This window comes from Nonomuraea sediminis (assembly GCF_018531495.1).
Taxonomy (GTDB): Bacteria; Actinomycetota; Actinomycetes; order Streptosporangiales; family Streptosporangiaceae; genus Nonomuraea; species Nonomuraea sediminis.
On the sequence record NZ_JAHDTI010000025.1, the window covers coordinates 1 to 53,429 of the forward strand.

55 protein-coding genes and 2 pseudogenes are annotated in these 53,429 nt (G+C 67.7%); 28 read left to right on the forward strand and 29 right to left on the reverse strand.

The features are described from left to right. On the forward strand, window positions 1–2,229 hold a 2,229-nt coding region (locus KIK09_RS54690), incomplete at its 5' end, for a M28 family peptidase (RefSeq protein WP_214327566.1). Here the strand turns inward: KIK09_RS54690 and KIK09_RS54695 are convergent. Further along, entirely contained in the window at window positions 2,226–2,423 is a 198-nt protein-coding gene (locus KIK09_RS54695; protein WP_308164854.1) for a response regulator transcription factor, read from the reverse strand. The genes KIK09_RS54690 and KIK09_RS54695 overlap by 4 nt on opposite strands. A gap of 718 nt (window positions 2,424–3,141) precedes the next feature. Here KIK09_RS54695 and KIK09_RS60910 point away from each other — a divergent pair. After that, window positions 3,142–3,420, forward strand: coding sequence for a response regulator transcription factor (locus KIK09_RS60910; protein WP_372455834.1), 279 nt, complete (start codon window positions 3,142–3,144; stop codon window positions 3,418–3,420). Window positions 3,421–3,427: 7 nt separating this feature from the next. On the opposite strand, the gene KIK09_RS54705 is transcribed toward KIK09_RS60910, so the two are convergent. From KIK09_RS54705 to KIK09_RS54715, 3 genes are all read right to left on the reverse strand, one after another. Then, complete coding sequence (locus tag KIK09_RS54705; protein WP_250575370.1) at window positions 3,428–4,699, reverse strand: alpha/beta hydrolase; 1,272 nt, start codon at window positions 4,697–4,699, stop codon at window positions 3,428–3,430. Window positions 4,700–5,618: 919 nt separating this feature from the next. Continuing rightward, entirely contained in the window at window positions 5,619–5,744 is a 126-nt protein-coding gene (locus KIK09_RS54710) for an SRPBCC family protein (protein ID WP_214327567.1), read from the reverse strand. Further along, window positions 5,741–5,890 carry a Tn3 family transposase gene (locus tag KIK09_RS54715; protein WP_214327568.1) on the reverse strand — a complete coding sequence of 50 codons (150 nt, stop codon included), beginning with the start codon at window positions 5,888–5,890 and terminating at the stop codon, window positions 5,741–5,743. Before KIK09_RS54715 ends, KIK09_RS54710 begins: the two co-directional genes overlap by 4 nt. Before the next feature lie 254 nt (window positions 5,891–6,144). On the opposite strand from KIK09_RS54715, the gene KIK09_RS54720 reads away from it, so the two are divergent. Next, window positions 6,145–6,672: a Tn3 family transposase gene (locus KIK09_RS54720; RefSeq protein ID WP_214327569.1), complete on the forward strand. Its 528-nt coding sequence runs from the start codon at window positions 6,145–6,147 to the stop codon at window positions 6,670–6,672. A gap of 173 nt (window positions 6,673–6,845) precedes the next feature. Here the strand turns inward: KIK09_RS54720 and KIK09_RS54725 are convergent, their stop codons facing one another. From KIK09_RS54725 to KIK09_RS54735, 5 genes and pseudogenes are all read right to left on the reverse strand, one after another. Continuing rightward, window positions 6,846–7,643: a maleylpyruvate isomerase N-terminal domain-containing protein gene (locus KIK09_RS54725; protein WP_250575371.1), complete on the reverse strand. Its 798-nt coding sequence runs from the start codon at window positions 7,641–7,643 to the stop codon at window positions 6,846–6,848. 302 nt (window positions 7,644–7,945) lie between these two features. Continuing rightward, window positions 7,946–9,122, reverse strand: a pseudogene (locus tag KIK09_RS60920) (Tn3 family transposase); the annotation flags it as partial. A gap of 182 nt (window positions 9,123–9,304) precedes the next feature. Then, complete coding sequence (locus tag KIK09_RS60930; protein ID WP_372455835.1) at window positions 9,305–9,604, reverse strand: hypothetical protein; 300 nt, start codon at window positions 9,602–9,604, stop codon at window positions 9,305–9,307. After that, the gene (locus tag KIK09_RS60935) at window positions 9,601–10,239 is read right to left on the reverse strand and encodes a DUF4158 domain-containing protein (protein ID WP_372455836.1); all 639 of its coding nucleotides are present in this window, start codon (window positions 10,237–10,239) and stop codon (window positions 9,601–9,603) included. The genes KIK09_RS60930 and KIK09_RS60935 overlap by 4 nt, the downstream gene beginning before the upstream one ends. Window positions 10,240–10,499: 260 nt before the next feature. Continuing rightward, window positions 10,500–11,096, reverse strand: coding sequence for a TetR/AcrR family transcriptional regulator (locus KIK09_RS54735; protein WP_214327571.1), 597 nt, complete (start codon window positions 11,094–11,096; stop codon window positions 10,500–10,502). Window positions 11,097–11,263: 167 nt separating this feature from the next. On the opposite strand from KIK09_RS54735, the gene KIK09_RS54740 reads away from it, so the two are divergent. Next, window positions 11,264–12,376 carry an alpha/beta fold hydrolase gene (locus tag KIK09_RS54740; protein WP_214327572.1) on the forward strand — a complete coding sequence of 371 codons (1,113 nt, stop codon included), beginning with the start codon at window positions 11,264–11,266 and terminating at the stop codon, window positions 12,374–12,376. A 231-nt stretch (window positions 12,377–12,607) separates the two neighbouring features. Here the strand turns inward: KIK09_RS54740 and KIK09_RS54745 are convergent, their stop codons facing one another. Beyond that, window positions 12,608–13,153, reverse strand: a complete 546-nt coding sequence (locus KIK09_RS54745; RefSeq protein WP_372455837.1) for an SCO6745 family protein — start codon at window positions 13,151–13,153, stop codon at window positions 12,608–12,610. Between the two features lie 207 nt (window positions 13,154–13,360). Here KIK09_RS54745 and KIK09_RS54750 point away from each other — a divergent pair, with 207 nt between their 5' ends. Continuing rightward, a complete protein-coding gene (locus tag KIK09_RS54750; protein ID WP_214327574.1) occupies window positions 13,361–13,609 on the forward strand; it encodes a hypothetical protein in 249 nt (82 codons plus the stop codon). Window positions 13,610–13,663: 54 nt separating this feature from the next. Here KIK09_RS54750 and KIK09_RS54755 read toward each other — a convergent pair whose 3' ends face one another. Continuing rightward, window positions 13,664–13,816: a hypothetical protein gene (locus KIK09_RS54755; protein WP_214327575.1), complete on the reverse strand. Its 153-nt coding sequence runs from the start codon at window positions 13,814–13,816 to the stop codon at window positions 13,664–13,666. Window positions 13,817–14,953: 1,137 nt separating this feature from the next. On the opposite strand from KIK09_RS54755, the gene KIK09_RS54760 reads away from it, so the two are divergent. The 5 genes and pseudogenes from KIK09_RS54760 to KIK09_RS58820 all read left to right on the forward strand — a co-directional run. Further along, the gene (locus KIK09_RS54760; protein ID WP_214327576.1) at window positions 14,954–15,307 is read left to right on the forward strand and encodes a DUF2809 domain-containing protein; all 354 of its coding nucleotides are present in this window, start codon (window positions 14,954–14,956) and stop codon (window positions 15,305–15,307) included. Window positions 15,308–15,577: 270 nt separating this feature from the next. Then, window positions 15,578–17,134, forward strand: a complete 1,557-nt coding sequence (locus KIK09_RS54765) for a tyrosine-type recombinase/integrase (protein WP_214327577.1) — start codon at window positions 15,578–15,580, stop codon at window positions 17,132–17,134. An 85-nt stretch (window positions 17,135–17,219) separates the two neighbouring features. Then, the gene (locus KIK09_RS54770; protein ID WP_214327578.1) at window positions 17,220–17,477 is read left to right on the forward strand and encodes a hypothetical protein; all 258 of its coding nucleotides are present in this window, start codon (window positions 17,220–17,222) and stop codon (window positions 17,475–17,477) included. A gap of 19 nt (window positions 17,478–17,496) precedes the next feature. Continuing rightward, the gene (locus tag KIK09_RS54775) at window positions 17,497–18,231 is read left to right on the forward strand and encodes a hypothetical protein (RefSeq protein WP_214327579.1); all 735 of its coding nucleotides are present in this window, start codon (window positions 17,497–17,499) and stop codon (window positions 18,229–18,231) included. A gap of 320 nt (window positions 18,232–18,551) precedes the next feature. Continuing rightward, window positions 18,552–18,826: pseudogene (locus KIK09_RS58820) on the forward strand (integrase core domain-containing protein); the annotation flags it as partial. 74 nt (window positions 18,827–18,900) lie between these two features. Here KIK09_RS58820 and KIK09_RS54780 read toward each other — a convergent pair. From KIK09_RS54780 to KIK09_RS54790, 3 genes are all read right to left on the reverse strand, one after another. Next, a complete protein-coding gene (locus KIK09_RS54780) occupies window positions 18,901–19,563 on the reverse strand; it encodes a hypothetical protein (protein ID WP_214323646.1) in 663 nt (220 codons plus the stop codon). Between the two features lie 60 nt (window positions 19,564–19,623). Further along, window positions 19,624–19,770: a hypothetical protein gene (locus KIK09_RS54785; RefSeq protein WP_214323647.1), complete on the reverse strand. Its 147-nt coding sequence runs from the start codon at window positions 19,768–19,770 to the stop codon at window positions 19,624–19,626. Window positions 19,771–19,931: 161 nt separating this feature from the next. Next, the gene (locus KIK09_RS54790) at window positions 19,932–22,019 is read right to left on the reverse strand and encodes a hypothetical protein (protein WP_214323648.1); all 2,088 of its coding nucleotides are present in this window, start codon (window positions 22,017–22,019) and stop codon (window positions 19,932–19,934) included. A gap of 179 nt (window positions 22,020–22,198) precedes the next feature. Between KIK09_RS54790 and KIK09_RS54795 the strand changes: the two genes are divergently transcribed. The 3 genes from KIK09_RS54795 (at window position 22,199) to KIK09_RS54805 (ending at window position 23,852) form a co-directional block, all read left to right on the forward strand. Continuing rightward, window positions 22,199–22,441: a hypothetical protein gene (locus KIK09_RS54795; protein ID WP_214323649.1), complete on the forward strand. Its 243-nt coding sequence runs from the start codon at window positions 22,199–22,201 to the stop codon at window positions 22,439–22,441. A gap of 253 nt (window positions 22,442–22,694) precedes the next feature. Further along, window positions 22,695–22,955: a hypothetical protein gene (locus KIK09_RS54800; RefSeq protein ID WP_214323650.1), complete on the forward strand. Its 261-nt coding sequence runs from the start codon at window positions 22,695–22,697 to the stop codon at window positions 22,953–22,955. Between the two features lie 384 nt (window positions 22,956–23,339). Next, a complete protein-coding gene (locus KIK09_RS54805; protein ID WP_214323651.1) occupies window positions 23,340–23,852 on the forward strand; it encodes a hypothetical protein in 513 nt (170 codons plus the stop codon). A 187-nt stretch (window positions 23,853–24,039) separates the two neighbouring features. Here the strand turns inward: KIK09_RS54805 and KIK09_RS54810 are convergent, their stop codons facing one another. The 6 genes from KIK09_RS54810 to KIK09_RS54835 form a co-directional block, all read right to left on the reverse strand. Next, window positions 24,040–25,506, reverse strand: coding sequence for an MDR family MFS transporter (locus KIK09_RS54810; protein WP_214323652.1), 1,467 nt, complete (start codon window positions 25,504–25,506; stop codon window positions 24,040–24,042). Window positions 25,507–25,634: 128 nt separating this feature from the next. Next, window positions 25,635–26,285 carry an LUD domain-containing protein gene (locus tag KIK09_RS54815; RefSeq protein WP_214323653.1) on the reverse strand — a complete coding sequence of 217 codons (651 nt, stop codon included), beginning with the start codon at window positions 26,283–26,285 and terminating at the stop codon, window positions 25,635–25,637. A 57-nt stretch (window positions 26,286–26,342) separates the two neighbouring features. Further along, on the reverse strand, window positions 26,343–26,696 hold the full coding sequence (locus tag KIK09_RS54820) for a DoxX family protein (protein WP_214323654.1): 354 nt from the start codon (window positions 26,694–26,696) through the stop codon (window positions 26,343–26,345). An 818-nt stretch (window positions 26,697–27,514) separates the two neighbouring features. Next, window positions 27,515–28,015 carry a MarR family winged helix-turn-helix transcriptional regulator gene (locus tag KIK09_RS54825; RefSeq protein WP_214323655.1) on the reverse strand — a complete coding sequence of 167 codons (501 nt, stop codon included), beginning with the start codon at window positions 28,013–28,015 and terminating at the stop codon, window positions 27,515–27,517. Window positions 28,016–28,099: 84 nt separating this feature from the next. Beyond that, window positions 28,100–28,630 carry a DUF4158 domain-containing protein gene (locus KIK09_RS54830; RefSeq protein WP_214323656.1) on the reverse strand — a complete coding sequence of 177 codons (531 nt, stop codon included), beginning with the start codon at window positions 28,628–28,630 and terminating at the stop codon, window positions 28,100–28,102. A 318-nt stretch (window positions 28,631–28,948) separates the two neighbouring features. Then, window positions 28,949–29,605, reverse strand: a complete 657-nt coding sequence (locus KIK09_RS54835; protein ID WP_214323657.1) for a TetR/AcrR family transcriptional regulator — start codon at window positions 29,603–29,605, stop codon at window positions 28,949–28,951. A gap of 154 nt (window positions 29,606–29,759) precedes the next feature. On the opposite strand from KIK09_RS54835, the gene KIK09_RS54840 reads away from it, so the two are divergent. Continuing rightward, window positions 29,760–30,689 (forward strand): Rossmann-fold NAD(P)-binding domain-containing protein, encoded by a 930-nt coding sequence (locus KIK09_RS54840; RefSeq protein WP_214323658.1) that lies wholly within the window; start codon window positions 29,760–29,762, stop codon window positions 30,687–30,689. A gap of 135 nt (window positions 30,690–30,824) precedes the next feature. On the opposite strand, the gene KIK09_RS54845 is transcribed toward KIK09_RS54840, so the two are convergent. Both KIK09_RS54845 and KIK09_RS54850 read right to left on the reverse strand, forming a co-directional pair. Further along, on the reverse strand, window positions 30,825–31,268 hold the full coding sequence (locus KIK09_RS54845; RefSeq protein ID WP_214323659.1) for a Rossmann-fold NAD(P)-binding domain-containing protein: 444 nt from the start codon (window positions 31,266–31,268) through the stop codon (window positions 30,825–30,827). 50 nt (window positions 31,269–31,318) lie between these two features. After that, window positions 31,319–32,044 carry a TetR/AcrR family transcriptional regulator gene (locus KIK09_RS54850; protein WP_214323660.1) on the reverse strand — a complete coding sequence of 242 codons (726 nt, stop codon included), beginning with the start codon at window positions 32,042–32,044 and terminating at the stop codon, window positions 31,319–31,321. Window positions 32,045–32,140: 96 nt separating this feature from the next. Between KIK09_RS54850 and KIK09_RS54855 the strand changes: the two genes are divergently transcribed. Continuing rightward, entirely contained in the window at window positions 32,141–33,265 is a 1,125-nt protein-coding gene (locus tag KIK09_RS54855) for an FAD-dependent oxidoreductase (RefSeq protein ID WP_214323661.1), read from the forward strand. A 370-nt stretch (window positions 33,266–33,635) separates the two neighbouring features. On the opposite strand, the gene KIK09_RS54860 is transcribed toward KIK09_RS54855, so the two are convergent. After that, on the reverse strand, window positions 33,636–34,811 hold the full coding sequence (locus KIK09_RS54860) for an ROK family protein (protein ID WP_308164467.1): 1,176 nt from the start codon (window positions 34,809–34,811) through the stop codon (window positions 33,636–33,638). Between the two features lie 143 nt (window positions 34,812–34,954). Between KIK09_RS54860 and KIK09_RS54865 the strand changes: the two genes are divergently transcribed. From KIK09_RS54865 to KIK09_RS54915, 11 genes are all read left to right on the forward strand, one after another. Continuing rightward, the gene (locus KIK09_RS54865; protein ID WP_214323663.1) at window positions 34,955–36,595 is read left to right on the forward strand and encodes a beta-N-acetylhexosaminidase; all 1,641 of its coding nucleotides are present in this window, start codon (window positions 34,955–34,957) and stop codon (window positions 36,593–36,595) included. Beyond that, entirely contained in the window at window positions 36,592–38,964 is a 2,373-nt protein-coding gene (locus KIK09_RS54870) for a phospholipase D-like domain-containing protein (protein ID WP_214323664.1), read from the forward strand. The genes KIK09_RS54865 and KIK09_RS54870 overlap by 4 nt, the downstream gene beginning before the upstream one ends. A gap of 84 nt (window positions 38,965–39,048) precedes the next feature. Then, window positions 39,049–40,293 (forward strand): ABC transporter substrate-binding protein, encoded by a 1,245-nt coding sequence (locus KIK09_RS54875; RefSeq protein ID WP_214323665.1) that lies wholly within the window; start codon window positions 39,049–39,051, stop codon window positions 40,291–40,293. Window positions 40,294–40,296: 3 nt separating this feature from the next. Beyond that, window positions 40,297–41,226 (forward strand): carbohydrate ABC transporter permease, encoded by a 930-nt coding sequence (locus tag KIK09_RS54880; RefSeq protein ID WP_214323666.1) that lies wholly within the window; start codon window positions 40,297–40,299, stop codon window positions 41,224–41,226. Then, window positions 41,219–42,028, forward strand: a complete 810-nt coding sequence (locus KIK09_RS54885) for a carbohydrate ABC transporter permease (protein WP_214323667.1) — start codon at window positions 41,219–41,221, stop codon at window positions 42,026–42,028. Before KIK09_RS54880 ends, KIK09_RS54885 begins: the two co-directional genes overlap by 8 nt. A 46-nt stretch (window positions 42,029–42,074) precedes the next feature. After that, complete coding sequence (locus KIK09_RS54890; protein ID WP_214323668.1) at window positions 42,075–43,823, forward strand: bifunctional metallophosphatase/5'-nucleotidase; 1,749 nt, start codon at window positions 42,075–42,077, stop codon at window positions 43,821–43,823. Window positions 43,824–43,979: 156 nt separating this feature from the next. Beyond that, entirely contained in the window at window positions 43,980–44,294 is a 315-nt protein-coding gene (locus tag KIK09_RS54895) for a hypothetical protein (RefSeq protein WP_214323669.1), read from the forward strand. 373 nt (window positions 44,295–44,667) lie between these two features. Continuing rightward, window positions 44,668–44,937: an integrase core domain-containing protein gene (locus KIK09_RS54900; protein WP_214323670.1), complete on the forward strand. Its 270-nt coding sequence runs from the start codon at window positions 44,668–44,670 to the stop codon at window positions 44,935–44,937. 285 nt (window positions 44,938–45,222) lie between these two features. Continuing rightward, on the forward strand, window positions 45,223–45,720 hold the full coding sequence (locus KIK09_RS54905) for a VapA/VapB family virulence-associated protein (RefSeq protein ID WP_214323671.1): 498 nt from the start codon (window positions 45,223–45,225) through the stop codon (window positions 45,718–45,720). Between the two features lie 752 nt (window positions 45,721–46,472). Continuing rightward, entirely contained in the window at window positions 46,473–46,733 is a 261-nt protein-coding gene (locus KIK09_RS54910) for a hypothetical protein (protein WP_214323672.1), read from the forward strand. After that, window positions 46,730–46,939, forward strand: coding sequence for a hypothetical protein (locus KIK09_RS54915; RefSeq protein ID WP_214323673.1), 210 nt, complete (start codon window positions 46,730–46,732; stop codon window positions 46,937–46,939). The genes KIK09_RS54910 and KIK09_RS54915 overlap by 4 nt, the downstream gene beginning before the upstream one ends. Window positions 46,940–47,148: 209 nt before the next feature. Here the strand turns inward: KIK09_RS54915 and KIK09_RS54920 are convergent, their stop codons facing one another. Beyond that, window positions 47,149–48,213 (reverse strand): winged helix DNA-binding domain-containing protein, encoded by a 1,065-nt coding sequence (locus KIK09_RS54920; RefSeq protein ID WP_214323674.1) that lies wholly within the window; start codon window positions 48,211–48,213, stop codon window positions 47,149–47,151. Beyond that, window positions 48,210–49,196: an MDR family NADP-dependent oxidoreductase gene (locus tag KIK09_RS54925; RefSeq protein WP_214323675.1), complete on the reverse strand. Its 987-nt coding sequence runs from the start codon at window positions 49,194–49,196 to the stop codon at window positions 48,210–48,212. The genes KIK09_RS54920 and KIK09_RS54925 overlap by 4 nt, the downstream gene beginning before the upstream one ends. Window positions 49,197–49,258: 62 nt before the next feature. Between KIK09_RS54925 and KIK09_RS54930 the strand changes: the two genes are divergently transcribed. Further along, entirely contained in the window at window positions 49,259–50,275 is a 1,017-nt protein-coding gene (locus KIK09_RS54930; protein WP_214323676.1) for a helix-turn-helix transcriptional regulator, read from the forward strand. A gap of 93 nt (window positions 50,276–50,368) precedes the next feature. Here the strand turns inward: KIK09_RS54930 and KIK09_RS54935 are convergent, their stop codons facing one another. After that, the gene (locus tag KIK09_RS54935; RefSeq protein ID WP_214323677.1) at window positions 50,369–51,106 is read right to left on the reverse strand and encodes a VOC family protein; all 738 of its coding nucleotides are present in this window, start codon (window positions 51,104–51,106) and stop codon (window positions 50,369–50,371) included. A gap of 320 nt (window positions 51,107–51,426) precedes the next feature. Here KIK09_RS54935 and KIK09_RS54940 point away from each other — a divergent pair, with 320 nt between their 5' ends. Then, window positions 51,427–51,996, forward strand: a complete 570-nt coding sequence (locus tag KIK09_RS54940; protein WP_214323678.1) for a dihydrofolate reductase family protein — start codon at window positions 51,427–51,429, stop codon at window positions 51,994–51,996. Between the two features lie 513 nt (window positions 51,997–52,509). Here the strand turns inward: KIK09_RS54940 and KIK09_RS54945 are convergent. The 3 genes from KIK09_RS54945 to KIK09_RS54955 form a co-directional block, all read right to left on the reverse strand. Beyond that, window positions 52,510–52,695 (reverse strand): hypothetical protein, encoded by a 186-nt coding sequence (locus tag KIK09_RS54945; RefSeq protein ID WP_214323679.1) that lies wholly within the window; start codon window positions 52,693–52,695, stop codon window positions 52,510–52,512. Then, the gene (locus KIK09_RS54950) at window positions 52,688–53,134 is read right to left on the reverse strand and encodes a hypothetical protein (protein ID WP_214323680.1); all 447 of its coding nucleotides are present in this window, start codon (window positions 53,132–53,134) and stop codon (window positions 52,688–52,690) included. Before KIK09_RS54950 ends, KIK09_RS54945 begins: the two co-directional genes overlap by 8 nt. A gap of 37 nt (window positions 53,135–53,171) precedes the next feature. Beyond that, a partial coding sequence (locus KIK09_RS54955) for a gamma-glutamylcyclotransferase family protein (RefSeq protein WP_214327580.1) occupies window positions 53,172–53,429 on the reverse strand: 258 nt, incomplete at its 5' end.

Consider the following 53,429-nt stretch of genomic DNA (forward strand, 5'->3'; position numbering starts at 1 on the left):
GACGGCCCGATCCGGTACATGTACAACCCGTCGCAGGTGGGCGACCCCAACTGCTGGTCCTCCTCGATCCCCAGCACCGAGGTGCACGCGGCGGCCGGCCCGCTCAACCACTGGTTCTACCTGCTGGCCGAGGGCTCTTCGCCCGGCGGCGGCAAGCCGAACAGCCCGATCTGCTCCGGCGGCCCTTCCTCTGTCACCGGTATCAGCATCCAGAAGGCGGGCAAGATCTATCTGGGCGCGATGCAGCGCAAGACCTCGTCCTGGCGTTACGCCAACGTCCGGTCGGCCTCGCTGGCCGCCGCGGTCGAGCTCTACGGTGCCAACAGCGCCGAGTGCGCGGCCACCAAGGCGGCGTGGAACGCGGTGAGCGTCCCGGTCCAGTCGGGCGAGCCCACCTGCACCTCTCCCACGCAGGACTTCTCGATCTCCACCAACCCGACCTCCGGCTCGGTGACTCCGGGACAGTCGGCCACCACCACGGTCGGCACCCAGACCACCGCGGGCAACCCGCAGACGGTGAACCTCACCGCCTCCGGCCTGCCTTCCGGGGCGACGGCGTCGTTCAACCCGGCGAGCGTGACCAGCGGCAACAGCTCCACGCTGACGATCAGCACCAGCGCCTCGACGCCCGCGGGTACCTCCACGATCACCGTCACGGGCACCGGCGCGTCCGGCTCCCACACCGCCACCTACCAGCTGACCGTCGGCACAGTCACGCCGGGCAACCCGCCGGACGTGAGCGTGGCCAACGTCAAGGCGCACCTGGCGCAGCTGCAGACCATCGCCACCAACAACGGCGGCACCCGCAGATCCACCGGCGCCGGTTACACGGCCTCGGTGTCCTACGTGGAGCAGAAGCTGCAGGCGGCCGGTTTCACGACCGTCCGGCAGAACTGCGGCTCCACCTGCAGCAGCGGCGCGGGCCCCAACCTGATCGCCGATTGGCCGGGCGGTGACGCCAACCAGGTCATCATGCTCGGCGCCCACCTCGACAGCGTCTCGGCGGGACCCGGCATCAACGACAACGGGTCCGGCTCAGCCTCACTGCTGGAGGTCGCGCTGACGCTGGCCGCCAACCACCCGACGATGGCCAAGCACGTCAGGTTCGGCTGGTGGAGCGATGAGGAGCAGGGGCTCAACGGCTCCGAGGGCTACGTGGCCTCGCTCAGCTCGACCGACCGCACCAAGATCAAAAACTACATCAACTACGACATGGTCGGCTCGCCCAACGGCGGCTACTTCATCAACAACATCACCACCACCGCGGCCCAGCAGCTCAAGGCGTTCTACGACGCGCTGAACCTGCAGCCGGAGGAGAACACCGAGGGCGCCAACCGCTCCGACGACGCCTCCTTCCGCAACGCGGGCATCGCGACCTCCGGCGTGGCCGCGGGCGCGAGCGACACCAAGACGTCCGCACAGGCGGCCAAGTGGGGCGGTACGGCGGGCCAGGCTTACGACAGGTGCTACCACTCCGCCTGCGACACCACCTCCAACATCAACGACACGATCCTGGACAGGGCCTCGGACGCCGCGGCCTACGCCATCTGGAAGCTCGCGGTCGGCGGCACCCCGCCCACGCGGGACTTCTCCATCGCGGTGAACCCGTCATCCGGCACCGTCCAGACCGGCCAGGCGATCACCACGACCGTCTCCACGCAGACCACGCAGGGCACGGCCCAGACGGTCAACCTGACCGCCTCCGGGCTGCCGACCGGGGGCACCGCCTCGTTCAACCCGGCCAGCGTGACCAGCGGCGGCAACTCGACGCTGACGATCAGCACCACGAGCTCGACCCCGACGGGCAGCTACCAGGTGACGATCAACGGCGCGGGTGAGACGGGCGCCCACACCACGGTGTTCGCGCTGACCGTCCAGGGCCAGAGCGGTGGCAGGACGTTCCGCAACGACACCGACTACTTCATCGACGACTACTCGTACATCACCAGCTCGGTCACCTCCAACGCGAGCGGGACCGCGCAGTCGCCGGTGAAGGTCACCGCCACCAGCAACCACACGTGCATCGAGGACCTCGACATCTGGCTCCAGGGTCCGAACGGCTCGTGGTACCACCTGCGCTCGCCCGGTGGCTCGTCCTGCACGGTCTTCGGCACCAGGAACTGGTCGGTGCCGGTCAGCCAGCAGGCCGCCGGAACGTGGACCCTCTACATCGAGGACTACTACGCCCAGGACACAGGAACCCTGGACTGGTGGAGCATCACCGTCTAGACACCCGTGGTCCCGCCCGGCCCCTCGGGCGGGACCACCACCTCGGTCCGCGAGCGGACGCCGAGCTTGCGCAGCAGGGTGGCGACATGGGTCTCGACCGTACGACGCGACAGGAACAGCACCTCGGCGATCTCCCAGTTCGTCCTGCCGAGCGCAACGAGCCTGGCGACCTCCCACTCGCGGGCCGACAGCACCCTGTAGGACTCTGCTGGTTCGAGTCGGGCCAGGTGGCTGGTGCGTTTCCGGTCCAGGGCGGCCGTTCCACCAGGCGTCCAGGCGGATCAGGTTGACGGCGATGGCGGAGACGATGAAGGACGCGAGGCCCTCGTTCACGAGCTTTCCGACTGCCTCTGGTCTCTCTTGGTCTTGGCGCATCCCTATGACGTGGATCTTGCTGCAGATTTCCTTGCCAACCAGGACGACCTGGAGGTCAGGGTCAAGCGGGCGCTGGAGGCTTAAGGGATCAGGTCGGCTTGGTCAGATACCGGGCCAGCTCCGTGAAGAGGACGTCGTCACCCACTACTAGTCATCACACGCCGTCACCGCTTCACGGACTTTGATCCTGTCGCTAGCTTGGAAGGCGCCGCTCCCGCCCGATGGCATCAGTGTGCTTAAGTGCCAGCTCTGGTTCGTAGGGGGCGGGCCACGAAGCGATCAGGTCGTGCTCGAAAGGAGGCGGACTGGCCGATCCGTCCGTTTTAGTGTCCCGGCCGCCGGCATGCACCCGCAGCCGGTAGAACCCCTCACCGCGGTGAGCAAGGTTCGACAGGTCAGGGAGCTCCCCATCGAGCCCACACACGATCAAGGATCCTGAGGTGGACTCGATGGAGACCTCCACGATCTCTTCCCAGCCATCCAGGTCGAGAAGGCTTCATCGGCCAGCTCCACCTCGACTTCAACGACACCGATGGGATGCCGGTGAAGATCGTCGCACCATCGGGTTCGTCATCTACCACGATCAGCCCGTTGCCCGTGCTGGCAACAGGAGCCGGCCCTGCCTCGTTGGGATTGTCCGTATCTCGGCTGGACCCGAATCCGGAGATCGCCGGACGGTTGACGGTCACGGAGGAGACGGTGAAGACCCACGTGAGCCGCGTGCTGAGCAAGCTCGGGCTGCGCGACAGGACCCAGGCGGTCGTCGCCGCGTCCGAGACGGGGCTGGTCGTGCCGGGCTCACGTGGGCTTGGTTGACGTCAGGTCAGAGGCTGGGGCAGCGGGCCGGGGCCGTGCCGTAGGCGTACTGGAGGAAGTCGGTCAGATATGCGGGCCAGGATCCCCAGTCGTGGCCGCCGGTGCTGTAGCAGTACCGGTGACCGACGCCCAGGCTCGTCAGCGTGGCGTCGAAGGCGCTGGCGTAGGAGCCGAGGATGGCCTCGTTGACGGACGTGGCCTCGGTGTTGGCGGGGGAGGTGGTGCTGTAGCCGCATTCTGCAGGCGCCGGGCCGTTCCCGTCGCCCGGTTGGGCCAGCGTGGCGCAGCCCCCGGCGTACAGGGCGAGCCTGCCGCTGTAGGGGGCGTACTTGCCCCGTGTCACGAGGGTGGCCGGGTTGGCCGACGGCCAGTCGTAGACGGTGCGGCCATCGACGACGCTGGTGGTGTGCGGCCCGAACAGCGTGTCCAGCCGGTAGAGCCGCTGCTGGTCCTGGTCGAGCACCAGCACTCCGTTGGCGTCGTACTTGTTGACCCGGTACTTGCCGTTGAGCAGGTCGAGCGGCCCGATCGAGGCGCCGGCCTGCCACATCGAGTCGGACAACGTGCCCTGCGCCGGTTTGGCCCGCACGTCGATGCCCGGCGAGAGGGCACCGATGACGGAGAACACGTCGGGGTACGCCGCGGCGTACCTGAGTGTGCCGTAGCCGCCCATCGAGATCCCGGCGAGCCCGCGCCCCGAGCGGTCGGCGATCGTGTGGAAGTTGGCGTCGATCCACGGGATGAGCTGGGAGACGTGGTATGTCTCCCACCTGGGCGCGAAGAACCCGTCGGTGTGTCCTGCCCAGTCGGCGTACCAGCCGCTCATCCCGCCCGTCGGCATGACGACGATGCCGTCGTAGGGATGACCGGGCACCGACGCGATCAGGGACACGAGATCCGCCTTCGTCGTCCACTCGTCGTAGTCGTCTCCGCCGCCGTTGATGAGATAGAGCGAGCGGTAGCGGGCGCCCCTGGCGGGGTCGTAGCCGCTGGGCAGGTAGACCCGGACGGTGATCGTCCTGGTGAGCGGGTTGATCACCGGGGTGCCGCCGGACGCCTGGAAGATCGCCGTGGATGTCATGGTGATGTCCCGCAGTTCGGACCCATCGGCTTGCGGGTGCCGGTCCACCCGTAAGCAGGTGATCCCGAAGCGGTTGGGGTCGGGCAGCGTCGTGGAGCACGTTTCGGCCTGCGCCGCGGTCGCCGGGACCAGGGCCGTCCCGGCGACCAGCAGCACTCCGGCCACCGCGCGCGCGAACCAGTGTTGGAGAACTCGCATCACACCCCCTGATGTGCACAAGTGATTGCTTGTTAAGCCCCGTACTGATCATGGCACCAGCAATGCGGCCTCACGTCAACGGGGACCTTCGGCCCTACCGGCCAGGTCCGGCGCGGTCACGATGCAAGAAGGAGGACCGAAGGAGAGCACGCCATGGACGCAGCGATCCTGGTGGGGACGGACGGCTCACCCCCTTCTTCATCGCGTGCGTGGGAGCGACCGTCAACTCGCCCGTGACGACGGTGGCCGGGAGGACCTGATCAACCCGAACTGTATGTCTCGCAAGGGTCGTTGCTGGACTCCGCGATCCGGATGTTCACCAAGCTGCCACTGGATTATCAGAACACGACCGATGCACCCGATGCTTGGCCTGGGCTTTGTCGACCCGCACCAGCAGGCATGCGACGAGGCTAGAGCCCGATGTGAGCGCGGGGGCCGTTTCCCGCTGAGGTTCACAGGAGGCGTCAGGGTCGCGCATCGAGATGAAGATCCAGTGCGCGGTGCCTTGTCCTGCTCCACCGCCCGTAGGACCTCCCGACGACGCAGGTGGAGCTCCCGGCGTTCGACCTGGCGGGGGTGAATGACGTGAGCGGCGCGGGCTACAACGACGGCCCGGATCTCGTGGCGGCGCTGCAGGGCCGGGACCCGGCGCGGGCGTCGGTGCTACTGGCGCACCAGCCGGTGTTCGTGGGCAAGGCCGTACGCCACGGGGTGGACCTGCAGCTGTCGGGCCATACCCACGGCGGTCAGCCTGGCCAACCCGACGGTGGCCCGGCTGGAGCGATACGGGGACACACAGCTGTACGTCTCGCGCGAGGCTGGCGCGTGGGGCCCGCCCACCCGGGTCGGCGCGCCTTCTGACATCACGGTGGTGGAGATGGCGGCGGGCCGGGCGTGAGACCGGGTCCGGGTGCTCCCGTCAGCCGGCCGCGGCGCGCAGCCGCCTCAGCCGCTCCTCCCAGCCGGCGCGGTGGGTGCCGAGGTAGGTGGGCGGCAGGCCGCGGTGCGTGAGCACGACCATCGTGTCGTCCCCGTCGGGTGTCACGCCTCGGACACCAGCAGCGCGACCACCGAGGTGGACAGGTCCTTCATCCGGGTGGTGCCGTCCCCGAGGTGCACGAGGACGTCCAGGAAGCCGGTCCAGGCGTGGACCTCGAACAGCAGATCCGGCAGGTCGACCTTCGGGAGCATCTCCTCCGGCCTCGGGGATCAACGGGACAGCCGTTAGCGCTAAGCCTCACCCCCGGCTGAACTGCTGTCACTCCGGGGAGCCAGGCCACCGGGCAGGACGACCGGCATATTGGCGGTAGCCGGCGTTGGGGACCAGCGGTACAGCCGTTGGCGCCAAGCACTTGATCTTGGTCGTCTAGCACGGGCGATCGGGCTATTGTGGGGGTTTTCCGGAAGCTCTTCGATCGCTGGCGGGGCTGGCTACCGTCCGCCGCATGCCGGTGGAATTTCTGACTGATGAGCAGGCTGAGGCGTACGGGAAGTTCGCCGAGGAGCCGACGAGGCCCGAGCTGGAGCGGTTCTTCTTCCTCGATGACGAGGACCGGAAGCTGATCGCGAAGCGGCGTGGTGATCACAACCGGCTCGGCTTCGCTCTCAAGATGTGCCTCCAGGAGTCCCGGCACAAGCTCGCCCGCGACATCTGCCACGGCAAGAAGGGCACCATCCAGCAGGCGTACCGGGACGGGATGGAGGACCAGCTCGGCTCACTCGGCCTGGTCCTGAACGCCGTGGTGCTCTGGACGACCCGCTACCTCGACGCCGCCGTCGTCCAGCTTCGCGCGGAGGGTCATGAGATCCGTGACGAGGACGTGGCCCGGCTGCCCCCGCTCAAGCACAAGAACCTCAACGTCCTGGACCGCTGCAGCTTCACCCCTACCCAGCCGGCGGGCGGCACCCTGCGCCCGCTGCGCGACCCGGACGCGGCCGGACTCGATGACGATGAGGACGGCGCTGAGAACTGACGGCGTCAGGTGCCGACCAGGCGCACCGATCAGCTTGTGAGCCGCCGCCTTGGTCAGCCGCTTCGCAGCCCTGACGGTCTGCTCCCCCCGCGGCCCCGAGGCCACCACGGCGTGGTTGTAGCCGTTGGCGGGAGGCATGCCTCGGGGCGTACGAGGTGGCGCATCGTCACGTCCTACTCATCCGGGTCCCAGGCGCTGAGCTGCTCGAAGAGACGTCGGTCGCCGTCGAGCGTCAGGGAGTTGATCGGGATACGGTCGTGCAGGATGAGGACCAGCTCGCTGGCCGTGCCCCGAGCGGAGAAGAAGGCGGCAGCCGCGTTCGGGTCCTGGCCGGCAGCGGTGGCCGGCATGGTGCCAGGCCAGGGGAGGCGGGCGGTCCGTGCGCCGTCGGCGGAGAGCGAGAGGCGCCAGGAGCGGCCCTCGGAGGCGTGGAAGTCGACGGCAGCGGGCTTGTGCGGCCAGGCACTTGTCGTTGCGACGCAGGTGGACAGGAACTCGTCGACACCGTCGAGCGCCACCTCGTCCGGCAGCGGCTGCGGAGCACCTACGGTGATCTGGGCGTCGTACGTGTGCACCGCCATCTGCTGGAGCTGGTGCCGAGCTACGGCACCGGAGGTCTGCGGCGACTGCGACGTCCCCCACCACGTCCAGCAACCGCGATCCGGGCCGGCCTTCCGCAATGCGTCCAGCAGTTGCTCCGTGGACTCCGCCAACCAGGCCAGCAGGGCCTCGCGCTCCCGAGGCGCAGCCGGGGCGCCCTCCGCTGCGGACTTGGCCGGAGCAGGCCCTGCGGCGACGGTGGCGGCCCAGTCGCGGCGCCCATCGCCGATGTGCTGCGCCAGATCGAACAGCGTCCACTCGGGGCAGGTCGGCACCTGTACGTCGAGGCTGGGCGCGGAGGCGACCGCGGCGCGGAAGGCAGTCGACCGTTCGTCGATCAGTCGCAACAGAACGGGGAACTCGAGTGTCATTGTCACCCTGAATCTCTATCACTGCGTTTCCGACAATCGGACAGCGATTTTCACAGCCGCCATCGCGGGCGGACCCTCACCACCGCGGAGAAAAAGGCGCCGACAGCGCACCGGAGGCCTGCTGCGGTACCACCGCCTGCTGCACCCCGGACGAGGAAGCCCTCGACCCGGCCCAGAGCCCGGCCGAGGCGAAGGCCGCCGCCGGCTGCGCGTGCGGCAGCTGAGGCACAGACCGGACGGGAGGCCCTTGAGCACGGCGACGACGCCGGGCCGTGGTGCTGACCGGCGCACCGGTGTCCAGGTCAGCCCTCGACGTCCTCGCCGTCCTCCTCGGAGGCCTCGGCCGGGTCGCGCAGGTGTCGAAGCATGCCGCCGGCCGGGGCGGAGCCGCGGAAGCTGTAGCGGCCCAGCACGTTCAGGTTGGCGTGCCGCAGCGGGGAGAGCCGGGCCACGTCCTCGTCCAGCACCTGGTGCTCGCGCTGGTCGGCGGGCAGGGCCCGCAGCTCGGCGACGGCGGCGTCCAGGTAGCGGGTGGTCCACAGCACCGCGGCGTTCAGCACCAGGCCGAGCGCGCCGAGCTGGTCCTCCTGCCCCGTCCGGTAGGCCTGCATGATTTGCCCGCGCTTGCCGTGGCAGATGTCGCGGGCGAGCTTGTGCCTGGACTCCGGGACGGTGAGCTGACGGTTCATCTGCCGCCGGTAGGTGTCGTCCACCGGGTCGACCACCCGCAGCAGGTGCAGGGTCTTGCCGATCCGCCCGTACTCGGCGAACGCCTGCCCCAGCGGGGCCGGGCGGCCTTCGCGGCCGAACATCCGCAGCAGGTCGTAGGCGCGGACCTGCCCGGTCACCAGGGAGCCGGCCACCCGCAGCAGGTCCGACCAGTGCGTGACCACCTTGCCCAGGTTGACCCGGTTACGGGCCAGCGGCTCCAGCGGCCCGTACCCGCCGGTGGCCACCCCGGGCAGCTCGGCCCGCCAGAACCGCTGATCGGCCAGGTCCCGGAAGCGGGGCGAGAAGTTGTAGCCGAGCAGCGAGAACAGCCCGAACAGCATGTCGGAGTACGAGGCGTTGTCGGTGGCGACCATCTCCGGCCGCGCGCCGGCGTCCAGGTTCAGCAGGGTGTCCAGGATGTGCAGCGAGTCGCGCGGGGTGCCCGGCACGACCATCTGCCCGATCCCGGCGACCTGGCCGTTGACCGCGTTGAGCCAGGTGATCCCGCGCTTGAAGTGGTAGTACTTCGGCGGAGGCCCTGAGGGCCTCGTCGTTCGCGTCGATGACCGGGGTGTAGCCGATGTTGCACGCCTCGGCGACCAGCAGCGCCACCAGCGAGGTCTTCAGGTTCTCCATCCGGGTGCGGCCGTCGCCCAGGTGCACGAAGGCATCCTGGAACCTGGTCCACCCGTCGACCTCGAACAGCAGGTCCGGCAGGTCGATCCGGGGCAGCATCGCCGCGGTCGTCCGGCGCAGCCAGCGCAGCGACTTCAACTCCCCGAGCGCGCCGAGCCGGTCCACGTTCAGCTTGAACCGGCCGATGGGCTGCACCTCGAAGGACAGCTTCGCGTCCTGCCCGGCTTCCTCCAGCCGCTCGGCCATCAGCTGCCAGGCGGCGTCCAGGGCCCGCACCCGCTCGGCCAGGTGCTGCTCGACCGGCGCCTCCAGGCTCAGGCCGTGCAGCACGTTGGCTTGCACCGACTCCCACTGCGGCCCGTCCAGCAGCCGCGCCCGGGGTCGGACCAGCGGTTCGACGGGGAGGCGAAGACGTCGCGGCGCCCGAGCGCCCGGTAGAGCTGCTCCAGCACGCACACCACGTATGCGTCGCGGTCCACCGACCCCTGCGGCAGGTCGGGGTTGGAGAACACCGCCTTCTTCCAAGCCGGCGGCACAAGCTTCTGGTCGATCTCGCGGGGCAGCAGCGGCTTGGCCTTCACCTTGCGCCGCGACAGCGCGAGCAGCCGCTTCACCGCCTCCAGCACCCTCCGCCCGCCGGAAGCCGCCCCAACGTGCTCGACTCGCCGAGCAGGGACAGGAACGGGCGAACCGTTTTGTAGCGGCCAGCCAGCTGGCGGCGCATCTCCGCCTCGGTCTCGTCGTCGCCCGGCGGCAGCAGCTCGTCCAGCAGCCGCGCCGCGGCCTCTACCTCCGCACGCGGGCCGACCTCGGTCTCCAGCGCGACGAACATCGCCGCCGCGTCCAGGTCCGCGCCGGCCTCGGCGACCAGGTCCAGCTGCTCGGACCACAGCCGGTACACCGCTTGCACGGTGCGCGACGCCTTCGCCAACCGGGGCCGGGAGGCCAGCCATTCCTTATCCGTGGCCCGCTTCGCCACCGAGGGGTTCTCGACGCCCAGGTGCTCGGCCACGTACGCGACCACTGGCCACGGCACGTCCAGCGGGTCCTCCAGGAACAGCCCCAGGTACCGAACGGTGCACATCTGCAACGCGAAGCCCAGCCGGCTGTGGTCACCCCGCCGCTTCCCGATCAACCTCCGGTCCACGTCATCGAGGTAGAAGAACCGCTCCATCTCCGGGCGCATCGGCTCCTCAACGAACCGTCCGTACGCCTCAGCCTGCTCATCAGTCAGAAACTCCACCGGCACGCGGCGGACGGTAATCCCCGGCCGACCCGCTCATACGATCTTCCGCCGAAACCCCGCCCCGCAGGCGATCACCGTGGTAGGGCCCAAACGAGCGGCGTCGCCGCAGCTCACAGTGCGCGACGGTGTCACCTGTAGAGGGTCGGTTTCGGTCCGGGCGTTCGGGGATGAGTCAGGCGCCCTGCGGCGCGACGACGCCCACGTGCACACGACGATCCACCGCGGCATCGGCACTGCCTCGGCCTGAGGCTCGTTTCCGGGCATCAGCTCGACTCATCCTCTCCCGGCTGATCCAGCGGGCCGTCCGGGACCAACGTCAAGATGCGCTCATAGAGGCGGTGGAGGTCGTCGTCGCCGAGCGGCGGCATGATCGCGCTCGCGCCGATGGCGATCACGTAAGGGAGGAGCGCGCCGAGCCGCACCTCCTCTTCATCGTCGGTGACCTGCCGCCAGACGGAGCGGATCGTCTCCAGACGCGCCTCGTCGATGGCGGCCTGCGTCCGCGCGGCATCGGGGTCGGTGAGCGCCCAGGCGCGCAGCGCCGCCTCGAGCCGGGGGCTGCGGATCTCGGCGCGCGCGGCGGCAAGCCTCGCGATCAGGTCCGAGGAGGTCTTCAGGCCGTTGTCGGGGCTCACCTGCGTATCAATGATCGCGCCGGCGAACGCGGAGGTCTGCGTTTGTTCGAGGTGCGCGAGCAGGTCCTTCTTGAAGCCGGCCGCGCCCTGGAAGTGATGGTAGAAGGAACCTGTCGACAGCCCCAGCCTCTGGGCGAGACGGTCGATGCGGACCGCGTCGACTCCGCCCTCCTCGGCGAGCACCTCGATGCCCGCGTCCAGCCATCTCTGTCGTGCTGTGCTCATGGACCTGCTCCTTGCTCTCGGGCGTCTCGCAGAAGCACCATAACATAACCTATGTTACGGTGGCATGGAGATCACGTCCGCAACGGACCGGGAGGACTCATGACCACCATGACGATCGACCAGCTCGCCACGCCCCGCGAGGCGCATCGACAGGAGCGGGGGATCGCATGAACCCCGTGCTGCTCAACATCTGCATCGCTGTCGTCTGCACGGCTCTCAGCTTCGCCGTGCGCGCCCTGATCGCGGTCTTCCGTACGAAGGACTACTTCGACAAGCATGTCCGCGAGGCTGAGGCGCTGGGCTTCGCGGAGCGGAAGGTCCACATCCGCGAGGGGCTCAAGCTCAACGTCGCCGAGGGGCCGGCCGGCGGCGTGCCGCTGCTCCTGATCCCGGGCCAGGGGTGCGTCTGGCAGGAGTACGGCAAGGCTCTCCCGTCGCTGATCGGCACCTACCACGTGCTCGTCGTCGACATGCACGGCCACGGCAGGAGCACCTGGAACCCGGACGACTACACCGCCGTGCGGATCGCGGACGACATGGCGACGCTCATCGAGCAGACCTTCGGCGGACCTGTCGTCATCGCCGGTCACTCCTCGGGCGGGCTCGTGGCAGCGCTGATCGCCGTTCAGCGACCGGAGCTCGTGCGCGGCGTTCTCTTCGAGGACTGCCCGTTCTTCTCAACGGAGCCCGACCGGGTGGAGAAGACCTATGTGTACGTCGACGGCTTCCAGAACGTGCTGACCTTCCTCGCCCAGGACCAGGAGCGCGACTGGCTGTGCTGGTACATGCCCCGCAGCTACTGGAGGCGCTGGTTCGGGCCCCTGTGGAAGGTCCTCGCCCGCAGCGTGATCCGGCAGCGGCGGGCAAACCCGGACCGCCTGCCCATCGTCCGCTGGGTCGGAGTGGGCATCAACCGGATCTGGGGCACGATGGGCCAGCCCTACGACCCGCGCTTCACCGTCGGGTTCACGAACGACGCCTGGTTCCGCGGCTTCGACCAGGCAGAGACTCTCAGAGCGATCTCCTGCCCGACGATGTTCGTCAAGGCGACCACCCGCCACGACCGCCAGGGCACCCTCCTCGCAGCGCTCAGCGACGAGGATCTCGCTCGGGTCGAGAGCCTGCTGCCCGAGAACCGGACTGTGCATGTGCGCAGCCCCCACGACGTGCACTTCGCCCGCACGAAGGAGTACGCCGCGGCCATGATCGAGCTCGCGGAGACTGTCGAAGGGGCGCAGTCGTCGAGCGCCCCGCAGATAGAAGGAGGCGGATCCCGATGACCACGACCGGTCTGATGGAGAGACTGCACGGCCGGCCCGCCACGGGAGTCCCGCGATGAGCGATGATCACGTATACCGCCAGTGTGAGGGCTGTCGCGCTCACACAAGCGAGGAGCATACAAAGAGGGTGTAGCACGATTCTTACCACCGGGCCTACACCGTACGGTCCGCCACCACGATCCTTCCGCCGGCGTCTAGCTGGAGGGCGTGGCCGTCGCTTGACGCGGCTGCTCAGTCGTCGACGGCCTGTAGCGCGGCGGCGATTGGTTCGAGCCCCGCGATCAGCTCCTCGAGTTCGTCGGTGCTGAGCACGTCGTACACCGGTGCCGCCAGCTCATCGGTGAGGTCCTCGACCCGCTCCCTAATCTGGCGGCCAGCGTCAGTGAACTCGCCGTTGTCGTCCACGAGACCACGACCGCGCAGCCCATCGACGACCGCGGCCAGCTGCGCCTTGGGCAGGTGGTGGATCCGGCCGAACTCCTCCGCCCTCATCCCGAGGGAGAGAGCGACGAGGACATGGGCCTCCGTCCCGCCGATGTTGTGGGTGACCAGGGCGGCGTTGTGGCCGTCCCCGCGGTGTTCTCGCAGCAGCGTCGCCGCGTGCCAGAGCTTGGCCACCGGCTCCTCGGGTACGTCGAGCGCCTGGAGCCCGGCGTACAGCACTCGGCCCTCGGTCGGCGCGCTGAGCGCTGCTCGGGTGGCGAGGTCGGCGACCCGCACCAGAGCCGTGGTGGTGCTCGCAGCCGTGCAGGGTCGGGAAGAGATTTCACCGGACATGGGGCGATATCCAGCCAGGTGACGACCGACGCGTGTAGGCGCGAGGGAGACGATCCCTCCCTACTCACCTCTGCGGTGGGCTGCTAGGTACCCGAAGTACCCCTCCGAAGGCCAACGTCGCGAACGGGGCCAGCTTGCCCTTCGCGCCGTAGTACTGGAACGGAGGGCGCAACCCCACAATGGACCCTCGATTCATGGATGGGAGTGATGTTTACCAGCGAAAACACCGACGAACCGGTTCCTGCGGACATCCTCGCCAACGTGGCGAAGACCCTCGAGAGGATCGGGCGGCCCCTGGCCGCACAGGGCGCCATGGGCTGCGCCTTCCGCGGCGACCTAGAACAGCTGGCCGCCCAGCTCGACCGACTTAAGCCGGACCTGGTCGCGGAGATCTCGGCCGCCGCGCAGTTGCTCAGCTCCGAAGCAGACCTGGCGCTCGCACGCAAGGCTGCGTGATCAAGCCTCCGGCGACTGCGCGATCAGCTCCCACCGTAAGGCGTTGACCCCCACCTACAGGGCGCGCAGCCGTGTCTGCTCTGCCCGGTAGACGTCGAGGTCGTCCTCGATCGCCTCGTGCGGTACGAGGCCGCGCAGGTCCACGGCGACGCTGCGGAAGCCCACCTTGCGTGCATCCTCGTAGGCCTGCAGGTGCTTGGTGGCCATCCACGCGAGCACGCGCGGCTGGGCGACGATCTCCTGGTGGCCCGCGGTAGTCGGGCGGCAGGATGTTCAGCAGCCACGCTGTGGCCGAGCGGACCCACTCCGGGTCATCCGGGGGCAGCACGCCGGCGGGCCAGCCAGGCGGCGTCGAGCTGGTCGACGCTGGCTCCTCCGGGGTGACCTTCTCAATGGCCGCCTCGATCGCGGAGTAGTCGGTGCCCTTCATGTGGCGGATCTGGGTGATGGGCACCCACTCGGGTTCGCGGTCTCTCAGGCTGCCCGTATATCCCAGCTCGACCTCGACCCAGGAAATGAGCGCCTCGCGCGTCCCGTCCGGCAGCTCGCGGATGCGGTGCAGCCAGCCCACTTGGTCCGGCAGGATGTGCACCGTCTGGGGCTGGGGATCCGCCACCATGCCGCCTCCCGATCGAACACGCCTTCGAGAGGAGCGTAACGCACGGGGAAGATGGGGAGCGGCAGCGCGCCGCCGCTCCCTCGTGCAGACGCGGAGCCGCGAACGGGAACGTGCTGCTATTCCAATGAACCGTTCTTCCCCAGGGTGACGTATCCCAGCGTGACAAGCCCCTGCCTGGAGGAGACGCATGTGAAGGATCCACCCGCGCATGGCAAATGGCCAACCGTCCGGTTCGTCCTCGGAAGCACGTCCCGGACGGTCCACCTATGCCTCATCCTGCTGATCAGCAGCGCCCCGATCGATCTCGCAGTGGCGTGACTGCTCAGCAAGTAAGCACGCCGGGGGTCTGGCCCCCGGCACATCCCCTTCAGATACGGATGAGCGAGGCGGCTGGGTTCACGATCAGCCGACATCTCCTGCCGCGCCGTCCAGGTACGCGGACAAGGGGTTCAGCCCACATAAGGTGAAAACCCACATTCGGTGGATCATGAACGGGTGTTGGAGTGCTCTTCCTCGCACCACGCGGGGCACTGTTTCATCTGGTCGGGCCTCATTCCGGATGGATCGTCACTACGTTCCAGCGTGCTGGCATGCCGTCGGCATGGCACTCCACCGCGGTCGCTGACCTGCCGCAATCAGCATGCCGCCATAAGGGACGAGCTCTATGATCAGGTTCGTCCTGATCGTTGAGATTCGGAGAAGATGTCAACCTCATGCGCCGTGCCATGGTCCTTCTGGGTGGCGTCGCCCTCGCCGTCGGCGCGTTCACCCTCTTCTACCGGGGCCCGGGACAACCGTTCATCCGCGGTTACGTGAGCGACGTCGGCGCCACCATGCTGGTCTACGCGTTCTTGGGGCTGCTGTGGCGCACCACCGCCGCACGCCGCTCCCTGGCCACGGCCGCGATCGCCGCCGCCGTCGAGTTCTACCAAATAGTCGGCATGACCCCGCCGGGCATCGGCGGTGTCCTGGTCGGCGCGTTCCCCGACCCATGGGACCTGGTCGCCTATGCCATCGGTGTGGTCGCGGCTCTGGCCTGGGAACGCCGACTGGTCCTATCCGGTGATCAGACCGGCTGACTCTCGGACTCCACCCCACCGGCACGCTGACGGTACGGATGCCCCACAGCGGCGAGGTCATCGGGTTCGTCCTGCGCGGCGGCCAGCCGTTGCAAAGCAAGTTCGACGTCTGCTGCGCGCTGACCGTCTTCGGTATTGACCTGGAGAGCCTGACGCCCGAGGCGTTCTTGCACTACGCCCGAGTCGCGGCGGCACGGTCTGGCCGGAGAGCCGCCCAAGTCGGGCAGCTTCGCCGGCGTACTGGCCTGGCCGGTCCTGCACGAGATCGGCGTGTTCCCGGCCTCGGCCCCGCGCACGCTGCGCGCCGCGGTGACCCGGGGACAACTGCCGGTTGAGGAAGCCGTCGACCGCCACGGCCTGCGCGACCAGGAGGTACGTGGCCTGCTGGTGGAGTACATCCGTCGCCGCTCGGCAGACCTGGACTACTCCTCGCTGCGACAGCAGACCAACCTGCTGGTCAAGACGTTCTGGAAGACGATCGAAGAGATCAACTCCGATCAGAAGGATCTGCGCCTGTCCGAAGAGGTCTTCACTCAGTGGAAAGAGCGGCTCCAGACCCTGCCGAACGGCAAACCTCGGCTCGACCTGGACGGGCCGCTCATGGCGGTCCGCACGCTCTACCTGGACCTGCACACCTGGTCGGCCGCCGAACCCGAACGCTGGGCCAAGTGGGTCGCGCCCTGCCCGGTCCGAGACGAGGACCTGCGCTGGTCCCATCTTCGCCGTCGCCAGCTGCAAGAGCGGATGGCCAAGCGCACCCGTGACCGCCAGCTGCTGCTGCCCGTGCTCGTCCAACACGTCACCGACAAATGGCATCGGCTGCGCGAACTGCTGGACGCCGCCCAAAGCGTCGCCCTGGGCGAGGAGTTCACCGTCGAGGGCGCGACCTGGCTGCGGGTCTCGACCAAGGACCAGCGGCACAACCGCCCCCCGATCAACGCGATCAACCGCAAGACCGGCGAACTGGTGAAACTGTCCTGGGAAGAGAACCAGGCATTCTGGCAGTGGGCCATCGTCGAGACCCTGCGGCTTGCCGGCTTGCGTGCCGAAGAACTGACCGAGTTGTCGCACCTGAGCATCCGGCAATACCAGCGCCCCAACAGCGAGGTCGTCGCGGTGCCGGTCATCAGCCCGTCCAAGAGCGACCGCGAACGAGTCATCCCGATGTCGGCCGAGCTGTTCCACGTGATCGCCCAGATCATCCGCCGGCACCGCAACGAGCACGGCACCGCCCCGGTCTGTGCCCGCTACGACCTGCACGAGAAGACCTGGAGCGAGGAGCTTCCCTACTTGTTCCAGACCCTCCGCAGCGGCACCCAACGCGCCATGTCCGTCACGACGGTCTGGCGCAAGATCCGCCAGGCATGCCAGGAACTCGTGACCACGCATCCCGAGTTCGCGACCATCAGGTTCTCGCCGCACGACTTCCGCCGCCTGTTCGCGACCGAGCTGGTCAACAACGGCCTGCCCATCCATATCGGCGCCGCTCTGCTCGGACACATGGATGTTCGAACCACACGCGGCTACGTCGCAGTCTTCGACGAAGACGTCATCAGCCACTACCAGGAGTTCCTTGCTCGCCGCCGCGCCGAGCGACCCCAAGAGGAGTACCGCAAACCGACCGACGAGGAGTCGTCCGACTTCAACGAGCACTTCGACAAACGCCGAGTCGAGCTCGGATCCTGCGGACGTCCCTACGGCACCCCCTGCCAGCACGAACACGCCTGCATCCGCTGCCCGATGCTCTCGATCAACCCCAAGATGCTGCCGCGGCTGGACGAACTCGAGGAGGACCTGCTGGCCCGCCGACGCCGCGCCGTCGATTAGGGGTGGCATGGTGAGATCGAGGGTCTCGACCTCACGCTCACCTTCCTGCGAAGCAAGCGCACCCAGGCCCGCCGGATGGCCCGTCTTGACGCTCCAGGGCAGGTTGACCTGGGTATTCCGATTCTTCCTCCGCGCGGCTGACATCGTCATCGACGACGAACACGCCGCCGTCGACGACGGCCAAGCCGCCCTGGACCACCTGCTGGAACGGCTCGCTGGCGTCCCGACTCCTTCCGGTCCGACACCCCGTGAACTCGGCGGCCGCCTCGCCACTACGCTACCGATCGTGGAGTCCGCCAAGATCTGTCCTTATTTCTGGGCGACAAGCGCGGTCGTCCGGTAGGGGCGGAGAAGAGGAGGGCATGTCCATGGCGAGAAAGCCGGCGCCGCTGAAGAACCGGCTGAAGCGGGGCCGAGCGCAGGTCGCGGTGTTGCGGCCGGAGGACTTCGGCAAGTCCATTGGTGAGATCTGTTGGGAGCTGCTCCGGCCGGTCTGCCCTCTTGATGTAGCAGATGCCGCGGAGCTGACCGAGCGTCTGGAGCGACAGCCGGCGTTTACCTCGGCGGAGGCGACTGGGTGGGTCGTCGGCGCCTTGGCCAGCGACTTGGCCTACTACGGCCGCGACGAGGACCAGAATGCCCTTATGGACGACCCCAAGCTCCGCGCGATCGAAGATGAGGTGATCGCTGCTCTCGGCCCAGAGGCGCGCTGGTATACCAACAGCACCCATCCGCTGCCGCGATTCCGTCGCGCCGGACACGGCCGGGGCTGGGTATCCATCACGCGGGCGACGTTCGACCTGGTGGTGGCTGCGCGGGGAAACGGACTGGACTTGGTGCTGTCCAGACGGCGGAGGACTGAGGCCGCCGTCCGGGGGGCGAGCACCGTCGAACCACCTGAGCCAGCTCGGCACAAGAGCCCGACCAGGCTCTGGGTAAGCATCACGAGTCCGACAGCCGCTTGGTGCAGAGAAGGTCGACGACGTGGGCCGCCGCGCCGGGACCTTTGCCGGTTTTGGAAATCCTGGGTCAGATACGCCAGTGACGCCTCGAACCAGTTGGCCGGCGCGTTGCCGCGCTGTCGGGCGTCGCAGTAGCCCGGGGCGGCCTCACGCAGCAGGTCCACGCTCAGTGGCGAGCGCGGCGCCTACGTCCTGATGGACCGCGACAGAGCCGTCATCCATGGCGGGTGGCCGATCACCGGAACGGACGTGCAGACTTACGACCTTCGCTCGGGCACCGCGCTCGTCCTGGCCGCGCTGGCGGCCGAGGGCAAGACATCGATCTCCATGGGTTACGTGAACCCTTCTCATCTGACAGCGGTCATCGTGCCCGATGGTGCATGCGACAGGATGCTGGTGCCGTGGCGCTTCCTTGCTTCCTGCCCCTCAATCCGATCCATGGGGCGCAGTAAACCTCCGCCGAGTCCGCCAAGGCATGCGCCGAACTCGGCGTGCGCCAGTCGATGGGCGCCCTCGGCACCTCCGACAACAGCGCCGAGGAGGCCTTCAACACCACCCTCAAACGCGAGACCCTCCAAGGCGCCAAGCGCTGGTCCCAGCGCGTGAGGCCCGCCTGGCGTTCTTCACATGGATCACCCGCTACAACACTCGCATAAGGCATTCCACCCTCGATTACCTCAGCCCGATCGACTACGAGCAGACCGCCGATAGAGTGCTGCACGCCGCATGACAGCCGGTGTCCACGCTTCAGGGCAAACCCCCACAGGCCTGATGCCAGTCGCAGGCCGCAGGTGTACTGGACGATCAGGAGTAGTCGTCTTCGTCGTACTGCTCCAGGTGGAGTAGCGTGCGAATCTTTCCCACCGCCGGTTTCCCGTCGTGGCGGGCGGCGTTCAGCACCTCCTCGATGAGCGCGTCGCGGGCACGGGCACGCGCGGCCAGGAGCCAGTGCCGTTGCGCCTTGAGCGATTCGGCCTTGAGCTGCCCCACCAGCCCGCGCAGCGCCCTGGGCCAGGCGGTGTCGGTCAAATGCCGGACCTGCGTCCCGTTCGCGGCGGCGACCTGCGCTGCTCGGCGGCGTAGCACCGCGACAGGCTGGCCGCCGTTGATCGCCTGCTCGAGTCGCTCGAGCGCGATATTGTACGGCCGCACGATGCCCAGATAACGCCGGGCCGACTGATCGACGGTCAGCGGCAGCGGGCTCGACGTCGCCCGCGGCGAAGGAGTTACGGTCTCCACCCGCGGCTCGGGGCTCGCGGCCATGGACGAAGGGAGCGCGAGCGCGACCGGCGGTGCCGTGTCGACGTGGTCGCTCGAGCACCCGGCGACCATGGTGGCGACCACCAATATTCCTGCAAGGATGCGCACAAGTCCGCAATTGATCCACTCAGCCGTCGGCATGTCAAGATGCTGAACCGCCCGCCGGGAGCCATTGCGCCTGCCGATAATGCCATCCGTGCAGGTCATGATTCCTTCTGGCGCGCGCCCGCTTCGGCTCTTGAAGGGCACCGAATCGCGGCCAAATGATCACTTGTGCTCTTCCGCCTGGCCTACCTGACCGTCACGAACGTCTTTGCCGCTGTCCTTGCCGATAATGTCATCCGTGCAGGTCATCCGGCTTGCCTTGCTCCTGGAACTTCCGGCAGCGAGCTGATCAACACCCAGATCGAACACCTAGGGGCAATGCCCTACCGGCGCGCTCCTAACCGTTCTCCCATGTCAAGCCTCTATCCGCACCCCTAGCAGAACGTTCATCTGTCGAATCCGAGCCCGCGCCCGACAACCAGTTTCCAGCGATCATTGTCCGCGAACACGGAGCGGGTACAGCTTCGCAGTCATTGCCGAGACAGGGTCCGGGTGATGCCGGTTGCGATGGTGGTGACCAGCACCCATCCCGTGATGACGAGGCCGTAGGCGACCCATTGGCTGCCGCCGATGGGTTGGAAAGCTTTCTCCTGGCCGAAATCGATCAGCGGGACCAATAGGTCCAACGTATAGACGACGGCGTTGAATACGGGCCCCTTGCCGGGCTCGGCGCGGGGTGGGCTATTCAGGGCGAACACGGCTGTGCCAGCGACGAGCAGCGTGAGGAACCACGTCGCGGCGCGGACCGGACGGTAGCCGTACCCGACCGTTAAATCCTGGAGCAGTCCCCAGGCGCGTGCATAGGGCGGCAGCTTGGCGCGTCGCCGCCGCTGCTTCGCCAGCAACACCGTGCGGGCGTCGGCGTCGTCACCCAGCCGCCGGTAGGTGGCGGCAAGCTGCTCGTACGGCTGCGGCACATACCTGCCCCCGTCGTTTCTCAGCCAGGCGAGCCGCTCTGCCGCGGGCAGCATCGGGTCCAAGGCGTCATATGTGAGGCCGTCCAGACGATGCCGAGACCACGTGGCAGGATCGTCACGGAGCACGCCGATGCGAGCGTGCCGCAGGTCGACCTGCCCCTCGGGCACCTGCTTGGGGCGCAGGTACAACTCCCGGGCCTCCAACTGCCAGGCAGCCAACGCCCGGCCAGCAGGCGCGGACAAGGTGGCGCCAGCGAGATAGAGACGTCGGCCAATGCGGGCGCCGATCAAGACCAACTCACCCGCAGTCGTGAAGGCGCCCCCGCACGTCATGCCCCCATCGACCGTCAGACCGCCAGCCGCCAGCGCCACACCACCTGGATTGTCCAACCGAGCGCCCTCGAAGTCGGCGGACTTGCCCACGTGCGCGTCCACCAACCGGACCTCGCCCTGGGCCCGGAAACCACCGGCACACCGCAACTCGCCGCCGATGGCCGCCCTACCGACATCGAGGGCGACAAAGTCCGCAAGACGATCGGATCCGGCATCAGAAGCATTGCCGGGGGTGGCCCCATGAAGCCTCGCTCCTGTCATGTCCAGCGATCCGGCTATGCGGGCCTGGGAGAGGTACACCCGTCCACGGGTGTGAAGTCTGCGCGCCTCGACGGTGCCCTCAACCTGCAATTCCTCCGCGTAGAGCGCATCACCGTCGGGGTGAGTCAGGCGGGCTCCGTTCAGGCTGAGCTCCCGGTCGATCCGCGAGTCGGCCAGCCGTACTGTCCCGGTCGCGGTGAACCCTCCACCCAGGTACAGTCCGCCCTCAGCGGTAATCCGCGAGCCGCGAAAGGCCATCTGGCCGGGGTGATCGATGGTGGTTCCGGTGAAGCTGAACGAGCCGACGACACGGGCGTTGCGCACGCTGACCATCCCGCTGACCGTCATCCTCCGGCAGAACACGCTCCCGTCGGCGACCAGCCCGTCCAGAGTCAGGGCCCTTCCGCCTGAATCGGCCAGGCACGCATCATCCATGATCACGGTACCGCGTGCGTTGACGTTGGCCAACCGCACCTGACCTGCAGTGCTTAGCCTGATCGCGGAAATCCCCCGCCCCGCGTGTAACCCGTCACAATCGATCGCCAAGCCGGGAACGGAAGTCCGCACGTCGGTCAGCGTGAGGTTTCCCGCGAGCTGGGTCCCGCGCAGTTCCACCAGGCCGGTGAAGACGCACTGCTCCAATCGCAGATGCCCGTCGATCTGAGCGTTGGAAGCAGACAGCCCCGGCAGGTGGGAGCCCTTGAAACTCAGCTGCGGACATCGCGCCCAGGACAGCCCAGGGACCTGCTCGAAGAAGCACGACAGCAATCGCACCGAACGACGGACGGTGGAATATGCCACGTTCAATCGCTCGGTGATCCGGGCGCCCTTGATCCGGATGGCGGGGACCCGATGCGACAGGTGCGCCTCCTCGCTCATCAGCAGGGCGGCGATCACTCTGGCGCGAACTGTCCGCTCCGCTCCCCAGCCCGCTCCAGAGGCCGGATGGTCTTCCTCCGGCTTTCCGGTCGTAAAATCCACTTCCTCCCCTCGCGGAAACGCCTCCCACACCCGACGCTCCGCCTCGGTCAGCTCCTCAACACGCACGGCATCCCCCTCGCACGAACGGTCCCCCTTTCATCGCTCAGAGCAAGGGAGGGGTTACCGTCGTCGGCAAACCTGCGGATGCCGAAAGTTCATCCGTGCAGGCCAGAGCACTGGCCGGTGACCACGCTTTCGCATCGTGGAGTCGTGTGGCCTCCACCGCCGCGGCATCATGATCTGTCGTGCTGCGTCTGGTCTACCTCACCGTGACGACCATCTTCGCGCTCCTGCGGCTGCTGCCGGGAGGTGATCGTGACAAAGAGATCGAAATGCTGGTGCTGCGGCACCAACTGACAGTCCTGCAGCGGCAGGCGGCCAAGCCCGCCTTCACTCCCGGCGACCGCTTCGTACTCGCCGGGCTGCTCGGCCACTTGTCGAGCGACAGACTGCGCCACTCCGCGCTGCTGTTACGCCCGGAGACCTGAAACCGAGCCCGGCTTGTTCACTCAGCCGTGACGACAGACCGAGCGGCGACCCATCGACCAGCAGACCTCATCCAACCGCAACGGCGAAAAGGGCGTCAGCTCACGTAACGCACTCTCAAAGTCCACGACATCGACCCCTCGCCCGAACGGCGGCACACCACATGGGTCGATTTCCTGCCCAGCCAGGCGGACGCACTTCCAGCGTGCGACTTTTTCGAGGTCCGCACCCTGACCGGGGGCACCGCTGTACGTCATGGCCGTCATCGAGCATGCGACCCGCCGGGCGCGGGGTCTTGGTGCCACCGCGCACACCGGCCAGTGGGTTGTCCAGCTCGGCCGCAACCTCGTCATGGACCTGCAGGAAGTGGGCAACGCGGCCAAGTTACTCATCCATGACCGCGACGCCTTCGACGCCGTGCTAGCCGACGCCGGACTTCGCGGTCATCAGGACCGCGTGCGGACACCCCGGACGGACGCGATCATGGAGCGGTGGATCCAGACCCTGCCGGCGTGAACTGCTCGACCGCACCTTGATCTGGAACCAGCGCCACCTCCTCCATGCCCTGCGCGAGTTCGAGACGTTCTACAACAATCACCGGCCACACCGGGCCCTCCAGCAAGCCGCTCCCCTCCGACCGCTACCCGACCCGAGCGCCTGCGTACAGCTCAGATCACCCGGCTCGACGTCCGCCGACATGATCGACTCAGTGGTGTCCTCAGAGAGGACACGCATGCCGCTTGACCTGGATGAATGAATTTTCGGCACCCGCAGAGCTCGACGCGCTGCTCCACACGGGCGCCTAGCCCATGCACGTCAGAAGCGGGGAACAGAATGGCTCAAAGTGATCTAAAGCTGGCCGCGAAGCTGTAAGGATGCGTGAACCCGGAGGGAGCCACCATGGTCATGTCCGAAAAGAGCCATAGACAACTGACGGCCAAGGCTGAGTTACTCATACAGCCTGGCGAGCGCATCGTGCACACCCTCTACGCCAAGGCGGGGACGGTGCCGATCAAGAAGAACCTGGCGTCGATCGCCGCCTCTGTCGCGGTCGGGGCGATGGTTACCGCGGTCACCGGCGGCACGGGGATGGTCATGGTGAATATGTTCGACAAAGCTCGCGTGTATATCGCCGTAACCGACCGCAGCTTGCTGATCTTCGCGGGCAGACGGAACAGGTCCGGGCCGGGTGACCTAGTAGCGCACGTGCCCCGCGAGGTCGTTACCGCGACCGTGCTCAGCAACCGCGTGGCATACAAGCTGCGGCTTGATTTCGCGGGATCCGACCAGGCGCTCCGCTTGACCTTCGCCCCGCTGCCCCGCGGTCTGAAGGACACCGGACGCTACCTCGCCGCATTGCTGCAACAACCGACCTCCACCGGCGAATCCGAATCCCGTCGACGCAGGGAGTGAGAGGTCGGGAAGCGGACGTCGCAGCCGGACTGCATGGCCGGTGAGGCCTGGGAGGAACGACGGCTCCCTTGAGGTTGATCAGCACGAGTTGAAGCCAGCCCCGTTGCCTTGAACCGTGGGTCAGGGAGGCAGCCGCCGCGGCGGGCAGCGGAGGTGATCCGTGGACGGGTTCGATTCTTCTCGAGTACTACGTGGATCCCTCCTGGTGGGCGGCCTTTGCTACGTGCGGCGGCCGCATGCTGGCGATGGCGTCGCTGTCGCGCACGCGCAGGGAGATGAGGAATCCGAGCACTGCGAGGCCGGCGGTGGTGAGGAAGATGTCGTGGTAGGCGGCGAAGAGCGCCTCCTGCCTGCTGGCGAAATCGGCGGCGCGGGAGCCGAGGTCTGCGAGCCTGGACTCGGTTCGCGTGGTGAGCAAGGTGGCGGCCATGGCGACCCCGGCGGCGCTCGCGACCTGACGTGTGGTGGAGAACACCGATGATGCTTGCGCCGTCGCCTCGAGGGTGATCGTGGCGAAGGTGGCGGCTTGCAGCGAGATGATGGTGAGTGCCATGCCCGCGCCCATGGCCAGGAGCGGCAGCCGGAGCGCCCACAGACTCGTGTCCGGGCCAACCAGGATCAGCGACACCAGGGCGATGGCGATGACGGCGAATCCGGTCGCGAGCAGGCGGCGGGGACCGAGCCGCGGATACAGGCGTCCCGCCAGCGGGAGGGCCGCCATCATGCCCAGCGCCTGGAACATCGTGACCAGGCCGGAGCCTGTCGCGTCGACGCCCATCTGGTACTGCAGAAGCAGTGGCACGACGAACAAGGCGCCCATCAGCGCCCCAGACGCCGGGAGCATCAGCAGGTTGCCGGTCCGGAACAGGCGGTCCTTCAGCAGACGCAGATCGATCATCGGCTCTGCGCGGCTCAGCTCGATCGCCGTGAACGCGGCCGCCAGTGCGAGGCCGGCTCCCAGCGGTACCAGCACGGCCGGGCCTGTCCACCCCTCTCTGGCGCCACCGTCGAGTCCGAGCAGCAGCAACGCGAGCGCGGAGCCGCCGGACAGGAACCCGGCGATGTCGAAGCGGCCAGGGTGGTCGGCGCGTTCCTCGCGAAGGGCCACCATCGCGAACAGGAGACCGAGCACGCCGATTGGCACCTTGATGAAGAAGATCCACCGCCAGCTGATGTTGTCGACCATCCATCCGCCGAGCACCGGGCCGAGGGCAGGGGCGAGGGTGGTCGGTATGGACAGCACCGCTGACGCCTTGGCCCGCTCGGAAGGCGGGAAGGCACGAAACAGCATTGCGGTGCCGACCGGGGTGAGCAGGCCGCCGCCGACGCCCTGGACGATCCTGGCCGCGATCAGCTCGCCGAGAGAGCCGGCGAGGCCGCCCCAGACCGAGGCTGCGGTGAAGACCGCGAGCGCGAACAGGAACGTGCGCTTGGTTCCGAACCGGTCGGCGACCCATCCCGAGGCGGGGATGAACACTGCCATGCTGACCAGGTAGCCGGTGACCAGCCACTGCAGTGACTCGGTCCCGGCACCGAAGTGGCGGCCGAGCGCGGGCAGCGCGGTGTTCAGGACCGTCATGTCGAGGATCTCCATGAACAGGCCGAACACGAACGCGGTGGCGACCAGCCACTTGTAGGGCACCCGTCTCAGCATGGTGTGGCTCCTGTCTGCCCGCCGACCGAGGGTCTGCCGCCGGACGGCCGGGCCAGGAAGACGTCGGTGGTGAGCACGTCGTTGGGGGCAAGGCCGGTCATGCGGTCCTCACCCGAGTGCAGGGGTGATCAGAACCCGATGGGCTCGCGGATGAGGACTACGGTGCCGCGGCCGGGGAACATCTCCTTGTCGATGATGAGGATCTTGGAGAGCAGGGCGGGGGTGCCGTAGGCTTCCCGGGCCCGGGCGTCCTCGCGCGGATAGGCGTACGTCTCGATACGCCGCAGCGCCGTGTCGAGGTCGGGCACGATCTTCTGGGCGCCGACGACCCAGATGGCCTGGCCAGCGCCGAAGCTGTAGGGGCCCAGTTGGCTTCCGCTGCCTGATGCGGTCAGCAGCCGCCCGTCCTCGGTCACCGCGTGCACGCTGCCGACGACGACATCGGGGGCGGCGCCGAGGACGCGCATCTCGTCGAATCGCCCTTCCTCGCGCAGACGCATGAGCGTGGGACGTAGCGTGTCGAACCTGCCGGACGCGTTGATGTCGTCGTCCAGCCCCGACAGTCGCAGCGTCTCGCTGGCGGCGGTGAAGATGCTCTTGTCCGTGGGCAGCAGCCGGTTGACGACAGTGCGGGCCTCGGCCGCGGTGTCGACGACCTCGACATCGTGGCCCTTCTCCCGCAGGGCCGAGGCGGTCCGCTGGAGCTGTGTCTCGGTCGCGGGCTGTTCGAAGCGGGTGTCGATGTCGAGGCCGGTTTCGGTGTTGGCGGTTGAGGTCATCACAAGTCCTTGATCGGTGTTGCGTGTAGGTGGTCGGGCTCGGTTGCCGGGCTTCGCTCAGAGAGCGGCCAGCGCCAGCGCGGCCGTGATCGCGCTGAGCACCAGCAGAACCGCCGATCCGGCGGTGTTCTTGGCGGTGTCGCGGGCCTTGATGTGGGTGGCGACGGCGCCTGCCATCAGCAGCGCCAGGCCGATCGCTGCGGCGACCCCGAGGGCTCCGATCCACAGCCCGACGATCAGGCCGACGGCTCCGAGTGCTTCGAGCGCGCCGATGACGTGCATGAACCCGGCCGATACCCCGAGGTTGTGGAGCTGGGCGGCCATGGCGTCCTTGCCGGAGAGCTTCGGGAAGGACGCTCCAGCAAAGGCGAGTGCCAGCAGCACGGACAGGACCGCGGTGGCGATGAACATGGGCGGAACCCTCTCACGATTTGTTTCAGTGACTGAACTATGTTGTAGCTGAAATTATTTCTGGACGCAAAACGGGGATCCACCCAGGTGGCCTCCACGGCGCGAGGAAGGCCGCAGGAGCGGGGGCAGCGAGGCGCCCCTACACCGCAGGCGTTGTCCGCGCCGGCGGAGAGAACGTCGTGCGCGTGAGAGGCGCCGACAAGGAGGTCACCGGGAGCAGCCGGCGCTCGACCAACGCGCATCGCATGATCCGGTGCGCGAGGAGGCAACGCTCGCCGAGGGTGAGTCTCGGCGAGCGCACGGTGATGACACCTCCAGCCGGAGTGCTTCCGGGGCCAGCCGGGGATGTGCGGTCACCTGAGGACCGTCGACGGATATGCCGCCCGGCAGGCGGCATATCCGGCCGACCGGGATCGGCGAGCCCGGGGTGTTCTCCGGGGCGCGGAGCTGGTCGTACGGCAGCGCTCAGTAACGGATGTGGAAGCTCAGCCGCCGAAGACTTCCGGGACCAGGCCAGCCTCGGAAGCTGCCGACCTGCCGGAACGCTGCTAATTGCCAATCATCGGCCGCTGAGAGCAAGCGCCCCGCACCGCGGCAGCCGGGCAGGAAGGATGAGGCCCATGGCGAGGTCGTCGATGATCAGGATGTGGTTAAGGCGTGAATTCCGGGATGGCGATCAGAGTGGAGGAGGCCATGCCGCCGCCCCGGACGGCAGCTCCGGAATGGGAAGGCCACCACCGCTTGAGCGGCCCTCGTTTGGTCATGATCGCCTATCAGCGGCGGTACGGCCTTGCCTGGCACACGGAAGTCCCCAGGACCTATGACGGAACCGGAGAGCAGGAGCCGTCACCCGCCGCAGCCGGAAACCGGCGCAAGGCCCGGTGCTCGTCGCCCGATTGGGCCATACGGAGCATCGCGAGCAGACCGGCCCGCTGCTCGGCGTCAAGCGCCGAGATGATCGGCGCCCCCTCGAACAGACGCTTCAGCAGGCGCCCTCTGAGCTCCTGCCCGGCCTCCGTGAGGACGAGCCGCTTGGCCCTGCGGTCGTCCGGATCCGGCTCCCTGCGCAGGAGGCCACCAGCTTCGAGTGAGTCGGCGATCGCGGTGACATGCGAAGGCTCACAATGCAGGTGACCGGCCATCGTCCCCATGCGCTGAGGCTCCTGCAACTGAATCACCGTGTGAGCCTGTGGCACAGTGAGCCCAACAGCAGCGGCGACCTGATCAAAATGCGCCCGCAAAGCCGCATCCGCGGCGAACAGCCGCTCCACGATCTCCTGGCCCTCCGGATCTGGCCAGTCGATGCGTATCTCCGCCATGGTCCCCACACCCCCGGGCATTACTTCGGTGAATGAACTATTCTACGGCGACGCGCGTCGGGTTCAGGCACGCACGGCGAGAGATCACGTGGGCTTCCTCGGCTTCGGCGCGCCCGCCACGACCGCTCCCTGCACGACCTCATCACCGTGGTCGGCGGCCTTCGCAACCGCGACATCGGCGGCACCAGCGTGCATGAGCAGCTCGGCACCACCGCTGACCGAGTTCATCCGCGAACTCATCGTCGCCGGCGCCCTGCGGGCCACCGCTCGGACTCCGGCGGAGTCGTAGTCCACGCCCAGGCGGGCTCGCACGAAACTACGGTGCCGCTTGGCTGACCGCTCCGCCGCCTCGGCAAGCATCACATCGTCCGGTAGGCCGAGGACACAGCGGATGTGCTGAGTCACCGTGACCGGCACATCCTCCAGCTTCGGGAAGTAGCCCAGCCGCTGGTATGCCTTCAACCACACCAGCAGCGCTAGAAGATGCTGGTCGTCTTGGCTCTTGCCGCGGGCCCACTCAACCTCATCGGCCGTGGGGGTGAACACCTCGGCGAGCTCCCGCACCCCGATGGCTCGCGCGAACCTCGGGTAGGCCGTCCGATCGATCGACGCCACCCGAACCTCCGGAAACCGTCACCAACCGGCCTGAATGCTCCAGATCCTAGTGTCGGTGATCAAGCTCGCGGCCCGTTTCTGCCGTATTCCGGTGGCACCCGATCGAGATCAGGCGGGATCTTGTTGTTTCAAGGAGAGCGTCCTGGTTTGGGGCTGCGGAGCAGGTGTCCGGGAAGGCCCAGGTGATGTCAGCCTCGTCGCCACGATCGGATCTGTTACAACTTGTGAGTGTCGGCGGTGCTTGCGCAGCGCGTGCGGCCGACCCGAATGCGTTCGCGGGCGACCATGACGACGCCGTCCCGGCTGGCGCCACCTGGTTCATAGTCCGTGGTGAAGACCGCAAAGGTCTGCCATCAGGCCCATCTGGTGGTCGAAGTATTCCCGTCGGGCTTGGATGGTCGTCTCCAGTCGGCCGAAGACTTCGAAGCTGATCAAGCCGAACAGGTGCGTCCATCCGGCGAACGCTCGGCTGAGCAGCTCCTCGGAGATGTCGGCGGAGTGTTGGTCGATCAGCTGTTGAAGGTCTCTGCGGACCAGTTCGGGCACCGGAGCGGACGGTGGAAGGGTTTGGCCCTGGGCGGCGCCCTCGGCGGCGATTTCGACGAGCAGGAGGATCACGGCGGAGGCGGGGGCCACCGTGTCCTGTGGTGCGGCGTATCCGGGCACCGGGCCGCCGTAAAGCAGGCTGTACTCGGCTGGATGGTCGAGTGCCCATTGGCGGACGGCGTGGCTTACGGCCAGGAAGCGCTTGCGCGGACGTGCCGATGGCGCCTGTGCCGCGGCCCGCCGCGCCGCCTCACCGAGCGCCTGGTAGCTCTCGGTGATCAGTGCGGTCAGCAGTTGATCCCGGCTGGAGAAGTATCGGTAGAGCGCCGACGGGACGATGTCGAGATCGCTGGCCACCCCGCGCAGCGACAGGTTGGCACCGTCGGCAGCCAGCCGTCGGCGGGCGGCCGCCTTGATCTCCTCGATCATTTCCGACCGGACCCGGGCGCGCAGTGACGGTGCAGGCATATCCCAAGTCTGCCACAGTCGAGAACAGAATTCTCCATAGAGAATGCTGTTCTTGACTTGGATCGGCGTGCTCTCTACAGTGCGAGAGAACACTGTTCTCTCAATGGAGTGCCCTATGACTTCGCACGTTGTCCTGGGAGCCGGACCGATCGGCTCCACCACCGCGCTGATACTGGCTGAGCAGGGCGAGCAGGTACGCCTGATAACGCTCAACGGAGGCGGCCCCGACCACCCTGGCATCGAGCGGGTTCAGGCCGAGGCATCCGACCCGGCCGTACTGACACCCTTGACCGCCGACGCCAGCGCGCTCTACCAGTGCGCCGGCCCGCCCTACCATCTCTGGACGACCGAGTTCCCCCCGCTGATCGAGAGTGCCATACGTGCCGCCGAGGCAAGCGGCGCCGTCCTGGTCAGCGTTGGGAACCTCTACGGCTACGGCCTGGTAAGCGGTCCGATGACCGAGGATCTGCCCGCACGCCCCAATTCCGAAAAAGGCCGCGTCCGAGCCGGACTATGGGCCGAGCAACTCGCCGCACACCAGGCCGGACGGATCCGCACAGCCGAGGTCCGCGGGTCGGACTACCTTGGAGCCCGCGCCTCAACGCCCTTCACCATGATGGTCCTGCCCGCCCTTCTACGTGGCCGGCGCGCCCTTGTTCCCGCCGACATAGACGCCCCCCACAGCTGGACCTACACCGGCGATGTGGCCCGCACCCTGATCGACGTCGCGGCCGACGAATCCAGCTGGGGCCGCCCCTGGCACGTTCCGACCCCGCCGCCTGTTTCCATTCGTGAACTGGCTGAAATGGCGGCAACCGTGGCCGGCACGCCCAAAGCACGAATCAGCCCTATGCCGAACACTCTGCTAAGGGCGGTAGGCCTGTTCAACGTCGCGGCCCGACAGCTCCCCGAAATGCGCTACCAGTTCGACCACCCCTTCGTGCTGGACTCCAGCGCAGCGCAGAAGGCATTCGGCCGCAGACCCACCTCGACCACAGACGCACTCCGCGAAACCATCTCCGCATTGCAGAACAACGCCCAGTAGGCCGCGTCCAGTCGGCGAGGCAGTGGGTCAGAGGTCTGTGCCTGCCGGCTGTTCTACCGGCCGAATCCGGATCCAGTCGGCGGGCAGGACATCCACCTTGAGTGCTGCACCTGCCGAAAACCCCGTCCACGCAGTTCAAGCGGCATGTGAGTATTCGTGGAGGACGCCGCTGAGCCGGTCTCCTCGGCGTACATCCAGGTCGACGATTCTGGCTGGATCGATGATCGGATCCGGGACGGCGCGTAGTGGAGCCGCCTGGTCCAGGGCTTGATGGGCTCGGTACTGGTTGGAGAACTCCGCATACTCGGCGTTCGTTCCAGGGCAGCCAAGGTGAACCCATGAGCCACCATGAGTCGATCTTGTGTTGAGTTTGGGCTGCTCGGAGCCGCTGCCTGGCTGGTGATCGTCTTCCTGGTACGGCCCGCGCGATCCAAGCGGGTGATCTTGCTGGTTCGGGTGGGTGGCGGCTGGTGACGCGTCACGGCGGGACGGGGTGACCACGTACCAGCCGTCGCGGACGCGTTCGGCGACGACACCCGAGAGCCTGCCGGTTCCACCGACGACCAGCGCGCGCCTCATGATGCGATTTGTGATCGTCTCGGCACCATGTGGCCACCGCACGCCGCAGGTCAACCGGATGCGGGCCGCAGATTGTTCATGAGCAGGCCGAGGGCGAACTCGAAGCGGTCGTGTCCGGTGCCGGAGATCAGCTCGGCGGCATGGCGTCGAGTCTGCGGGAACTTCTCGTCAGGCAGTCCGGTGAAGCGGTCTAGCAACTCCTCGTCGCTGAGCACCCATTCCTGATCCTGATGCTGGCGCCGTTGCTGGACCAGCGACTGCTCCAGTGCATAGGCGCTGACATAGCGGGACAGCGCGTCGCGGGCCCATCCGGCCGTCCTCGGTTCGATGCCGCCCGCGAGCAGGATCGCCAGGATTCCTTCGCCGACCCGCAGCGTTTCCAGGTTGGTCGACACCATGGCCAGCGCGGCGCGCGAGACTCCGGGGTATTTCAGGTACAGGTCGCGGATCTGCGTGTACACCCCGAGCAACTGCTCGCGCCAGGCAGCCGGGTCCGGTTCGGGGAGCACGATCTCGGCGTAGAGCCTGCCGATCAGCAGATCGTCGATGTCGTCCTTGTTGACGATGTGCGCGTACAGCGACGACGGGCCGGCGCCGAGCATGGCGGCGACCCGGCGGATGGTCAGCGCGTCATACCCCTCGGTGGCGACGACTTCCAGGGCGGCGTCGGTGATCCGTTCGACGTTGATCGGCTTCTTGCGTGGTGCCGACGTGGCAGCCTCCGCTGCGGGTTGGGCGTGGCGAGCTGCGCGGCGTTGGCGGGGATCGGCGGACATGCCAACCACCATAACTTGACACGATCTAAGTTCGTTGGGGTAGAACTTAGATCGTCAGAACGAACTAAGTTCGCATCGATGTCCTGGAGGTGTGTGATGCGCGTTTCCGTTGTCGGAGCCGGTCTGGGAGGTCTGGCTCTCGCGCAGGGTCTTCGTGGTGCCGGGATCGAGACCGACGTGTTCGAGCGCGATCCGGGGATCGTCGCACGGTTCCAGGGCTACCGGCTCGTGCTGAACCCGGTCGGTTTCCAGGCGGTGCGCAACTGCCTGCCGACGCGCTGGCACCCGCTGCTGGACGAGATCGTCATGGATGCCTCCGCCGAGCAGCTGATCCTGGACCCGCAGATGAACGAGATCGGCAAGCTCGGCGCGGCCCGGACCGGCATCGTGGTCGACCGGCAGGTGCTGCGACACCTGTTGCTGACCGGCCTCACCATGCACACCGATGCCGCGCTGACCGGCTACGACGTGCTGGCCGACGGCAATGTCCAAGCCCAGTTCGCCCGCCGCGACCCGGCCACCGCCGACCTGCTCGTCGGCGCGGACGGCGTCACCTCCGCAGTCCGCGGGGTGTTGTCACCGCAGACCACCCCGACAGACACCGGCGTCCGGTTCGTCATCGGCCGCACCCCACTGACCGACGAGTTCGCCAGCCTGTCCAAGGCCTACGGCTCGAAGATCACGGGCGACGGCGTCAGCCTGCTGCTCGGCGCGATGCGCTTCCGTACCCCGCCGAAGCAGGCCGCCGAGCAACTGGCCCCCGAAGTCACGCTGCCCGACATCGGCGACTACGTACGCTGGGCCATGATCCTGCCGCCGAACGGCTCGCTGGAGGACGTGACCGCGCAGGATGCCGTGCTGTCCAGGATGGAAGGTTGGCACCCGGAGCTGCGCGCGCTGATCGAGCAGGCCGACCCGGACAACAGCACGCTGCTGTCCATCCGGGTGGTCAAGCCCGGTGAGCGCTGGGCGTCCGGCCCGGTCACGCTGCTCGGCGACGCGATCCACGCCACCTCCCCGACCGGCGGCAACGGCGCGAACACCGCGCTGCGCGATGCCGACCTGCTGCGCCGCTGCCTGATCGAGGCCAACGAAGGCCGCCAGAATCTGCGCAGCGCGGTCGAGGACTACGAGCGGCAGATGTTCGAGTACGGCGCCGAGGCCGTGCGCAGCAGTCTCGAGAAGCTGCCCGCCTTCGCCCCCGAAGCGAAACTGTCCTGAGGCCGAAATTCACCTTGTGCGATCGATCGGACCCGCCCGGTCGTGGACATCTGGCTCGGCCCTGAATGAATATCTCGATCACTACAACGGGCATCGCCCGCATCAGGCTCGTGGGCATGAAGCAGGCCCGCCGGAGGATCGGCGGGCCTGCCTGGGGTCGGTGGTTCAGGTGGTGGTGTCTCCGATGTGGGTCGGCAGGGTGATCAGCCGTGCTGTCTGGGCGCCTCCGGCTGCGGTGTTGACGAGGGCGGCGGTGGACTCGGCGTCAAGCCCGTGCGCGGCACGCCGAACTCAGCCGCGCCTACGTGGGCGCCCGGCACCTGAAGTCACAACCAGCCGTCCTCCACGCACGCTCCCGATATTTGGTGAACTAAACCATTAATGATGGAGGGGTATCCGCGGGCAACGGGCCGGTCTCGGGGTTGAAGAGCGTCTTGGACAGGCGCTCGACGCCGTAACAGACAGCGCCGACCGCCACGCACTCGTCGCCGAGCACCGAAGCCCGCAGCTCTGGAGTGCGCAGGCACATCGTCTCCAGTTCGCCCCTCAGCGGCTCCAGGAGCACGTCGGCCGACCGGGAGAAGCCCCCGCCGAGCACCACCAGGTCGGGATCGACGGTGAGGGCCATCGCGGAGGTGGCCAGCGCGAGCACCTTGACGTACCGCAGGACGGCGCCGCGCGCGCCGGCGTCGCCGCGCCTGGCGGCCTCGAACACCGCCCCCGCGACCGCGTCGGGCGGCGTGCCGGGTTCCACGGCGGGGACGGCCTGCAGGAGCTCGCCCACGTGACCGAGGTTGAACAGCGGGTGCACGCCGATCTCGCCCGCCGCTCCCCCGCCGCCGCGCAGGGGGACCCCGTCGAGCACGACGGCGGCCCCGGCCCGCCTGCCGACGTGCAGGAAGATCAGATTCCGGGTGTCGCGGGCGATGCCCCTGCGGCACTCGGCGAGTGCGGCGAGCCGGCTGTCGTTCTCCACGAGGACCGCGCAGCCCAGCCGCGCGCCGACGTGATCGGCCAGCGGCACGCTCGACCAGTCCTGGATGGCCCGTGACAGGACGACGCGTCCTTGCAGGTCGACGTAGCCCGTGCTGCCCGCGACCGCGATCCAGACGTCGGAGGCGGAGGTGCCCGAGCCGGTCAGGCAGGCGTCGACGGCCCTGTCGACGGCGGCCAGCCGCTCGGCGCGCGGCTGCTCGGGAGTGACCGGCTCGCGCGTGGTGTGCAGGACGTTGCCGTCGAGGTCGGCCACGACCGCGAGCACCTTGTGCGCTCCTATGTCGAGCCCCAGCACTCGGCCCGCTTCCCCGCGGAACCGGTAGCGGCGCGCGGGCCTGCCCTTCTCGCCGCCGCTCGGATCCATCTGGGCCACCCAGCCCAGCTCCATCAGGTCGCTGACCACCACCTTGATGGTGGCTCTGGCCAGGTCGGCGCGCTCGGCGAGCTTGGTCAGCGTCATCGGGCCGCCGGCGCGCAGGGCGGCGAGCGCGGAGAGCGCGTTGAGCCGCCGGAGCCGCTGAAGGTCGCCGCCAGTCACGGAGTGCGTCACGGATAACCCTTCTTGACGAACCTTAATGGTGGACTTCATCATAAATCCTCATCGGGGCGGTACGCCACCGCAACGCAAGCCCGCCCAGCCCGCACGGCGACACAATCGCCGAACCCCGACCTCCGACCCCTCAGGGACCTGACTTGCTGCTGCCACGACCCGTTCACCTCACCCGAGACGGCACGGAGCCCTTCACCCTCACCACGGCCACAGTGATCGCCGCACCCCCCGAGCTCGCGCGGGTGGAAGGCTGGCTGCGTGGCGTGCTGTTCCCCGTGACCGGCCTGCCGCTGCCGCCCGGAGAGGCGCGGCCCGGGGCGATCGAGTTCACCCTGGCGGCCGGGCTCGGCCATGAAGCGTACCGCCTGACCGTGCGCCCCGGCGGGGTGCGCATCGAAGCGGGGGACGCGGCGGGGGCGTTCTACGGCGCGCAGACCCTGCGCCAGCTGCTGCCGCCCGCGGCCTTCCGCAGCGGCGCGGTCGGCGAGCGGGACTGGCTCGTCGCCCCGGTCACCGTCGAGGACCGGCCGAGATTCCGGTGGCGCGGCTGCCTCATCGACGTGGCCAGGCACTTCCTGCCCAAGCCCGACCTGCTGCGGTACATCGACCTGCTGGCCGCGCACAAGCTCAACGTGCTGCACCTGCACCTGACCGACGATCAGGGCTGGCGGTTCGAGGTGAAGGGGTACCCGAAGCTGACCGAGGTCGGCGCCTGGCGGAGGGAGAGCCCGCTGGGGTCCCGCCGGCAGGGCCTGTTCGACGGCCGCCCGCACGGCGGCTTCTACACCCAGGACGACCTGCGCGAGATCGTGTCGTACGCGGCGGACCGGTTCGTCACCGTGGTGCCCGAGATCGAGCTGCCCGGGCACTCCCAGGCCGCCATCGCCGCCTATCCGGAGCTGGGCAACCTCGACGACCCGCTGGAGGTCGCCACCCAGTGGGGCGTCTCCCCGAACGTGCTCAACGTCGAGGACGCCACGCTCGCCTTCTACCGGGACGTGCTCGACCAGGTCATGGAGATCTTCCCCGGCGAGTACGTCTGCGTGGGCGGCGACGAGTGCCCCAAGACGCAGTGGCGGGAGAGCCCGTCGGCCCAGCGGCGCATCCGCGAGCTCGGCCTGCGCGACGAGGACGAGCTGCAGAGCTGGTTCATCCGCCAGTTCTCCGACCATCTGACCGCGCGCGGGCGACGCCTGCTGGGCTGGGACGAGATCATCGAGGGCGGCCTGCCGCCGGGTGCGACCGTGGCGTCCTGGCGCGGCACGTACGGCGCGGTCGTGGCGGCCAGGGCCGGGCACGACGTGATCACGTGCCCGTTCACCCAGCTCTACCTCGACTTCCGGCAGTCGGACCGGCCCGACGAGCCGGTCCCGATCGGTAGCGTGATCTCGCTGCGCGACGTCCACGCCTTCGAACCGGTGCCGCCGGAGCTCACGGAGGCCGAGGCCGTCCGCGTGCTCGGCGCGCAGGCGAACCTCTGGACCGAGCACATCGACTCGCCTCGCGCGCTCGACTACATGGCCTTCCCCCGCCTGTCGGCCTTCGCCGAGGTCGTGTGGAGCCCCGCGGGCGGCGACTTCGACGACTTCCGAGCGCGGCTGCACCACCACGAGCTCCGGCTCGCCGCGCTGGGCGTGGAGTACCGCAAGGAGACCGGCCCCGAGCCGTGGCAGACGCGGCCGGACGTCAAGGGCTGGCCGCGCGAGCGGGCGGAGACCGAGGCCGAGGTGGCGGCCTGGACCCGCGGCATCCGACGAAACCTCAGTGGAGAGAGGCACGCATGACCAGACGCCTGTCCGTCATCCTCATCGGCTTATCCTGCCTGCTCGGCGTGATCACCCCGGCCCGTGCGGCGACTCCCGAGCTGTCGGCGTACTTCAGCAGGCCGAGCGTCGACGGCACGCTCGACGGCTCCCTGCTGACGCGGTTGCTGGGCCTGATCGACCTGGCCGCGCCGGGTTCCACTCTGCGCGTGGCGACGTACGTGCTGGAGATCAGGACCGTCAAGGACGAGCTCGTGGCGGCGCACGATCGCGGCGTCGACGTACGGGTGGTGTCCGAGGGGTCCGGTCACGACCCGCTGCTCGACGAGTTGGCCGCCGCCGGCGTGCCGGTCACGCTCTGCACCATGGGCTGCAACGGCCCGGACACCGACATCAACCACCACAAGTTCTTCGTGTTCAGCCGCCTCACAGACGGCAGGACCGACGTGGTCGCGCAGAGCTCGCAGAACCTCAGCGCCGACAACTCCCTCCACCAGAACATGCTGATCAGCTCGGGCGACGCCGGGCTGGCCGCGGGCTACCGGCAGGTGTTCGACACGCTGGTCTCCCGGGTGCGGACGACCTGGAAGGCGCCCTTCACCTCCTCCAGCGGCAAGGTCACGGTGTGGATGGAGCCCCGCGACACCGCCTACGACCAGTCCGCCTACGGCGACGCCGACCTGGTCGCGGCCATGATCAAGGACGTGGGCTGCCCCGGCACGATCCGCGTGGCGCAGTCGCAGTTCGCCACGGACAGGCCGGCCGTCATCGACGCGCTCAAGGCGAAGAAGCAGCAGGGGTGCGGCGTCCAGGTGCTCGTCGCCGAGGGCAACCAGACGGTCTCGACCGCCCAGGAACTCGCCAAGGGCGGCATCGTGGTGCACACCTTCAGGCCCGGCGGCTGCCACTATCCGGCCGGGGACACCTGCGCGCCCGACAACCTCCACTCGAAGATCATCCTGGTGGACGGGCCGTCGGCGGCGGCGGGCGGCGCGACGCGGCGCTACGTCTACACCGGCTCCCACAACCTCAACGCCGGCTCCCTGACCGCCTCGGACGACTCCTTCCTCCGTATCGACGACGCGGGGATCTACGCGGCGTACGACGCGGACTTCGCCGCGATGCTGGACGAGATGATCAAGTTCGTCCCCTCCGCCTATCCGGACGCCGCGCTCCAGATGGCCGCCAATGGCCCCGACGACCAGCGGGCGCCGAGGGCGGCCGCCATGCGCGCCGGCTACACGGCCGTGGCCTGGGAGGACGACCGTGATCGTGCCTCGGTGGACGGCACCGAGGTCTACGCGCGCATCTACCACGACGGGCAGCCGGTGACCGGCCCCGTGAAGGTCTCGATGGGCGGGGCCGGGTGCGCGACCGGCTGGAACCACGTGCAGCCGTCGGCCGGCGTCGACGACACGGGCAACGCCTACGTCGCCTGGGCCGAGGACGGCGACTGCCGGGGCGAGCACAACATCGCGGTGCGCAGGCTCTCCCCGTCGGGCACGCTGAGCTCGACGATCTGGGCGAACGACCCGCAGTGGAGCGGCGACCAGACCCGACCGAGGATCGCGGTCCGGGGCGACGGCGGGTTCACGGTGGTCTGGGAGGACGCGCCGACCAAGACCGTCCGCGCGGCCGGCTACGCCTCGCTGACCTCGCGTGCCTTCGCGCCGGTCCAGGTGGGCGCGGGCGACCGCCCGGACGTGGCCGTCGACGGCGCCGGCACCGCGACCGTGGTCTGGCAGCAGGCGCCCGACGTGTACGGCAAGCGCGTCTCGGCGACCGGCGCGACCGTCGCCGCCGCCACGAAGATCAACACCAACGCGGCCACCGAGCACCTGGCTCCCGCGGTGGCGACGACGGCGGGCGGCGACAGCGTCGTCGCCTGGAGCGACAACGTGGCGGTCACCGGAGGCGACGTGAAGACCGTCTGGCGGGTGCGGACGCGAGGTCTGACGCCCTCCCTGGGATCGAGGTTCGCGGAGAACCCCGTCGCGTTCGGGAAGTACGCACCGAACACGGTCTCCGACGGCGGCAAGGAGTACCCGCCGCTGTGCGGGAGGGTGTCGTCGGTGGACAGGTGCGCGGTCCAGGGATCGCCGTCCGTCGCCGTCGACGACAGCGGACGGTTCGTCGTCGGCTGGACCGAGTCCGACATCTGGAACGCCGGCCGTTCCTTCGAGGTGTACGCCCGCGGCTTCAACGCCGACGGGACGACGGCCGGCCGGTTCCCCTGCGAGCGCATGAACCCGAACACGGCCGGCAGCCAGTCGGCCACCGCCGTCGCCGCCGACGCCACCGGCTTCCACCTCTTCTACGCCGAGGACTTCGACGTCAACGGATACAGCGATGTCGTGGCGCGGACCGGCTTCACCAACACCGAATTCTGAGCGGAGCGCCGCCCTCCGCGCCGATCCCTCGCGATCGAGACCCTGACCACCACCCCCGACGCTTCCAGAGAGAAGGAACCCCCCGTGCGTCTGCGTATGGCATTGGTCGCCACCCTGGCCGTGACCCTGGCCGGTTGTGGCTCCGGCACCGACACCACCACCAAGTCCGGAAAAATCACGATCAACTACGCGATTTGGGAGAAGAACGACCAAGCCAGCACCCAGAAAATCATCGACGCCTTCCAGAAGCAGCACCCCGACGTCACGGTCAAGCTGGAGATCACCCCCTGGGACCAGTACTGGACCAAGCTCCAGACCGCCGCCACCGGCGGCGCGGCCCCCGACGTCTTCTGGATGAACAGCCTCAACGTCCGCCTGTACGCCAAGGGCGGCGTGCTCGCCCCCATCGCGAACGCCGACGTCAGCTCCTTCCCGCAGGCGATCGTGGACGGCTACCGCTACGACGGCAAGCTGTACGGCATGCCGCGCGACGTCGGCCTCCCCGTGCTCTGGTACGACAAGGAGCTCTTCGACAAGGCCGGCGTCAAGTACCCGACCGCCGACTGGACCTGGGACGACCTCAGGGCCGCCGCCAAGAAGCTGACCGACCCGGCCAAGAAGCAGTACGGCCTGCTGGCCCCCATGTGGGACCAGGGTGGCTTCTACCCCACGATGATCCAGGCCGGCGGCCACGTCATCTCCGCCGACGGCAAGAAGTCGGGCTTCGACGAGCCCGGCTCCATCCAGGGCCTGGAGTTCTGGACCGACATGATCAACAAGGACAAGGTCGCCCCGCCCGCCCAGGCGACGACCGACACCGATCCCATCCAGCTGTTCATGACCGGCAAGTACGCCATGTACTACGGCGGCTCCTGGCTCGCCACCGCGTTCAAGGCCAACACCGAGCGCGGCGACAAGGTCGACGTGGCGCCCCTGCCCAAGGGGCCGGCGCAGGAGGCCGTCATCCTGCTCGGCCTGGCCAACGCCGTCTCGGCCAAGAGCGAGCACCCGGTTGAGAGCGCGCAGTTCGCCACGTTCCTCTCCTCCGAGGAGGCCGAGAAGATCCTCAGCGACACCGGCGGCGCCTCGGTCTCCTCGCGGGCGGGCACCCAGGACGGCTGGTTCAACGCCTTCCCGAACTACCACCTGAAGGAGGCGTTCGACGCCTCGATCCCGCACGGCGTGCCGTACCCCGTCTCCCTGAACACCGCCAAGTGGCAGGACGTGCAGAACAAGCTCCTCGCCGAGGCGTGGGCGGGCAAGCGGCCGACCGCGGACGCGGCCAGGGAGATCGCCGCGCAGATGAACGAGATCCTGGCCAAGGAGTAGCGGATGCTGCTGACCGAGGAACGGGCCGCCGTCAAGGCGGCGGCCCGGCCGGGGCGGCGGCCGCGCCGCGACTGGCTCTGGGGTTACGGGCTGATCGCGCCCATGGCCCTCGGGCTGGCCGTGTTCTACCTGTGGCCGATCGTCCAGACGCTCTACCTGAGCTTCACCGAGTCGGGCGTGTTCGGCGGGCAGACGTGGGTGGGGCTCGACAACTTCGCCGCCCTCTTCGGCGACGAGGAGATGCTCGGCGCGTTGCGCAACACGCTGCTCTACTCCGTGCTCGTGCTCATCGGGGTGCCGCTGGCGATCGTGATCGCGGCGCTGCTCAACGTGCCGGGGCTGCGCGGGCTCGGTTTCTACCGCACGCTGTACTTCCTGCCCGTGGTCACCATGCCCGCGGCCGTCGGCCTGACCTGGCGCTACCTGTACAACGGCGACTTCGGCCTGATCAACTACCTGCTCGGCGAGATCGGGATCGACGGGCCCTACTGGGTCTCCGACCCCGAGTTCGCGATCTACGCCATCGCGGTGGTCGGGATCTGGAGCTCGCTCGGGTACAACGCCGTGCTGTTCCTGGCCGGGCTGCAGGGGATCCCGAAGCACTATTACGAGGCCGCCGCGATCGATGGCGCGGGCAGGATGCGGCAGTTCTTCCGCATCACGCTGCCGCTGCTCACGCCCACCACGTTCTTCGTCATGGTGATCACGCTGATCAACGCTCTGCAGGTGTTCGACCTGGTCTACCTCATGATCGACACCAAGAGCCCGGCGATGGCGGGGAGCCGTACGATCGTCTACCTCTTCTACGAGCAGGGCTTCGTGCAGAACAGCCGCGGCTACGCAGCCGCGATCGCGGTCGTGCTGCTGGCCCTGATCCTCGCGCTGACCGCCCTCCAGTTCAGGCTGCAGAGGCGGTGGGTCCACTATGAGTAGGCGCTGGATCGTGCACGCGGTCCTGCTCGCCGGTGGGCTGATCATGATCACGCCGTTCGTCTGGCAGCTCGTGGTCTCGCTGCAGACGGTCACCGAGTCGATGCGGGTGCCGCCCACGCCGGTCCCCTCCTGGCAGTGGCACAACTTCGCCGACGTGTTCAGGACCGTGCCGCTCGGGCGGCAGTTCCTCAACACCGTGATCGTCACGGCGGCGGTGACGGCCGGGCAGCTGCTGCTCTGCTCGCTCGCGGCCTTCGCCTTCGCGCGGCTGGACTTCCCCGGGCGCGGGCCGATCTTCATGCTGTTCCTGGCCGTGCTGATGGTGCCGGGAGAGCTGTTCCTGCTGCCCCGGTACGAGATCATGCAGGGGCTCGGCTGGCTCAACACCCTCCAGGCGCTCATCGCCCCCGGGGTCTTCGGGGCCTTCGGCACGTTCCTGCTGCGGCAGTTCTTCAAGACGCTGCCCAGGGAACTGGACGAGGCGGCGCGCCTGGACGGCGCCAACCCGCTGCAGATCTACTGGTGGATCATGCTGCCGCTGGTGCGGCCCGGGCTGCTGGCGCTCGGGCTGCTGACCGTCATGTGGTCCTGGAGCAGCCTGCTCTGGCCGCTGGTGGTCAACACCGACCCGGAGATGATGACGCTCTCCGCCGGGCTGGCCTCGCTGCGCGGCCAGTACCTGACCAATTACCCGATCCTCTTCGCCGGGTCCGTCGTCGCCTCGCTGCCCGTGATCGTTCTTTTCGTAGTCATGCAGCGACAGCTGATCGCCGGGATCGCGTTCACCGGCTCGAAGGGCTGATCCACCAGTCTTTTCTCCCGTTGTATCCCCCTATCGAGGAGTATGTGTGCATTCCCTTCGCAAGTGGATCGTCGTCGCCTTAGGCGTCACTCTGGCCTCCTCCGCCTCACCGGCACTGGCCGACCCGAAGCCTGTGGACGTGCAACTGCTGTCCCTCACCGACTTCCACGGCTACATCACCCCGCAGAACAACGCCACCGACGGGACGATCAAGGATCCGCAAGGGAACACCCTGGTGGTGGGCGGCGCGCCGTACGTGGCGACGCATCTGGACAAGCTCCGGCAAGGCCATGAGAACACGGTCACGTTCTCGGCCGGTGACAACTTCAGCGGCTGGCCGACCGAGGTGTCCTACCACGCCGACGAGCCGACGATCGAGTTCCTCAACAAGATCAAGCTCGACTTCACGACCGTGGGCAACCACGAGCTCGACCGGTCGCTGGAGTTCCTGCGCGACCACATGGGCGAGGGCGAGTGCTTCGGCGAGATCGGGGTCGACAGCTGCTTCACCGACTCCGACGGGCGGCAGTTCCACGGCGCCGACTTCGCCATCTCGACGGCCAACATCACGCGGAAGGGCGACACCCGGCCGGTGCTCCCGCCGTACGTGATCAAGCGCTTCCAGGGCATCCCCGTCGGGTTCATCAACCTGACCACGCCCACCACGGTGGACGGCTCCACCTCCTACCAGCCGTCACTGGACAACCTGCCGCTGGTGGAGACGGCCAACAAGTACGCCGCCATCCTCAAGCGGCGCGGCGTCAAGGCCATCGTCGCCAACGTGCACGAGGGCGGCAAGGCCGGAGACGACTACAACGGCTGCGCCGACCAGAAGAACGGGCCGATCTGGGACTTCGCCGCCAACGCCTCGCCCGACATCGACGTCATCGTCACGGGCCACTGGCACTGGTACTTCACCTGCTCGCTACCCGACCCGGCGGGTAACCCCCGCCCGGTCGTCGAGGCCGCCAACCACGGCCGCCTCATCAACGAGATCAACCTGAAGCTCGACCACCGTACCCGCGACGTCATCAGGTCCGAGACCACCGCGGTCAACCACCCCGTGACCCGCGACGTCACCCCCGACCCCGCCATGGTGAAGCTGGTCGACCACTGGAACGCCAAGCAGAAGGAGACCTACGCCAAGCCGTACGGGACCATCACCGGCGACCTCACCAGGACCCGCGACGCGACGGGGCAGAGCACGCTCGGCAACACCGTGGCCGACGTGGCCTACTTCGACTCGCAGCGGACCGAGGGCGGCAAGGCCGACCTGGCCATGGTGGCCGTCGCCCCGACCAAGGGCTCCAACTCCCTGCGCGGCGACCTGCTGTTCGCCAAGGGCACGAACCCCGCCGACAGCGACGGGCAGGTGCTCATGGGCGAGTCGTGGGCGGCGTGGGGTTACGCCAACCCGGTGCTCACGGTCTCGGTCAAGGGCTCGCAGCTCGAGCAGGCCCTGGAGCAGCAGTGGCAGACGCAGGCCAACGGCACCGTGAAGTTCGCGCCGCTGGCCGTGTCCAAGAACGTCCGCTTCTCCTACTCCGCGAACCGGCCCGTCGGGGACCGGGTCAACCCCGCCGACGTGATCGTGAACGGGCAGCCGCTCGACACCGGCAGGACCTACCGGCTCGCCGCGCTGGCCTACACGCTGATCGGCGCCGACGGCTACCCCGCCTTCGCCGGGTACACCGACGCCGTGCGCGGCAACCGCGACTACGAGGCCATGCGGGCCTACCTGCGGCAGGGGCCGGTGGCCCCGCCCGCCCTGAACCGGGCGGTGCCGCTGATGTAGGACTCCGGGTGCGGGGGACCCGCGTCCCCCGCACCCGCGCGGGCACTGCGCCTGCCGATAATTACATCCGCCCAGGTCACGAGCATGTTGGGCTTGGCGTGGCGTGCACCAGTTCCGGCACCAGGCAAAGCAACACGTGCGGCATGATGATCGGCCATGCTCCTTCGCCTGGCCTATCTGACCATTACCAACGCCTTCGCCGCGCTGCGGCTGCTGCCGATGGGCGATCGGGACAAGGACGTCGAGATTCTCGCCCTCGAACGGCAACTCGGCGATGAAACCAGAGTGAGATTCGGCCCGGAAGACCGAGCTTTTGTCGCCGCGCTCCTGACATCGCTGCCCCGCGAGGTCCTACGCCGGCTACGGCTTCCCGTCCTGCGCCTGGTCCAGGAGAATCCCGCCTGGGGCTACCGGCGGATACGCGGAGAGCTCGCCACGCTCGGCATCAAGGTTGCGCCCTCCACCGTCTGAGAGATCCCCAAGCAGGAAGATCTCGATCCGGCACCCCAGCGGGCCTCCAGCACATGGGCCGACTTCCTGCGATCGCAAGCCGACGCCCTGCTGGCCTGCGACTTCATCGAGACCATCACCCTCAACGGCCAGCGCCAATTCATCCTGGCCGTCATCGAGCACACCACCAGGCACGTCTGCGTGCTTGGCACCACCACTCCCCCGCCCGCCACTTGGGTCATCCAGGCCATGAAGGATCTCGTGATGGAACTCGAAGATGCGGGCTGCCGAGCCCGCTAGCTGATCCGAGACCGGGATGCGAAGTTCCCCGCTCTCATGGACGGCATCCTCGCCGACGTAAAGATCCGTGCTCACTAGTATCTGGGTGCCGCGAATGAACTCAATCATGGAGCGATGGGTGCAGTCGTGCCGCCACGAACTCCTCGACCGCTGCCTACTGTGGAACGAACGCCACATGCGGCATGCCCTACGCGAATACGAACGGTTCTACAACCAGCACCGCGCCCATCAGGCCCTGGGCCAAGCAGCCCCGCTGCGCACCACCCCCGATCCATTCACGGATCCAGAGCGAATCATCCACCTGAATGTACGCCGCCAAGACCGGCTCGGCGGCGTCCTCCACGAGTACTCACATACTGCTTGACCTGCATGGACGGAATTTTCGGCAGGCGCACACCTGAAATCTCATTGACGTGAACGATCGAGGCCGATATTATTCCCTTGCACTAGGTATGCCAATATTATTGCGAGAATCCGTCCGGCGCGTCATGCTTGACGTATTCAAGCACTGATATGAGCAGAGCATGGATTCCCCCAAGGTGTTGAGGAATCTGTTTTCGAGTCATTTGGTGCTGACATCTTATGTGCGGGTCGGCGCTGGATGAACTCGTCGGTTATGCCTAATCGAAGTGCGATAGCGAGGATTTCCATGTCTTCTCCAGCCGATGAGGCACCCGACCCGCGCGAACTGTCATTAGTCGAGGCCCATTCGGTAATTGCGAGGGAGACGCTTCGGTCCCTGACGGCGAAGACTCTGGAGATCGCTCAAGAGTTCCCAGAAAAAGTGTCCGACCCGGTCAAGGAGTCTCTGGCGGCTACAGAGCAGTCGAAATATACCGTCCGAGTGTTAATGGGTGGATTCTTCACTGTTGACCTTGACATCTGGTTCCTGGATACCGACTACATCTTCAGCGGGGTCGCCGGGGGAATTGCGCTGGGTGGGCAGGCGACGTGGGGTACCGCGTGGTTCAACTACCCGATCGAGAAGATCATCGGGTGGGATGCACGGTTCCAGGTAACCTACTGGACTGCGACCACGGTCATTAACTTCTGGGGTATGCGTGGTGAGATCATCGGGTCGATCGTCGCCGGTGGACTCGGCATCGGCGGCGGCCTTGCGGGTGGTCAAGGCACCTTTAAACGTTAGGTCCGCAGGTTAATGTGCGCAGGCGTGCCGACTATGCCGACCTGGAGCTTATGATCCGCTGTATCGATCGCAATTCCTTCACGATACGCGTCTTCAACTCTGCGCCTGCCGACAATTACATCCACCCAGGTCATGGCCTTGGGGGGTTCTGTGTGGCGTGCGCGAGCCTCGGCCGCCAGGAGAGGGAGACGCGTGCGGCAGGATGATCGGCCGTGCTCCTTCGTCTGGCCTATCTCGCTGTCACCTTCACCGCGCTGCGGTTGCTGCCGATGGGCGATCGAGATTCTCGCCCTGCGTCACCAGATCCCAGTTCTGGAGCGGTAGCTCGGTGCCGATACCAGAGTGAGATTCGCTCCCGAGGACCGAGCGTTTCTCGCCGCGCTCCTGGCATCGCTGCCGCGCGAGGTCCTGCGCCGGCTGCGGCTCATTGTCCGGCCGGATACCGTCTTGCGCTGGCACTGTGATCTGATGAAACGGCGTCATGCCCGTGTCAGCCGGCCGAGTCGGCCTGGGCGCCCGCTGACGGTCCGCTCCATCCGTGTCCCTATCTTGCGCCTGGTTCGCGAAAATCCACCACAGGATATCGGCGGCTGCACGGAGAGCTCATCAAGATCGCACCGTGCACGGTCTGGGAGATCGTCAACCAGGAAGGGCTTGAACCGGCACCCGATCGGGCGTCCACCACATGGGCCGACTTCCTGCGCTCGCAAGCCGACGCCCTGCTGGCCTGCGATTTCATCGAGACCATCACTTTGAACGGGCAGCGCCAGTACATCCTGGCGGTCATCGAGCAGGTCACCAGGCGCGCCCGCGTGCTGGGCACCACCGCGCACCCGAACGCCAGCTGGGTCATCCAGGCGATCAAGAATCTCGTGACGGATCTGGAGGATGCGGGCTGCCGGGCGCGCTACCTGATCCGAGACCGGGACGCCAAGTTCCCGGCCCTCATCGACGAGATCCTTGCCGACGCCGCATCCAGACCATGCTCACCGGTATCCGGATGCCGCGCATGAACGCGGTCATCGAGCGGTGGGTGCAGTCGTGCCGGCGCGAGCTGCTGGACCGCTGCCTGATCTGGAACGAACGTCGCCTGCGGCACGCCCTGCGCGAGTTGAACAGTTCTACAACGAGCACCGAGCCCACCAAGCCCGGGCTCAGGCGGCACCACTGCGTACTGTCCCAGATCCGATCGCCGATCCGAAGCGAATCGACGACCTGAACATTCGCCGACGAGATCGGCTCGGCGGGGTTCTCCACGAGTACTCACATGCCGCTTGAACTGCGTGGACGGAGTTTTCGGCAGGCGCAGAGCCGTGCTCGTCGAGCGTTCCTCTAACGGAACATCAATTCATGATCATGTTCGAGCAGTGAACACGACCCGCCGACCGCTCGGCCTCGCGTTGGATCGCTGCGGTCTGATCGTCGCGTTCAGCAGCCCGTCAAGCTGTGCGACAGGAAGGGCAGCAGCTGGGTGATCTCATGGTCGACTGCTTGTTGTTCGGTTGCCGAGAGGGGTCGGAAAGGCGTCAGCCGTACCTCGCCTGCGGTGAAGGACCAGGTGCCGCGGACGTAGCCGTCGACGAGGAGGGTGGGGCGGACCATGGCCTGTCCGGGGGTCACGTGTTTGCGGTCGGCGTCGGCGATGATGCGGCTGCGGTCGGCGTGGCCCAGGAGAGCGTTGTCGTAGGCGGGAAGCAGCCGCGCCGGGGCGGGAGTGTCGGGGTCAGGTAGCGGGGTGTCGGGCAGGTCGAGGAGTTGCTGTCCGTCCGGGCCGGTGTAGTGCCGCAGTTCGGTGCCCATCTCCGGGATGATCTGGTCCAGCCGGGTCAGGCCGCACCAGGCCTGGACGTCTGCCACGGTGGCGGGTCCGAAGGCGGCCAGGTAGCGGCGAATCAGTTCGTGGATGGCGGTGGGGTGGGCGCCGTCGACCGGGGCGGCCGTGACGGTGATCGATGATCGGTTGCTCCAGCCGCCCCAGGATGCGGTGGCTGGGTCGTGGATGAGTGGGGTGCGCAGTTCGATTTCACCGGCGAGAATCCTGCTGTCGCGGCCGAGGTGGCGGGCCGCGAGGTGTCTGGCGAGTTCCTTTCGGGACAGTGGTCCGTTCTCCAGCAGTGCGCGTCCGTCGGCCATCAGCGTTTCGGTGTCAAGTCCGGCGTTGTTACGCCGGAAGTACGCCGAGTCGGCGGTTCGGTTCAGGACGGGCTGCAGCACGGGCCGAAGCCGGCGGAAGTCGTCGGCTGCGGCGAGGTGCATCGTGCTGCGCAGGAAGCCGGAACGCACCACCCGCCGGTCGGCGAGCAGGGCGGTGAGTTCGGCGTGGGTGAATCGGCGGATCCGGGTCCACAGGCCGACGTAGGGCCAGTTCGGCTCCTGTGCCTGCATGGCGACCAGGTGGCCGATCACCTCCAGGGGCGTCCGGTTGGTGCGCTCCAGCAGGAACTGGCGCTGGAGCAGAGCTCGGTTGAGGGTGCGCCGGGACAGGGTGATCATGCCAGCCGTACCGAGACGTTGCCTCGGTAGTCGCCCCGGAGCATGGACAGAAAGGCGTTGGGCACGCCGTCGATGCCGGTTTCGACCACGGTCCGCGGATACACGAATCGACTCTGTACCAGCGCTGTGCGGAAGTGGTGGTGCCAGGCGGCGATCTGGTCGGGCGTGTGGTAGCAGGAGAACGGCAGCAGCTCGACCTGCCTGGTCTGGGCGGCGGCCGGGTCGGGCTCGGGGAAGCGGTCGGGTGCGGCGCCCAGCTGGGTGGACAGCGATCCGCACAGGGCGAACCGCGCGCCTGGCGCGGCGACCTCGAGCGCGGCGTCGTACAGCGCCCCGCCGACGGTGTCGAAGAAGACGGTGATGCTCTCCGGAGCCAGCTCCTTGAGCGCGGCGACCGGGTCGTGGTGGTAGTCGAAGGCGGCGTCGAAGCCGAGCTCGTTGACGAGGTAGTCCGCCTTGGCCTGGCTGCCTGCGCTGCCGATGACCTTCTTGGCGCCCAGGTTGCGGGCGATCTGCCCGGCCAATGAGCCGACGCCTCCGGCCGCGCCGGAGACGAACACGGTGTCGCCCTGGCCGACCTTGGCCACATCCGCGACGCCGTAGTAGGCGGTCGGCCCCTGGCCCAGGTGGTAGCTCGGGTCGGGGTAGGCATCCGGGTCCAGCTTGACGTAGGAAGCGGCCGGGCCCGCCGAGTGCGTGCTCCAACCGCTCATCGACTGGACCAGGTCGCCTTCTTTCAGCTCCGGGCTGGCCGAACGCAGAACAGTGCCGATCGCCATGACGCCGACCCGCTGACCCGGCTGCCACGCCGGGATTGGAAGGTGGCAGTCGGGCCGCATGAGTTCGAGGTAGGTAGCGGCAAGGCCCAGGTAGTCGGTGCGGACCACGACCTCGCCGTCGATCTGCGTCTCAGTGACGGTGAAGTGCTCGGGTCCGGGGACAGCTGCGATCTGGGCGGTCAACTGAATCTCGCGAGTCATCATGGTGACGACCCTATTCAGACTTCCGGCCAGTTTTTGACCGGAAGTGCAGGGATGATGGTGACATGGCCAACACCAGTTCCCGCACGCTCACGCTGCTGTCGCTGCTGCAGACGCACCGCCACTGGTCCGGCGCCGATCTGGCCGATCGCCTCGGGGTCTCCGAACGCACTCTGCGCCGGGACGTCGACCGGCTGCGTGAGCTCGGTTATCCGGTGCAGGCCTCCCGGGGCACCGACGGCGGCTACCAGCTCGCGCCCGGGGCTGTGCTGCCGCCGCTGCTGCTCGACGACGAGGAAGGGGTCGCACTGGCGGTCGGCATGGGCGACGCCGCGCAGAGCGGAATCGCGGGCATGGAAGAGGCAGCGGTGCGCGCGTTGACCAAAGTGGTGCAGGTCCTCCCAACTCGCCTACGCGCCCGGGTGAACGCGGTGCGCGCGATGACCGTCTCCGCGACGCCCGCCGGACCGGTCGTCCCCGCGGAGGTGCTGACCGCGATCGCCCAGTCCTGCCGGGACCAGGAACGGCTGTGCTTCCACTACACCGCGCGCGGCGGCTCGCAGACCGAGCGCGAGGTGGAACCTCATCGCCTCGTGGCGCTCGGCGGCCGGTGGTACCTGGTGGCCTACGACCTGGCCAGGCACGACTGGCGCAGCTTCCGCCTCGACCGGCTGACCCAGCCACGCAATATCGGAGCCCGCTTCCGGCAGCGGCCTCTGCCCGGCGGGGACGCCGCCGCGTTCGTGCGCGCCTCGGCACAGATTCCCAGAGCCCACACGGTCGTCGTGTTGGTCCATGCGCCCGCCGAACACATACGCCGGATGGTCGGCCAGTGGGGCGTCATCGAACCGGTCGACGGGGACCGCTGCCGGCTCACGATGGTGTCCACCAGCCTGGACTGGCCAACCCAGGCGCTGGGCAATGTCGGCGCCGAATTCGACGTGATCGAACCGCCGGAGTTCGTCGATCACCTGAGAGATTGGGGCACACGATTTCTCAACGCCGTCGGCAGATCAGCGGCCCCAGTCGAAGATCTGTCGCCACCTGAGTCCTCCATACCCCCCGGATCTAGGAATTCCTGAACGGCAAGATCCCGCCTGTATCCGGTCGCCCTCAGGCGTCTGGAAATCAAGTACAACGTCGAGGGGCTTGCCCGAAGGCGGGGAGGCTCCGCGTCAGGCACGACCGAGGACGCAGAACTCGTTGCCCTCCGGGTCGGCGAGGACGACCCACGGGACGTCTCCCTGGCCCACATCGGCCAGCCTCGCGCCGAGGGCCTGCAGCCGGGCCACCTCCGCCGCTTGATCGTCACCGCGGTACGGCAGCAGGTCGAGATGGACGCGGTTCCACACGGTCGGCACGCCGGGCGTGCGGAGGAACTCCAGATACGGCCCGACCCCCTTGGCGGAGCGCAGCGTCGCGTGATCGTCGCTCACCTCGTGCAGGGTCCAGTCCATCGCCTCGCCCCAGAACCGGGCCATGACCCGCGGGTCCGCGCAGTCGACCACCACCGCGGCGATCGGCCCGGTGTCCCGGTAGATCTCCCGAGGCTCCAGCACGCAGAACACGTTGCCCTCCGGATCGGCCAGAACCGTCCACGGGACGTCGCCCTGGCCCACATCGGCGGGCGTCGCACCGAGCTCCTTCAGACGCGCGACCAACTCCGCCTGATGGGCCGCAGAGGTGGCGGCGAGATCGAGGTGCACGCGGTACTTCACCGTTTCGGGGTCCGGGACGGCGACGACATCGACGCAGACGGCGGAGGGGTCCGGCCACACGAAACCTACGGGTTTAACGCTGGTCACACCGGGTCCCTCGCTGGAAACACCCCAGCCGAGCGCCTCCGCCCAGAACCGGCCCAGCGCCGAGTCATCTCGAGCCTTGAAATTCACCTGAAGAAGTTGCAGCGCCATGCCCCAAAACTATGCCCACCGGATGAAGCAGGATGAATCACGCATCCGGTAAGCAACACGACGACAGGCTTACCGCGGGTCGCGGACGAACGCCAGGAAGGCCTTCCCGTAGTCGGTCGTCACTGCCTGCCAGGATGCCGAGCGGGGAGAACTACGGTGAGCGACTGACAAGACTTGACGCCGACCACTGTCGCCCTCCTGATGCTCAACAGACTTTGCGGATTCCGGACTTACCTTGCGGAGTCCGCTGCCACTCTGCGCCGATGAGTTGTGAGAGGCCGGGTGGTCTAACTCCTGAGGACAACGTTCAGGAGGTCTCAATGGGTGCCGTGGTGCTGTGCAAGAGCATGTCATTGGACGGCTTCGTCGCCGGTCCAGACATCGGTGCGGAGCATCCCATGGGTAAGGGCGGCATGCGACTGCACGAGTGGATGTTCACCGACCAGCCCGACCCGCGAGACAAGGAGGTCCTCGCTACGATGTCCGCTTCAGTCGGCGCGGTCGTGGTCGGCAGGCGCACGTTCGACGTCGGCCTCCCGCACTGGCAGGACACCCCTTATCCGGCACCGACATTCGTGCTCACCCACCAGACCCGCGACGAACTCGTCATGAAAAGCGCGACGTTCACCTTCATCACCGACGGCATCGAGGCCGCCCTGAAGGCCGCGCAGGACGCGGCCGGAGACAAAGACGTGATCGTGATGGGTGCCCAGACAGGACGGCAGTTCCTGCGTGGCGGACTGCTGGATGAGTTGCTGATCAACCTGGTGCCGGTCGTGCTGGGCTCTGGAAGCCGGCTGCTGGAAGACCTTGGCCACATCGAGTTCATGCGCACGCAGGTGGTCGCCTCCGACGCGGTCACGCACCTGCGGTTCCGGGTCGTGAAGTAACGGCCTACGGCACGGAGCATGCGGGGAGCGGACACTCGGCCCACGCCCCCGAAAGTGCAGCCCTGAGGAGCCGCGGTGCGGATCGTCTACTCTCGCGTCTCCACCGCCACCCAGTCCCTGCTCCGGCATACCCGACGCGCAAGCACTACACGCTCCGCGAGATGCCCCCGGCGACATGGGCTGACCTCCGAAGTCAAGAACGCCTGGAGCGGCTATGCCCCAGGCAATGACCACCGTGAGTGATAACTGACAGCCTCAGAAGCACCATCGAATAGGCGACACCTGATTATGCGAGGTCGCCGGAGCCCGCACCCCGCAGCCGATCGCGATGCGGCACGGGCTCGCCGGGAGCATGGCGTAGTCGACCAGGCCTCCCGGGCGGCGCGGGCGGTCCGGCCCCCTTCTTCCGAAGGTGGCCTGAACCGCCAGGTAGCGGAGCGTGACCATTTCCGGAACCATCCGGTTGGTGTATGGCCTGCGGGGGGCTATACGCGCCGAAATCTCCGGCTCTGGTCATGCTCCGAGGATCGCTGTGGCCTGCTTTTCGTAGTACTCGCCTGTGGCGGCCCTGCGCAGGATCTTGGCTTCGGCGCCGAAGATCTTCAGCATGGAGTCGTTTGCGGCTGCCACCAGCGCCAGGTATTCGGCATCGTCGAGCGTGACGTCGTCGAGGAGGCTTGTTGTTGATTCCTCATGCACGCTGTGCGCTGCCTCTATTTCGATATGGCGCTGTCCGAAGTAGCGGAATCCTTTCTACTACGCCGGCTCGGCGTAGATAGGCGACCACCTGGGGAAGCACGACCTCGGCGTGCACCTCGTACAGCTCGATCAGCGCGAGCCTCTGATAGTCCGACGTCGCCGACAGCACGTCGGCCATCAGTTCGACGCATAGCCGAAGATCCTCCAGGAGGTTGGGCAGCGGGCGCAGCACCCGGGCCAGGAGTAGGGCGAAGTCGCCGCTGGTGAGGTTGGGGCGTACGGTGCCCTCGGCCTGGGCACGGCTCCACATCCGATCCAGGGCCTGCATCAGCGGACGGCGCAGCCGGACGTTCTCCCGGTCGGTGCGCAGGCCGCGGCGCCGTACAGCGGTCTCGCGATGCGTCAGCGTCGAGACGGACCAGCTTCGGGACCACACCACCTGGTCGCCCGCGCGACCAGGTGATTGATCCCTGAGCTCAGTTGAGCGCGTAAACCCAGGCAGTGCGCCCGGACCGCAGCGGTACCTCGACGCGGCGGTATGCATCCACCTCGTAGTCATCGGCCTGGGCCAACTGGTCATCGGTGAGTGTGAAGACGGTGCCGATCACCTCTGCCTCAGGGCTGTTGTCGGTAATGAGAGCAGGGTGGATCGCTGATCCGCTGAGCTCGATCACGTGAGGGTCCTCAATGATGACCTCGCCGAGACGGTGGCCGACGACGGCGTCGGCCACGCC

Excerpts from the sequence above, each read along its gene's own strand:
- KIK09_RS54735 (WP_214327571.1), bottom strand. The coding sequence starts at position 11,096 with ATGAGCACAGCACGACAGAGATGGCTGGACGCGGGCATCGAGGTGCTC.
- KIK09_RS54935 (WP_214323677.1), bottom strand. The coding sequence starts at position 51,106 with ATGGCGCTGCAACTTCTTCAGGTGAATTTCAAGGCTCGAGATGACTCG.
- KIK09_RS54755 (WP_214327575.1), bottom strand. The coding sequence starts at position 13,816 with ATGGCCACCAAGCACCTGCAGGCCTACGAGGATGCACGCAAGGTGGGC.
- KIK09_RS54775 (WP_214327579.1), top strand. The coding sequence starts at position 17,497 with ATGTCCATGGCGAGAAAGCCGGCGCCGCTGAAGAACCGGCTGAAGCGG.
- KIK09_RS54740 (WP_214327572.1), top strand. The coding sequence starts at position 11,264 with ATGAACCCCGTGCTGCTCAACATCTGCATCGCTGTCGTCTGCACGGCT.
- KIK09_RS54840 (WP_214323658.1), top strand. The coding sequence starts at position 29,760 with ATGACTTCGCACGTTGTCCTGGGAGCCGGACCGATCGGCTCCACCACC.
- KIK09_RS54905 (WP_214323671.1), top strand. The coding sequence starts at position 45,223 with ATGTCTTCTCCAGCCGATGAGGCACCCGACCCGCGCGAACTGTCATTA.
- KIK09_RS54825 (WP_214323655.1), bottom strand. The coding sequence starts at position 28,015 with ATGGCGGAGATACGCATCGACTGGCCAGATCCGGAGGGCCAGGAGATC.
- KIK09_RS54850 (WP_214323660.1), bottom strand. The coding sequence starts at position 32,044 with ATGTCCGCCGATCCCCGCCAACGCCGCGCAGCTCGCCACGCCCAACCC.
- KIK09_RS54805 (WP_214323651.1), top strand. The coding sequence starts at position 23,340 with ATGGTCATGTCCGAAAAGAGCCATAGACAACTGACGGCCAAGGCTGAG.
- KIK09_RS54705 (WP_250575370.1), bottom strand. The coding sequence starts at position 4,699 with ATGCGAGTTCTCCAACACTGGTTCGCGCGCGCGGTGGCCGGAGTGCTG.
- KIK09_RS54940 (WP_214323678.1), top strand. The coding sequence starts at position 51,427 with ATGGGTGCCGTGGTGCTGTGCAAGAGCATGTCATTGGACGGCTTCGTC.
- KIK09_RS54810 (WP_214323652.1), bottom strand. The coding sequence starts at position 25,506 with ATGCTGAGACGGGTGCCCTACAAGTGGCTGGTCGCCACCGCGTTCGTG.
- KIK09_RS54725 (WP_250575371.1), bottom strand. The coding sequence starts at position 7,643 with ATGACACTCGAGTTCCCCGTTCTGTTGCGACTGATCGACGAACGGTCG.
- KIK09_RS54720 (WP_214327569.1), top strand. The coding sequence starts at position 6,145 with ATGCCGGTGGAATTTCTGACTGATGAGCAGGCTGAGGCGTACGGGAAG.
- KIK09_RS54835 (WP_214323657.1), bottom strand. The coding sequence starts at position 29,605 with ATGATCGAGGAGATCAAGGCGGCCGCCCGCCGACGGCTGGCTGCCGAC.
- KIK09_RS54750 (WP_214327574.1), top strand. The coding sequence starts at position 13,361 with ATGTTTACCAGCGAAAACACCGACGAACCGGTTCCTGCGGACATCCTC.
- KIK09_RS54880 (WP_214323666.1), top strand. The coding sequence starts at position 40,297 with ATGCTGCTGACCGAGGAACGGGCCGCCGTCAAGGCGGCGGCCCGGCCG.
- KIK09_RS54760 (WP_214327576.1), top strand. The coding sequence starts at position 14,954 with ATGGTCCTTCTGGGTGGCGTCGCCCTCGCCGTCGGCGCGTTCACCCTC.
- KIK09_RS54895 (WP_214323669.1), top strand. The coding sequence starts at position 43,980 with ATGCTCCTTCGCCTGGCCTATCTGACCATTACCAACGCCTTCGCCGCG.
- KIK09_RS54920 (WP_214323674.1), bottom strand. The coding sequence starts at position 48,213 with ATGATCACCCTGTCCCGGCGCACCCTCAACCGAGCTCTGCTCCAGCGC.
- KIK09_RS54870 (WP_214323664.1), top strand. The coding sequence starts at position 36,592 with ATGACCAGACGCCTGTCCGTCATCCTCATCGGCTTATCCTGCCTGCTC.
- KIK09_RS54815 (WP_214323653.1), bottom strand. The coding sequence starts at position 26,285 with ATGACCTCAACCGCCAACACCGAAACCGGCCTCGACATCGACACCCGC.
- KIK09_RS54745 (WP_372455837.1), bottom strand. The coding sequence starts at position 13,153 with ATGTCCGGTGAAATCTCTTCCCGACCCTGCACGGCTGCGAGCACCACC.
- KIK09_RS54930 (WP_214323676.1), top strand. The coding sequence starts at position 49,259 with ATGGCCAACACCAGTTCCCGCACGCTCACGCTGCTGTCGCTGCTGCAG.
- KIK09_RS54845 (WP_214323659.1), bottom strand. The coding sequence starts at position 31,268 with ATGAGGCGCGCGCTGGTCGTCGGTGGAACCGGCAGGCTCTCGGGTGTC.
- KIK09_RS54915 (WP_214323673.1), top strand. The coding sequence starts at position 46,730 with ATGAACGCGGTCATCGAGCGGTGGGTGCAGTCGTGCCGGCGCGAGCTG.
- KIK09_RS54820 (WP_214323654.1), bottom strand. The coding sequence starts at position 26,696 with ATGTTCATCGCCACCGCGGTCCTGTCCGTGCTGCTGGCACTCGCCTTT.
- KIK09_RS54900 (WP_214323670.1), top strand. The coding sequence starts at position 44,668 with ATGAACTCAATCATGGAGCGATGGGTGCAGTCGTGCCGCCACGAACTC.
- KIK09_RS60910 (WP_372455834.1), top strand. The coding sequence starts at position 3,142 with ATGCCGGTGAAGATCGTCGCACCATCGGGTTCGTCATCTACCACGATC.
- KIK09_RS54855 (WP_214323661.1), top strand. The coding sequence starts at position 32,141 with ATGCGCGTTTCCGTTGTCGGAGCCGGTCTGGGAGGTCTGGCTCTCGCG.
- KIK09_RS54925 (WP_214323675.1), bottom strand. The coding sequence starts at position 49,196 with ATGATGACTCGCGAGATTCAGTTGACCGCCCAGATCGCAGCTGTCCCC.
- KIK09_RS54715 (WP_214327568.1), bottom strand. The coding sequence starts at position 5,890 with ATGCTCCCGAAGGTCGACCTGCCGGATCTGCTGTTCGAGGTCCACGCC.
- KIK09_RS54885 (WP_214323667.1), top strand. The coding sequence starts at position 41,219 with ATGAGTAGGCGCTGGATCGTGCACGCGGTCCTGCTCGCCGGTGGGCTG.
- KIK09_RS54800 (WP_214323650.1), top strand. The coding sequence starts at position 22,695 with ATGGCCGTCATCGAGCATGCGACCCGCCGGGCGCGGGGTCTTGGTGCC.
- KIK09_RS54780 (WP_214323646.1), bottom strand. The coding sequence starts at position 19,563 with ATGACCTGCACGGATGGCATTATCGGCAGGCGCAATGGCTCCCGGCGG.